The organism is Neptuniibacter marinus (genome assembly GCF_001597725.1).
Lineage (GTDB): Bacteria > Pseudomonadota > Gammaproteobacteria > Pseudomonadales > Balneatricaceae > Neptuniibacter > Neptuniibacter marinus.
This window is the reverse complement of the sequence record NZ_LUTR01000001.1, coordinates 1-57,671: the sequence shown is the minus strand read 5'-3', so window position 1 is coordinate 57,671 and position 57,671 is coordinate 1. Positions and strand designations below refer to the sequence as shown.

General features: G+C 43.1%; 54 protein-coding genes, 5 tRNA genes and 1 riboswitch. Of the genes, 41 read left to right on the top strand and 18 right to left on the bottom strand.

Annotated features, from left to right (window positions below; genetic code table 11):
- Positions 1-244: 244 nt before the first annotated feature.
- The 4 genes from A3774_RS00285 to A3774_RS00270 all read right to left on the bottom strand — a co-directional run bounded on the left by A3774_RS00285 (position 245) and on the right by A3774_RS00270 (position 2,491).
- Positions 245-712, bottom strand: a complete 468-nt coding sequence (locus tag A3774_RS00285) for a GNAT family N-acetyltransferase (protein WP_067861755.1) — start codon at positions 710-712, stop codon at positions 245-247.
- Positions 713-822: 110 nt separating this feature from the next.
- Positions 823-1,176, bottom strand: coding sequence for a YkgJ family cysteine cluster protein (locus tag A3774_RS00280; protein WP_067861752.1), 354 nt, complete (start codon positions 1,174-1,176; stop codon positions 823-825).
- 155 nt (positions 1,177-1,331) lie between these two features.
- On the bottom strand, positions 1,332-1,919 hold the full coding sequence (locus A3774_RS00275; RefSeq protein WP_067861749.1) for a cytochrome b: 588 nt from the start codon (positions 1,917-1,919) through the stop codon (positions 1,332-1,334).
- Between the two features lie 161 nt (positions 1,920-2,080).
- The gene (locus A3774_RS00270; protein WP_067862426.1) at positions 2,081-2,491 is read right to left on the bottom strand and encodes a SpoIIAA family protein; all 411 of its coding nucleotides are present in this window, start codon (positions 2,489-2,491) and stop codon (positions 2,081-2,083) included.
- Between the two features lie 160 nt (positions 2,492-2,651).
- Positions 2,652-2,913: riboswitch (cobalamin riboswitch) on the top strand.
- A 95-nt stretch (positions 2,914-3,008) separates the two neighbouring features.
- Here A3774_RS00270 and A3774_RS00265 point away from each other — a divergent pair.
- The 23 genes from A3774_RS00265 (at position 3,009) to A3774_RS00155 (ending at position 28,625) form a co-directional block, all read left to right on the top strand.
- Entirely contained in the window at positions 3,009-3,851 is an 843-nt protein-coding gene (locus A3774_RS00265; RefSeq protein WP_067861746.1) for a DUF4198 domain-containing protein, read from the top strand.
- A gap of 12 nt (positions 3,852-3,863) precedes the next feature.
- On the top strand, positions 3,864-4,484 hold the full coding sequence (cbiM, locus tag A3774_RS00260) for a cobalt transporter CbiM (protein ID WP_067861743.1): 621 nt from the start codon (positions 3,864-3,866) through the stop codon (positions 4,482-4,484).
- On the top strand, positions 4,477-5,067 hold the full coding sequence (locus A3774_RS00255) for a hypothetical protein (RefSeq protein ID WP_067861740.1): 591 nt from the start codon (positions 4,477-4,479) through the stop codon (positions 5,065-5,067). The genes cbiM and A3774_RS00255 overlap by 8 nt, the downstream gene beginning before the upstream one ends.
- Positions 5,068-5,071: 4 nt before the next feature.
- Positions 5,072-5,854 carry a cobalt ECF transporter T component CbiQ gene (cbiQ, locus tag A3774_RS00250; protein ID WP_067861737.1) on the top strand — a complete coding sequence of 261 codons (783 nt, stop codon included), beginning with the start codon at positions 5,072-5,074 and terminating at the stop codon, positions 5,852-5,854.
- A 10-nt stretch (positions 5,855-5,864) separates the two neighbouring features.
- Positions 5,865-6,611: an energy-coupling factor ABC transporter ATP-binding protein gene (locus A3774_RS00245; protein WP_231867901.1), complete on the top strand. Its 747-nt coding sequence runs from the start codon at positions 5,865-5,867 to the stop codon at positions 6,609-6,611.
- Positions 6,608-7,990, top strand: coding sequence for an MFS transporter (locus tag A3774_RS00240; RefSeq protein ID WP_067861734.1), 1,383 nt, complete (start codon positions 6,608-6,610; stop codon positions 7,988-7,990). The genes A3774_RS00245 and A3774_RS00240 overlap by 4 nt, the downstream gene beginning before the upstream one ends.
- Positions 7,991-8,082: 92 nt before the next feature.
- Positions 8,083-9,819: an AAA family ATPase gene (locus A3774_RS00235; RefSeq protein ID WP_067861731.1), complete on the top strand. Its 1,737-nt coding sequence runs from the start codon at positions 8,083-8,085 to the stop codon at positions 9,817-9,819.
- Positions 9,819-10,406, top strand: a complete 588-nt coding sequence (gene cobO, locus A3774_RS00230; RefSeq protein WP_067861728.1) for a cob(I)yrinic acid a,c-diamide adenosyltransferase — start codon at positions 9,819-9,821, stop codon at positions 10,404-10,406. Before A3774_RS00235 ends, cobO begins: the two co-directional genes overlap by 1 nt.
- Positions 10,406-11,749, top strand: a complete 1,344-nt coding sequence (locus A3774_RS00225; protein WP_067861725.1) for a cobyrinate a,c-diamide synthase — start codon at positions 10,406-10,408, stop codon at positions 11,747-11,749. Before cobO ends, A3774_RS00225 begins: the two co-directional genes overlap by 1 nt.
- 13 nt (positions 11,750-11,762) lie before the next feature.
- A complete protein-coding gene (locus A3774_RS00220) occupies positions 11,763-12,884 on the top strand; it encodes a cobalt-precorrin-5B (C(1))-methyltransferase (protein ID WP_067861722.1) in 1,122 nt (373 codons plus the stop codon).
- A complete protein-coding gene (locus A3774_RS00215) occupies positions 12,881-13,648 on the top strand; it encodes a precorrin-6A/cobalt-precorrin-6A reductase (protein WP_067861719.1) in 768 nt (255 codons plus the stop codon). Before A3774_RS00220 ends, A3774_RS00215 begins: the two co-directional genes overlap by 4 nt.
- Positions 13,645-14,286, top strand: a complete 642-nt coding sequence (locus A3774_RS00210; protein WP_067861716.1) for a precorrin-8X methylmutase — start codon at positions 13,645-13,647, stop codon at positions 14,284-14,286. The genes A3774_RS00215 and A3774_RS00210 overlap by 4 nt, the downstream gene beginning before the upstream one ends.
- Positions 14,286-15,560, top strand: coding sequence for a bifunctional cobalt-precorrin-7 (C(5))-methyltransferase/cobalt-precorrin-6B (C(15))-methyltransferase (locus tag A3774_RS00205; RefSeq protein WP_067861713.1), 1,275 nt, complete (start codon positions 14,286-14,288; stop codon positions 15,558-15,560). Before A3774_RS00210 ends, A3774_RS00205 begins: the two co-directional genes overlap by 1 nt.
- Positions 15,557-16,285: a precorrin-2 C(20)-methyltransferase gene (gene cobI, locus A3774_RS00200; protein ID WP_067861710.1), complete on the top strand. Its 729-nt coding sequence runs from the start codon at positions 15,557-15,559 to the stop codon at positions 16,283-16,285. The genes A3774_RS00205 and cobI overlap by 4 nt, the downstream gene beginning before the upstream one ends.
- On the top strand, positions 16,282-17,085 hold the full coding sequence (locus A3774_RS00195; RefSeq protein WP_067861707.1) for a cobalt-precorrin 5A hydrolase: 804 nt from the start codon (positions 16,282-16,284) through the stop codon (positions 17,083-17,085). Before cobI ends, A3774_RS00195 begins: the two co-directional genes overlap by 4 nt.
- A gap of 40 nt (positions 17,086-17,125) precedes the next feature.
- Positions 17,126-17,902 carry a precorrin-3B C(17)-methyltransferase gene (gene cobJ / locus A3774_RS00190; RefSeq protein WP_067861704.1) on the top strand — a complete coding sequence of 259 codons (777 nt, stop codon included), beginning with the start codon at positions 17,126-17,128 and terminating at the stop codon, positions 17,900-17,902.
- Positions 17,899-18,696, top strand: a complete 798-nt coding sequence (gene cobM, locus A3774_RS00185; protein ID WP_067861701.1) for a precorrin-4 C(11)-methyltransferase — start codon at positions 17,899-17,901, stop codon at positions 18,694-18,696. The genes cobJ and cobM overlap by 4 nt, the downstream gene beginning before the upstream one ends.
- Before the next feature lie 59 nt (positions 18,697-18,755).
- The gene (gene cobW, locus A3774_RS00180; RefSeq protein WP_067861698.1) at positions 18,756-19,829 is read left to right on the top strand and encodes a cobalamin biosynthesis protein CobW; all 1,074 of its coding nucleotides are present in this window, start codon (positions 18,756-18,758) and stop codon (positions 19,827-19,829) included.
- 12 nt (positions 19,830-19,841) lie between these two features.
- A complete protein-coding gene (cobN, locus tag A3774_RS00175; RefSeq protein WP_067861695.1) occupies positions 19,842-23,771 on the top strand; it encodes a cobaltochelatase subunit CobN in 3,930 nt (1,309 codons plus the stop codon).
- 46 nt (positions 23,772-23,817) lie between these two features.
- Positions 23,818-25,320, top strand: coding sequence for a cobyric acid synthase (locus tag A3774_RS00170; RefSeq protein ID WP_067861692.1), 1,503 nt, complete (start codon positions 23,818-23,820; stop codon positions 25,318-25,320).
- On the top strand, positions 25,317-26,255 hold the full coding sequence (cbiB, locus tag A3774_RS00165) for an adenosylcobinamide-phosphate synthase CbiB (protein ID WP_067861690.1): 939 nt from the start codon (positions 25,317-25,319) through the stop codon (positions 26,253-26,255). The genes A3774_RS00170 and cbiB overlap by 4 nt, the downstream gene beginning before the upstream one ends.
- Positions 26,252-27,358: an aminotransferase class I/II-fold pyridoxal phosphate-dependent enzyme gene (locus tag A3774_RS00160; protein ID WP_067861687.1), complete on the top strand. Its 1,107-nt coding sequence runs from the start codon at positions 26,252-26,254 to the stop codon at positions 27,356-27,358. Before cbiB ends, A3774_RS00160 begins: the two co-directional genes overlap by 4 nt.
- A 181-nt stretch (positions 27,359-27,539) precedes the next feature.
- Positions 27,540-28,625 (top strand): sirohydrochlorin chelatase, encoded by a 1,086-nt coding sequence (locus A3774_RS00155; protein WP_067862422.1) that lies wholly within the window; start codon positions 27,540-27,542, stop codon positions 28,623-28,625.
- Between the two features lie 72 nt (positions 28,626-28,697).
- Here A3774_RS00155 and A3774_RS00150 read toward each other — a convergent pair whose 3' ends face one another.
- Together A3774_RS00150 and A3774_RS00145 are read right to left on the bottom strand one after the other, a co-directional pair.
- A complete protein-coding gene (locus tag A3774_RS00150; RefSeq protein ID WP_067861684.1) occupies positions 28,698-29,219 on the bottom strand; it encodes a cytochrome P460 family protein in 522 nt (173 codons plus the stop codon).
- Positions 29,220-29,361: 142 nt separating this feature from the next.
- A complete protein-coding gene (locus tag A3774_RS00145; protein ID WP_067861681.1) occupies positions 29,362-29,775 on the bottom strand; it encodes an MmcQ/YjbR family DNA-binding protein in 414 nt (137 codons plus the stop codon).
- Positions 29,776-29,867: 92 nt separating this feature from the next.
- On the opposite strand from A3774_RS00145, the gene A3774_RS00140 reads away from it, so the two are divergent.
- Both A3774_RS00140 and A3774_RS17095 read left to right on the top strand, forming a co-directional pair.
- On the top strand, positions 29,868-30,329 hold the full coding sequence (locus tag A3774_RS00140; protein ID WP_067861678.1) for a CreA family protein: 462 nt from the start codon (positions 29,868-29,870) through the stop codon (positions 30,327-30,329).
- A gap of 434 nt (positions 30,330-30,763) precedes the next feature.
- Entirely contained in the window at positions 30,764-32,776 is a 2,013-nt protein-coding gene (locus tag A3774_RS17095; RefSeq protein ID WP_067861675.1) for a methyl-accepting chemotaxis protein, read from the top strand.
- Between the two features lie 79 nt (positions 32,777-32,855).
- Here A3774_RS17095 and A3774_RS16295 read toward each other — a convergent pair whose 3' ends face one another.
- Positions 32,856-33,011 (bottom strand): DUF2986 domain-containing protein, encoded by a 156-nt coding sequence (locus tag A3774_RS16295; protein WP_075107872.1) that lies wholly within the window; start codon positions 33,009-33,011, stop codon positions 32,856-32,858.
- Between the two features lie 288 nt (positions 33,012-33,299).
- Here A3774_RS16295 and A3774_RS00130 point away from each other — a divergent pair, with 288 nt between their 5' ends.
- From A3774_RS00130 to A3774_RS00115, 5 genes are all read left to right on the top strand, one after another.
- On the top strand, positions 33,300-33,506 hold the full coding sequence (locus A3774_RS00130) for a cold-shock protein (protein WP_067861674.1): 207 nt from the start codon (positions 33,300-33,302) through the stop codon (positions 33,504-33,506).
- Between the two features lie 236 nt (positions 33,507-33,742).
- Positions 33,743-33,964 (top strand): hypothetical protein, encoded by a 222-nt coding sequence (locus A3774_RS16550; protein ID WP_075107871.1) that lies wholly within the window; start codon positions 33,743-33,745, stop codon positions 33,962-33,964.
- Between the two features lie 32 nt (positions 33,965-33,996).
- Entirely contained in the window at positions 33,997-34,203 is a 207-nt protein-coding gene (locus A3774_RS00125; protein ID WP_231867900.1) for a hypothetical protein, read from the top strand.
- Positions 34,204-34,347: 144 nt separating this feature from the next.
- Positions 34,348-35,055: a hypothetical protein gene (locus A3774_RS00120; RefSeq protein WP_067861667.1), complete on the top strand. Its 708-nt coding sequence runs from the start codon at positions 34,348-34,350 to the stop codon at positions 35,053-35,055.
- 210 nt (positions 35,056-35,265) lie between these two features.
- A complete protein-coding gene (locus A3774_RS00115; protein ID WP_067861663.1) occupies positions 35,266-35,910 on the top strand; it encodes a tRNA (adenine(22)-N(1))-methyltransferase TrmK in 645 nt (214 codons plus the stop codon).
- 34 nt (positions 35,911-35,944) lie between these two features.
- On the opposite strand, the gene pyrC is transcribed toward A3774_RS00115, so the two are convergent.
- Positions 35,945-36,973: a dihydroorotase gene (gene pyrC / locus A3774_RS00110; protein WP_067861659.1), complete on the bottom strand. Its 1,029-nt coding sequence runs from the start codon at positions 36,971-36,973 to the stop codon at positions 35,945-35,947.
- A 233-nt stretch (positions 36,974-37,206) separates the two neighbouring features.
- A complete protein-coding gene (locus A3774_RS00105) occupies positions 37,207-37,548 on the bottom strand; it encodes a hypothetical protein (RefSeq protein ID WP_067861655.1) in 342 nt (113 codons plus the stop codon).
- Between the two features lie 383 nt (positions 37,549-37,931).
- On the opposite strand from A3774_RS00105, the gene dnaX reads away from it, so the two are divergent.
- Genes dnaX through A3774_RS00075 form a run of 6 tightly spaced genes read left to right on the top strand, consistent with a single transcriptional unit; the run spans position 37,932 to position 42,799 of the window.
- Positions 37,932-39,911, top strand: coding sequence for a DNA polymerase III subunit gamma/tau (gene dnaX / locus A3774_RS00100; RefSeq protein ID WP_067861652.1), 1,980 nt, complete (start codon positions 37,932-37,934; stop codon positions 39,909-39,911).
- Positions 39,912-39,928: 17 nt separating this feature from the next.
- The gene (locus tag A3774_RS00095; protein ID WP_067861649.1) at positions 39,929-40,255 is read left to right on the top strand and encodes a YbaB/EbfC family nucleoid-associated protein; all 327 of its coding nucleotides are present in this window, start codon (positions 39,929-39,931) and stop codon (positions 40,253-40,255) included.
- 3 nt (positions 40,256-40,258) lie between these two features.
- Complete coding sequence (gene recR, locus A3774_RS00090; protein WP_067861646.1) at positions 40,259-40,858, top strand: recombination mediator RecR; 600 nt, start codon at positions 40,259-40,261, stop codon at positions 40,856-40,858.
- 11 nt (positions 40,859-40,869) lie between these two features.
- Positions 40,870-42,051 carry a ribonuclease D gene (gene rnd, locus A3774_RS00085; protein ID WP_067861643.1) on the top strand — a complete coding sequence of 394 codons (1,182 nt, stop codon included), beginning with the start codon at positions 40,870-40,872 and terminating at the stop codon, positions 42,049-42,051.
- A gap of 19 nt (positions 42,052-42,070) precedes the next feature.
- Positions 42,071-42,358 carry a YcgL domain-containing protein gene (locus A3774_RS00080; RefSeq protein WP_067861640.1) on the top strand — a complete coding sequence of 96 codons (288 nt, stop codon included), beginning with the start codon at positions 42,071-42,073 and terminating at the stop codon, positions 42,356-42,358.
- Positions 42,359-42,799: a YcgN family cysteine cluster protein gene (locus A3774_RS00075; protein WP_075107870.1), complete on the top strand. Its 441-nt coding sequence runs from the start codon at positions 42,359-42,361 to the stop codon at positions 42,797-42,799.
- A gap of 11 nt (positions 42,800-42,810) precedes the next feature.
- On the opposite strand, the gene amt is transcribed toward A3774_RS00075, so the two are convergent.
- The 4 genes from amt to A3774_RS00055 form a co-directional block, all read right to left on the bottom strand.
- Positions 42,811-45,867: an ammonium transporter gene (gene amt / locus A3774_RS00070; RefSeq protein ID WP_067861637.1), complete on the bottom strand. Its 3,057-nt coding sequence runs from the start codon at positions 45,865-45,867 to the stop codon at positions 42,811-42,813.
- Between the two features lie 239 nt (positions 45,868-46,106).
- The gene (gene rpsA, locus A3774_RS00065) at positions 46,107-47,786 is read right to left on the bottom strand and encodes a 30S ribosomal protein S1 (RefSeq protein ID WP_067861634.1); all 1,680 of its coding nucleotides are present in this window, start codon (positions 47,784-47,786) and stop codon (positions 46,107-46,109) included.
- Between the two features lie 232 nt (positions 47,787-48,018).
- Positions 48,019-48,798 (bottom strand): coiled-coil domain-containing protein, encoded by a 780-nt coding sequence (locus tag A3774_RS00060; RefSeq protein ID WP_067861631.1) that lies wholly within the window; start codon positions 48,796-48,798, stop codon positions 48,019-48,021.
- A 46-nt stretch (positions 48,799-48,844) separates the two neighbouring features.
- A complete protein-coding gene (locus tag A3774_RS00055) occupies positions 48,845-50,926 on the bottom strand; it encodes a carboxy terminal-processing peptidase (RefSeq protein WP_067861628.1) in 2,082 nt (693 codons plus the stop codon).
- Positions 50,927-51,076: 150 nt separating this feature from the next.
- Here A3774_RS00055 and A3774_RS00050 point away from each other — a divergent pair, with 150 nt between their 5' ends.
- From A3774_RS00050 to A3774_RS00030, 5 genes are all read left to right on the top strand, one after another.
- Complete coding sequence (locus A3774_RS00050; protein WP_067861625.1) at positions 51,077-51,592, top strand: FKBP-type peptidyl-prolyl cis-trans isomerase; 516 nt, start codon at positions 51,077-51,079, stop codon at positions 51,590-51,592.
- Positions 51,593-51,608: 16 nt separating this feature from the next.
- Complete coding sequence (locus A3774_RS00045; RefSeq protein WP_067861622.1) at positions 51,609-52,892, top strand: M18 family aminopeptidase; 1,284 nt, start codon at positions 51,609-51,611, stop codon at positions 52,890-52,892.
- A gap of 349 nt (positions 52,893-53,241) precedes the next feature.
- Positions 53,242-54,114, top strand: a complete 873-nt coding sequence (locus A3774_RS00040; RefSeq protein ID WP_067861619.1) for an HAD-IIB family hydrolase — start codon at positions 53,242-53,244, stop codon at positions 54,112-54,114.
- A gap of 1 nt (position 54,115) precedes the next feature.
- A complete protein-coding gene (locus A3774_RS00035) occupies positions 54,116-55,351 on the top strand; it encodes a glycosyltransferase family protein (RefSeq protein WP_067861617.1) in 1,236 nt (411 codons plus the stop codon).
- Positions 55,352-55,376: 25 nt separating this feature from the next.
- Positions 55,377-57,137: a sugar phosphorylase gene (locus A3774_RS00030; RefSeq protein ID WP_067861614.1), complete on the top strand. Its 1,761-nt coding sequence runs from the start codon at positions 55,377-55,379 to the stop codon at positions 57,135-57,137.
- A 24-nt stretch (positions 57,138-57,161) separates the two neighbouring features.
- Here A3774_RS00030 and A3774_RS00025 read toward each other — a convergent pair.
- The 5 genes from A3774_RS00025 to A3774_RS00005 all read right to left on the bottom strand — a co-directional run bounded on the left by A3774_RS00025 (position 57,162) and on the right by A3774_RS00005 (position 57,670).
- Positions 57,162-57,238, bottom strand: a tRNA-Pro gene (locus A3774_RS00025).
- Positions 57,239-57,274: 36 nt separating this feature from the next.
- A tRNA-Pro gene (locus A3774_RS00020) sits at positions 57,275-57,351 on the bottom strand.
- Between the two features lie 36 nt (positions 57,352-57,387).
- A tRNA-Pro gene (locus A3774_RS00015) sits at positions 57,388-57,464 on the bottom strand.
- A gap of 36 nt (positions 57,465-57,500) precedes the next feature.
- A tRNA-Pro gene (locus A3774_RS00010) sits at positions 57,501-57,577 on the bottom strand.
- 17 nt (positions 57,578-57,594) lie between these two features.
- Positions 57,595-57,670 (bottom strand) — tRNA-Asn (locus A3774_RS00005).
- Between the last annotated feature and the right edge of the window lies 1 nt (position 57,671).

Below are 57,671 nucleotides of genomic sequence, written 5' to 3'. Positions count from 1 at the left end.
TCACTTTTTTTGACATATATTGTTTGTGAGGTGTTCTCAATCCACGTTATTTTTAAAGTAAGTCGCCTGAATGAAGGGTAAACCATCAGACTAAGCACTATATTAAATATATCTTATATATTGAATGTCTTATATTCAATGATAATGGTATTGGGTTTTGGTTTTTGGAGGGTTATTTCATAGAGGCAGTAAAAGGGGGATGCCTAAATCTATCCAGTAAACAAAATCGTTTCGGTGTGCTTCATTAAGGTTGGATGCTCCAAGACATGGAATAGTTTAGCAATGACTGTCCTCGTAAGTTGATGTGGTTTTCTTTGATGAGTTTAAAGCCTGATTTTTTGAAGAAAGGCATAGCAACTTTACTGGCTTCTACATGAAGTCTAGTTATTCCCTTTTTTTGAGCGACGATGAGAATATGTTGTAATAGTTGGCGTGCTACCCCTGAGCCTTGGTAATCTGGATGTACATAGAGGCAATCGATATGACCATCGCTCTCTAGTTCGATAAAGCCAATAATACGGTTTTTTTTCAGCGCTACAAATGGCTTTTTTATCAATAATCGTGCCTTCCAGCCAGTATAGTCAGGTGGTGTGGGAGCCCAAGCCTCTCGCTCTTCTTTTGAGTAAAACGACTGTTTTATGGTATGAACGGATGTATGAAATAAATTGGTTATTTCAACAGAATCGGATGGTCGATAAGCTCGGATGCGCATGGTTATGGCAGATATAAAATTGCAAGTATATAGTGTTGTCTGGCGGATTGGTTGCTGCAACTCAATTAAAGCGGCATACCGTATATAAAGAGACCATGTAATGTTTGAGGCTAGACTAAAACTTGTCGAGTGGTGGCAATATAGCGGTGTACCTCTTGCTCAATCTCCGGCTCAACCATCTCTTGTGGTCGACAACCGTTAGGGCAGGCCATATTGGGTGTAGTGCCAAATAATCGACAGATTAAAGGACGCTCCCCATAGACGGTGCAGCCATTGGGACCTAAATGGACACAATTAAACTCTTTTAGGGCTGCATCATGTTCGGCATCCGATTTAACCGGTAGACGAGAGATCTCTTCCGATGAGGTGGTCACCGGCCCGCAACAATCATGGCAGCCCGGTGTGCACTCGAATGTGGGAATACGTTGACGCAGTCGTGCGATAACCTCGCGGTTATTATTCATGGGTGCTCTCTTTTTATCTTATTGATTGTTATGGTTTTATACCTAAGGTATGAGAACTCGTTATTCTCTTCGTTTGTGTTATATTTTAACCGATTACTTGGCACCACTGTCGCCCACATGGAATACCATTGTGATTATTTTTAGCTTGTCTTTTATTATTTATCCGATGTCATTTTCAGCAGGGTCCTGTCGTGTTTTACAAAGTGATGGTACAAGGCTGCTAAAACATGTCCCAATATTAGAATCCATACTAACCAAGCGCCGAGTATATTTTTGTGGATAAAGTCGACCGGTTTTTCGAACTCTTTAAATGTGAGTCCTAGACTCTCCTGCACTAAAGATACGAAGATAGGGGTATCTTCAAATTTAGGTATATCGAATAAAAAGAAGTATTCTGTAGCGCCTCCAGTGCCTAAATAGCCCGTGAGAGGCATGATGATCATAATCGCATATAGTGCATAGTGACCGACTCGAGCAGCTTGATGTTCTAAGTGTGTACCCGGTTCTGGATTAGGTTTGCGGTTAGTTATACGCCAGATAATACGCAGTGCGACTATGACAGCAATGGTCACACCAATAGAAAAGTGAAGCTGAATCGCTGCCCAGTTTTCAGGTGTTTTTTCCTCTGTAAACCAGTGCCGAAAGTAAACAGTGATATAAGCGCCTAAAAAAAGAATAGCCGTCATCCAGTGTAACCATTTTGCAATTGAGCCGTAATTCTCGGCAGTGTTTCTGATACTCATTTAATATTCCAAGTATTGATTTTGTATATAGCTAAACGTTAACTCAAAAGCGAACGTCATACCGAACCAGCCAGCGTTAATATGCCTAGCCATATAGCGACTGCTTTTAAAATGAAACCTAGTTTGGGATGTCTTTCTATTTCACCATTCTATGCAGCTGTTTAGCCACCTAAAGGATGCGATTTATCTATTTCCTCGTCATCCTCACCTTCATCATTAATCCAGCGTAAAGCCTCTAGTAGCTGGGTTAGTTTGTAGTGGCGCACTTCGCCTTGCATAAAATGTTTGGATATTTTTGTTGCCCAATCCATCCATTGTGCATCGCCGACTATGGCCATGCGGTGCAGGTCATTTGCATGAGCGACGCCGAACTTCAGGTCTTCCCATAGCGCGCCAGCCTCAAAGCCTGAAAAGTCAGGAGCGAACGTGATCAGCAATCGCACCTCTGGATGCGTATTTTTGACATGTTCAAATAGAGGGATAAATGTTTCGGTATAGTCTTCTTGGGTTAGTTTGTTGTTGGCCTGTAATACGATGATATCGCCAGTTGTTTCAGGAAGAACGTAAAGCATAGAGGTGTCTTTTGTTAATGGGTGTAATTTCATTATAAAAGTAAAATGAATAGGGCGCTAATTGATAATTTTTAGCTGTATAAAATTCATAGCAAAACGAAAACTGCTCAATTGCAAAGTGTTGATTGCATGGGTATTGTTAACGGCTTATCTTGCCGCACATAAGTGCAGATTAGATGGTTTTAATCATTTGATCCGGGAAGTTGGTGCATCTAGGTTTTAATTAGCCAAAGGTAATCCCAACACTGCCCCCGCAACGGTAAATTGGTTAAGGTGTTTTGTATGCCACTGCATTAAGCTTATTTACGTTTAAATACGTGCTGTTTAGGTTATATGTGGGAAGGTGAAATACTCGAGACAGTGTTTTTATAAGCTCTGTTTCGCCAATGAGTCCGGATACCAGCGAGATAAAAATATTTACCATGGTGTTGCGGAGGGCTTCACCGAGTAATCGTTCAGTTGGTCTGAACATACTTATCCTCCCAACTCCGACACATAACTTGTTGGAGATTTTTCTGTGCTTAAAAATGTACTTTCTTTGGTAGCTATTAGTCTAGCTGCATCTCTTTTTACTTCTACAGCCCAAGCCCACTTTCAGATGGTGTATACCCCTGATCTATTACGGGAACGTGGTGGATTAATTAACCTAAAACTCCCCTTTACGCATCCTGCTGATAGCGGTTATGTGATGACGGTGGAACCACCGGAGCAGTTTTATGTAGTTAAAAAAGGTAAAAAAACTGATCTTCTGTCGGGTGTGAAAGCCTCGAAATGGACCAGTGCTGAAAATACAGGTGACGCTTACGAAGTAGATGTGGCGCTTCGTGGCTTAGGCGATCACCTTTTTGTGATGCAGATGGCTCCCTATTTTGAAGCGTCTGAAGAGGCCTATATTCAACAAATTGTTAAAACCATTGTTAATGTTGGTACGCTACCAACCGATTGGAATAAAGATCTAGGTTTAAGTGCTGAAATTGTTCCATTGACTAAGCCTTATGGCATTTTAGCGGGTGGTACATTTACCGGTGTAGTAAAAAGCAGAGGTAAGCCTGTACCTTTTGCAGAGATTGAGGTTGAGTATGTTAATTATGATCCAGATATGAAGAATAATCGTTTTTCTGCACAAGCGAATATGGATCTTCCCTCCGACCTTTTTATCACGATGACTATTTTCGCTGATGCTAACGGCACGTTTACTTTTGGTATCCCTAAAGCGGGGCAGTGGGGTTTTGCAGCATTAGGTGTAGGTGAAAAAACAGAGTTTAAAGGTAAAGAGTTATCTCAAGATGCGGTGATTTGGGTGCAAGCGCATGAGATTCGCGCTTCCGATAAGTCCGCGCAAAGTGATTTGTCTAACTAGGTAACAAGCTCTATGCATATTGTTGATGGCGCGTTAGCTGTTCCTGTTTTAGCGGTAGGGGCGGCTTTAACTGTAGCGGGTGTTGCTATAGGTCTAAAGAAAATGGATTATGATCACTTACCTCAGGTAGGTGTCTTATCCGCTGTGTTCTTTATCGCCTCTTATATTCATCTGCCAATAGGTTTTTCCAGTGTTCACCTTATTTTGAATGGCTTAATTGGTCTCGCATTAGGGTGGGCAGCTTTTCCGGCTCTTTTAGTCGCACTGTTTTTACAGGCTGTTTTCTTTGGTTTTGGCGGCTTTTTAGTCTTGGGCGTCAACGTAGTTAATATCGCGTTGCCGGCTGTTCTGGTGTATTACCTATGTGGGAAGGGTATTAGCTCAAGCTCGCCTAAAGTGGCGGCTGTATGGGGTGCTGCTGGCGGCGCTGGAGCGATTGTGCTTACTACGGTGATGGTCGCGTTCTCCTTAATGCTCTCGGGTGAGGCTTTTCTTTTAGCAGCAAAAGTGACCTTTTTGGCGCATATTCCGGTCATGATTGTTGAAGGCTTTGTTACGGCTGCGGCTGTGTTGCTTATTCGTAAAGTAAAACCTGAGTTCCTTAATATTAAGGAGTCTTCAGAGTATGCATAGATTAATTACGATATTGTTTTTGGGGTTATGTTCGCTCTCCGTTTCAGCCCATAACGTGGTTGGAGGTGTTTATGCTATTGGTAATCAGATCGAGGGTGAAGTTGGTTTCTCTAACGGTGACATGGCTGCTGCAGGCACGCTTATTAAAGTGACGGATGCTGAAGGTAATGAGCTTGCGAATATAAAAACCAATGATGAGGGACTGTTTTCCTATACAGCTACGCGACGTATAGATCATCTTTTCTTCGCTAATTTAAGTTCAGGTCACCTTTTAGAATTAACGCTACCGGCTGCTGAGTTGCCGGATAGTTTGCCTAGCGAATCAGTGACAGGAGTAAACCTAAGCCCTCAAACGATGGAAGTCGTCGCCCCCTCTGTGACCTCTAGTGGCCAGAAAACCTTAGAACAGATGGTCGAAAGGGCCGTAGCAAAGCAAGTTATTCCGCTTAGAAAAGAGCTTGCTGAATATAAAGAAAAGGCGTCGCTGCAAGACGTAATAGGTGGGATAGGTTATATCTTTGGCTTGTGCGGTTTAGGTATCTGGTGGCGTCAGCGTCAACTGGATAAGCAGAGCAAAGGCTGATCTGATGCCTCAGTTTTTAGAGCATAGCGGCACCTCATGGAAAGGGCAAAAGGTTAAACATGATCTCTCTGTGATCGATAAGCTCGATCCGCGTCTGCGTGTGATAATGGTGACGTTGTTTGCTTTTGTAACTGTGCTGTCGGAAAGCTTTTGGGTATTAAGTTTAGGTGTGTTGGTTGGGCTTTTATTGGCTCTGCTTGCTCAATTAAATGTAAAGCGGACGCTGCGGCGAGTGATTGCAATGGATATGTTTATGATCTTTCTGGTCATTATGCTGCCCTTTACGACACCTGGTGAAGCGCTATTTACCGTTGCGGGATTATCCGCAAGTATTGAGGGCTTTCTGCACGCGCTGATGATATTGCTAAAAGCCCATGCGGTAGTATTGTCGTTATTGGCGCTGGTAGGCACGCTTAGTGCGACCACTTTAGGCCATGCCTTAGCTCATTTGCGAGTACCTGATAAACTTGTGCACTTGCTGCTTTTTACTGTGCGTTATTTGGATGTGATTGGGCAGGAATATAAACGTATGCGCCGAGCGATGCAGGCTCGTGCTTTTGTTTTACGAACTGATATGCATACATGGCGTTCCATTGGTTATCTTATTGGTATGCTCTTAGTACACTCTTTGGAGCGCTCGGAACGCATTATGGATGCAATGAAATGTCGGGGTTATAAAGGCCAGTTTTATCTGTTTGATGATATGGCATTAGGTACCCATGATTATCGTTTTATGGCGCTGTTCCTTCCTTTTTTATGCGGATTGATTGGGCTTAACTTTTTATGAAAATTTTTTTATGAGTGAGCGATCAATGGTTGAGTCTGAGTTGTCTGGTAAGTCTACAGCCCCTTTGATTCAGGTGAGAGGCTTGAGCTATCGCTATCCTCGCCGAGGGCTCGTGCTGGACGATGTGGATTTTCAGCTTAATCTGAGTGAACGCGTTGCTTTAACGGGGGCTAATGGAGCGGGGAAAACGACTTTATTACATCTATTAGTGGGCCTTAAAAAAGCAAAGTCAGGTGATATTTTTGCATTTGGTGAAAGTCGAAAAGAGGAAAGGTCCTTTGTTGATGTGCGTGCCCGTGCCGGTTTTTTGTTTCAAGACCCGGACGACCAGCTGTTTTGCCCGACTGTTTTAGAAGATGTGGCCTTTGGCCCCTTAAACCTAGGAAAGAGCCGCGAAGAGGCTTTAAAGATTGCTACTAATACATTGGCTTCGTTGGGGATGGCTGGCTTTGAGGAGCGTATTACCCATCAGTTATCAGGTGGTGAGAAACGTATGATTACTTTAGCTTCTGTATTAGCGATGGAACCTGAAGTATTGCTGTTAGATGAGCCGAGTAATGCATTAGATAGTAAAGCGCGTCAGCATTTGATTGATACATTAAAAACCTTACCTCAGGCGATGATCATTATCTCCCATGATAGTGATTTCTTAGCGCAATTAGCTACGCGAGAAGTCCGGCTAGAAGGGGCTAAGTTAAATCTTGTAGAGAAGCGTAAACTTGATACTGTCGGGTTGGTGGAGAAAAGTAACCAATGATTGCTGTTGCGACGCCGTTACTTAATTCAAACTTTCGCTGGCTTTTTTTAGGTCAGTTAGTTTCGTTATTAGGTACAGGGTTAACAACAGTTGCTTTAGCGCTGTTTGCCTTCGATCTTAAACCAAGTGATGCTGGTTTAGCCTTAGGTGTTGCTTTAGCCATTAAAATGGTCGCTTATTTGAGCGTAGCGCCTATAGTCGGTGGTTATGCTAATCGTTTACCGCGTAAAAAGTGGTTGTCGGGTTTGAATGCTGGTCGAGCCTTATTAGTTGCTTTATTGCCATTTTGTGACGCTATTTGGCAGTTGTTTGTGGTGATCTTCTGGTTAAATGTTATGGCGGCAGCTTATACACCGGTTTATCAAGCTTTGTTGCCTGACATTCTTCCTGATGAGAAAGAGTATACCCAAGCGTTGTCTCTCTCGCGTTTGGCCATGGAGGTGGAAAGCCTGCTAAGTCCTGCACTTGCTGCCGTAATTATATTTTTCACCTCTTATGAGTGGCTGTTTGAGCTTAATAGCGCAGGCTTCGCGCTATCGGTTGTTTTTATCTATATGACTCAACTGCCGAAGAGTAAGAGTAATGACCGAAGTGGTGGTCTTTGGCAGCATGTTAGTTTTGGTATAAAAAGCTATCTGAGGACACCCCGTTTATGCGCTGTATTATTGCTTAATTTAGCTTTATCCGCTGCGGGTGCAATGGTTATTGTTAATAGTGTTGTGTATGTCCGAGGCGTTCTTGGTTTATCGGAAGAGCAGGTGCCCTTACTTATGGTATCTGCTGGTTTGGGGTCTATGTTAGCCGCGCTTTACCTTCCCTCTTTATTGGAACGTTTTCATGATCGTTCGGTTATGTTGTGTGGTGGTGTTATTATCGTTGTGGCGCTGTTAGCAGGCATTGTCGGTCCTAGTTACTTAGGTTTGTTTCCTATTTGGTGTTTGATTGGTGTGGGGAGCAGTATGATTTTGATTCCGACAGGGCGCGTCGTCCGTCAGTCATGCAAAGAGAGTGATCGCAATGATTACTTTTCTGCTAACTTCGCCTTAACTCATGGGATGTGGTTGATTGGTTACCTTCTAGCGGGTGGCTTGGGCAGTGTGCTCGGTATGGAGCAGACGTTTATTTGGTTAGCTGTATTGGCTGGCATATCGACGTTGTTAGCGAGTGTTATCTGGAAAAGCCATGATCGCTATGAGCTTTGGCATGAACATTCCGAGCTGGAGCATCTCCATCCCCATATTCGTGATGAGCACCATCAACATGAGCATGAGGGCTGGGAGGGAGCTGAACCACATACCCACCCCCATTATCATAAGCATCAGAAACATCGACATAAATATGTGATTGATGAGCATCACTCTTATTGGCCGAAACAATAAGGTTGGATACCCAAAGGATGTGGTCCTTTTTGTATCTTAGGTTTTTAAATCTGGCATCACCTCTCGGATAACGGGATGTTAAAGGTAGATAGATGAGTAAAACAGGTTTTCCATTTAGCGCGGTTTTAGGCCAAGACGATTTTAAATTAGCACTTATATTGTCTGCAATTAATCCTGCTATTGGCGGTGTTGTTATCAGTGGGCCGCGCGGCTGTGCAAAATCTACATTGGCGCGAGGATTGGCTGATCTATTACCTGTTTCAGATGATGAGGGGGAAAAATCAGCTGATTTTGTGACCTTACCTTTAGGCGCTAGTGAAGAGATGTTGCTCGGGACTTTAGATCTTGAGCATGTACTCAATGAAAAAACGGTGCGTTTTAGTCCAGGCTTACTGAGTAAAGCAGATGGTGGTGTGCTTTACGTTGATGAGGTTAATCTTCTACCAGATAATCTGGTTGACCTATTACTTGATGTGGCGTCTTCAGGGGTAAATCGTATCGAACGTGATGGTATTAGCCATAGCCATCGCTCCGAGTTTTTATTAGTCGGTACTATGAATCCTGATGAAGGGGAGTTGCGCCCCCAGCTCCATGATCGTTTTGGACTGTCAGTTGATCTGGATAATCAGTATCTACCCACAGAAAGAGTCGAAATTGTTAAGCGCCGAGAGCTGTTTGAACGCGAGAGGGAGCAGTTCTGTGAGGCCTACAAGGCAGAGCAAGAGCAGCTCCTTAAACATATAGAATCTGCACGGGTACGGCTAAACAGTATCAGCTGTGATGATCTACTACGGCTCGAAATTGCGGAGCGTTGTAGTGCGGCGCAGGTGGATGGTTTAAGGGCTGATATTGTTTGGTATAGGGCTGCAATTGCTAATGCTGCATTTCATCAACGTACTGCTGTTACTTTGCAAGATATAGATGATGTTGAAGCCTTAGTGTTAGCCCATCGACGTAAGGTAGAGCCGACGTCCTCGGATAAACAGCCGCCTAGTTCCTCCGAACAAAATAAGCCGCCATCATCACCTCAAACACAACATAGCTTTAAACGACCGGATGATAGTCATCGTGAGCGGGCTGAAGATGGACAGAAAAATTCAATAGAGAGTTCCGGTGGGGAGGGGGATTGGGGCCCAATGTCAGCTCAAATGGAACAGCAGAAAACGGCTGATATAACGCTAAATGTAGAGTCTGTTCAAGCAAGTGGGACGATGGCTCGATCATCTTCTAAACCAAATGCGTTGACTATGTCTGAATCGAGCAAACGGCCGGATTGGTACGCTACTTTAATATCCAGCCTGTCTAGCTGGCCGCCAGAGAAACTGCGTTTTAAACCGAAAAAACAGTCAGACGATATACTGCATCTCGTATTATTAGATACCTCTGCATCCACATTGCAAGCAGAGAGCTTTGCTCATGCTAAGGCTGCACTGCTGCAGATCTCCCAGCAAGCGTATATAGCAAGGGAGAAAATTACGCTCTTTGGTTTTGGTAATAGCCGTGTTGACCGCCTACTGTCAAAGGTGCGTGCACCTAAAGAGCTCAGAGAGTGGTTGGATCAACTGAGTGCTGGCGGTGGGACGCCGATGCGTGCTGCATTTTTAGAGGCGCAAGTTTATTTGCAAAAATTACTCCGTCAAAACCCCCAACTACAGATCCGCAGTTATGTTCTGACTGATGGCCGTAGCAGTAGTTCTCTGGACGGTGTTCAGCTCCCAGGTGAACTGGTATGGATCGATACTGAACTTAGTCAGATTAAACGGGGCAAAGGTCCTCGCTTTGCCCAAACATTAAACGCAACCTATTTATCTTTGGCTGGAGCATATTAATGAAGACCCATCAGGAACGCATGGCGAAAAAGAAAGAAGTGATCGATAAACGCATCGCCAGTGCCACTGAAGAGCGTGGCGTTTTAATTCTCCTTAAAGGCAACGGTAAAGGTAAAAGCAGCTCCGCTTTTGGTACGATGGCGCGCTGCGTAGGCCATGGTAAAAAGGCAGCCGTGATTCAGTTTGTGAAAGGGCGTACAGAGACCGGCGAATATAAACTGTTCCGTGATCATGCATTGATTGATTGGCACGTGATGGGACACGGCTTTACGTGGGAAACCCAAGATAAAGAACAAGATATAGCTGCGGCGGAAAAAGCTTGGCAGATAGCGGAAGCGCTCTTGCAAGATGATCGTTATGAGATGCTGGTTTTTGATGAGATGAGCTACATGTTCAAATATAAATACCTTGAACTAGCTCCAGTGATTGAAGCCCTAAAAAATAGGCCTAAAAATCAAAACGTAATGATTACAGGTCGGGTAATGCCCGAAGGGTTAGAAGAGATAGCGGATACCATCAGTAGTATTAGAGATGAGCGTCATGCATTTCGTCTAGGGGTAAAAGCACAAGCGGGAATTGAATACTGATGACCGATCTATCCACTTCTGTTTTGTGTCCTGCGTTATTTCTTTCTGCGCCAAGTTCCGGTGAAGGAAAGACGACTATTACAGCGGCGTTAGCGCGTTACTTTACAACTCAAGGTAAAGTGGTACGGGTTTTTAAAACGGGCCCTGACTATTTAGATCCGCAAATTTTAGCGCAGGCTTCAGGGCAAGATGTTGAGCAGCTAGACCTATGGATGGCTGGGGATAAGTATTGCCAGCAAAAACTATTTGAAGCGGCTCAAACGGCTGATCTTATTCTAGTTGAAGGGGCGATGGGGATGTTTGATGGTGATCCATCAAGTGCAGATCTAGCTGCCCGTTTTAATATCCCTATAGCTATAGTGATGAACGTTAAAGGGATGGCTCAAACGGCTGCTGCCTTAGCGATGGGCATGGCGAACTATCGTGATGATGTGAAGGTTGCAGGTCTTATTGCCAATAATTGTGGTACAGAACGTCATGCTGAGCTGATTCGTGATGCCTTACCTAAAAACCTACCATTATTAGCCACATTAGCAAGGGATCCTGAGGTCGCTTTACCTGAACGCCATTTAGGTTTAGTGCAAGCAGATGAGGTGCGCGATGAGCTTGAGCAGCGCTTTACTTTAGGTGCTCAGTGGATCAAAGGCCCGTTGGCCGAGCCGAATGCAATTATTGATCTGCCCGAAGCGGTTGAATTTTTTAGTGCAGAGGTCGCTCCAGTGGCACCTTTGTTGGTGGGTAAAAGGATTGCGATCGCTAAAGATGCAGCCTTTAGCTTTATTTATGATGCTAATTTGCGTTCATTGCAGGAGATGGGTGCAGAGTTAGTGTTTTTCTCCCCTTTATTTGATCAGCAGTTACCAGAGGCTGATGCGCTCTGGTTACCGGGAGGTTATCCAGAACTGCACGCTAAAGCACTGTCTGAAAATAAGGCCATTAAAGAGCAGATCAAAAGATTCCATCAGTTAGGTAAACCTATTTTGGCTGAGTGTGGTGGGTTTCTTTACTGCCTTGAAGATTTAACCGATTTGGATGATCAGGTATACCCCATGAGTGCAGTTATTGCAGGTCATGGGGCGATGCGCGGAAAACGGGGGTGCCAAGGAATGCAGACGGCTATGTTGCCAGAAGGGACTGTACAAGCGCATGCGCATCACCGTTCTCGTAGTCATGCAACACCGGAGCCTATCGCCTATGGTAAACGCCAGCGACATCCTGCGCCGGGAGAAGCGATCTATAGAGAGCAGGGGCTAACCGCTAGTTATTTACATCTATTTTTTGCCTCAAACCCTGAAGCGATTGCCGCTATCTTTAGTGGTCAGTATGAATCAAAAACGGATTAAAGGTTAATGCGATATGTGGCCTGAGAGTAGTGAACAGAAACAGGAATTGCGCAGCGGTTTAACCACTGGCTGCTGCGCAACTGCTTGTTGTGTGGCTGCTGCTCAGGCATTACTGGCGACTAAACAGCCAGCTAAGGTTGAGGTGTTATTACCCAGAGGGCAGTTGGTCGAATTAGTAATAGAAAGTTATCAACAACTGGGCGATACCGAGCAAGGTATTCGCACTGCAACCATCAAGGATGCAGGGGATGATCCAGATGTAACTCATGGTGCCACAGTGTTTGTGGAGTTGCGGTTAATTGCAGAGAAAGGTGTGTTTTTTAAACCGGCTAAGGGTGTAGGTACAGTCACTCGTGCGGGTTTAGTGCTTGAAGTAGGTGAACCTGCGATCAATCCCGTACCCAGGAAAATGATGCAGGAACATCTTATTAAGAGCGCGGAGACCTATAACTACAGTGGTGGGTTTGAAGTCTCTGTTGGGGTTGAGAATGGCGAACAGATCGCCTTAAAGACGATGAATCCTCGGTTAGGTATTTTGGGTGGTTTATCTATCTTAGGTACAACCGGTATTGTGCGGCCTTATTCCTGCGCTGCTTACATTGCGTCTATTCGACAGGGAATCGATGTTGCGCGCTCAAATGGAATTTCCCATGTTGCAGCAACAACGGGCAGTACTAGTGAAGCTGCGATTAAAAAACAGTATCAGTTACCGGATATGGCGTTAATTGAGATGGGTGATTTTATCGGCGCGTTACTGAAACATTTAAAGAAAGCGCCAGTAGAAAAGGTCACTATTTGCGGCGGCTTTGGCAAAATTAGTAAGTTGGCGCAGGGGCATATGGATCTTAATAGCCGAGCATCCAGTATTGATTTTAAACATTTAGCTGAGATGGCCGTTGCTGTTGGTGCAGATACAAGATTGGTGGAAAAAATATTACAAGCGAATACCAGTATGGAAGTGTTGAAACTGTGCCAAGAGCAACATTTAGATCTGGCCTCGGAGGTGTGTAGTAGAGCGCTTATAGCCGCCCAAGGGATGTTAAAAGATAGATTGCCTGAAATGGAGTTAGAGGTGTGGGCGACTGATCGTAAAGGGCAGTTTGTCGGACATGTTAAGGCTGAGGATCTACAGTGAAAATACTAATCCTTGGCGGGACTTCTGATGCACGTAAAGTCGTTGCGGAGCTGGAAAATAGAGATCTGCTGAAATCGCTACAGGTCACTTATAGTGTGGCGGGTTTAGTCCGCGTGCCCGAATTTTCGTGTGAGGTGATTAGCGGTGGTTTCACTCAACGGGGCGGGTTAACACATTATTTAAGGGAGTTAGGTTTTGATTTAGTTATTGATATTACTCATCCCTTTGCGTTGCAAATGAGTACGGCTGCTGTTGCTGCCTGTGCTGAGTTAGCTATTCCTTGTTGGCGCTTTCATCGTTCAGCCTGGCAGGCTCAAGAGGGGGATCAATGGCAGTTGTTTGATAACTGGGATGGATTGATCAAAGCAACAGAGCCTTATCGCAGTATATTTTTAACGGCGGGACAGATAGAGAAGCCTTTAGTTGATCAGTTTAAGTTGCAAGCAGAGCTGACTGGGCAAAGGCAGATTATCCGAACGGCAGCGCCTCCCAAAGCTGAGTTGCCTGAGACGATGCAGTGGTTAAAAGCAATAGGGCCGTTTAATCATGCAAATGAAAAACAGTTATTGATTCAGTATGACGTGGATCTTTTAGTGAGTAAAAATAGCGGCGGTAGCGCGACTGAAGCTAAGTTAGCGGCGGCCCGTGAATTAGGTGTTCCTGTGTTTATGTTAGAGCGACCGCAGTTACCTGCGGCGGATTGTTTATTAGATTCGGTTAATGACGTAGTTAATAAGATTGAGAATAAAAGGGTTGGAGTGTGACTGTGATATATGAGATCAACCCTCAAGCGATTGAGCAAGAAAGTTTTCGCCAGATCCGCGCGTTAACGGATCTTGCAAATTTAACACGTGAGCAGCAACAGGTGGTGATGCGAATAGTGCACAGTGTTGGTATGCCAGAGGTTGCCAGTAGTGTTTGTTTTAGTGCGCAGGCGTGTGAATCAGGGATTAGTGCTTTAGCGCGTGGAGCCAATATCCTCTGTGATGTGGAGATGGTAAAACAGGGAATAACTAAGCGTATGATCAATCAGCCGCCACTTTGTTATCTAAATGATTCGCGAGCGGCTGAATTGGCACAAGCGAGCGGTGAAACACGCTCTATGGCGGCAGTTGAACTGTGGCGTGATCAGTTAGCGGGTAGTGTTGTAGTGATAGGTAATGCGCCGACTGCATTGTTTAGATTACTAGAGCTGATTGAGCAGGGAGCGGATAAACCCGCGTTGATTATAGGTATGCCTGTAGGGTTTGTTGGCGCGGCGGAATCAAAGCAGCTTTTATGGGATCAGCATCAAAATTTAGGTATTGAGTGCATTACGTTACTGGGTCGGCAAGGAGGTAGTGCCGTAAGTGCGGCCAGTTGTAACGCTTTACTCCGTTGTATCCGTGGGGAGTATTACTAATGACAGGCCAGATTCAAGTGGTGGGTTTAGGTGTTAATGCTAAGGCCGACCTATCGGCAGAGGCACTACAAGCGTTGCATCAGTCAGACCTTGTTATTGGCTCAGAAAGGCAGTTAGATACCTTAGAGCAGATAATACCAGTTGGTAAAGAAAGCATAGTTCTGCCTAAATTATCTGCGCTTAAAGCGTTAATTGATGAGCAACTTGTAAAGGGCCGGACCGTTTTAGTCTTAGCGTCAGGTGATCCGCTTTTTTACGGGATTGGTCGTTGGTTTAGCCGTTATTTCTCGGCTGAATTACTCACCTTTTATCCTGCGGTGTCTAGTCTGCAAGTCGCCTGTCACCGATTAGGAATTGCTTTGCAGGATGTTGAAGTGCTCAGTTTACATGGGCGCCCTTTATCCAAATTAAGAACACGCCTGCGTCAAGATCAACCTTTATTGCTCTTAACCGATAAACACAGTACTCCTGAAGCTTTAGCCAATGAGTGTATTGCTTGCGGGTTTTCTGAGGCCAAAATTACGGTTTGTGAAATGCTTGGTTATCCACAGGAGATGATCAGATCGTTTACAGCTCAAACCCTTTCTAATACAGGGCGTTCCACTAAGTTCGCTTCTTTGCATGTAACACTACTTGAACCCGGTTGTAACCAAGGATTTCTACCTGCCTTCCCTGGTATTCCTGACCAGCATTTTGTGACCGATAAAGAGGATGCGGGCCGTGGAATGATCACTAAACGGGAGGTGCGCTTATCGATTCTCTCCTTGTTGCAAGTGGCTAAAGGTGAGTGTGTTTGGGATATAGGCGCCGGTTGTGGTGGTGTTGCAGTAGAGCTGGCTTATTGGAATCCGAATAGTGATATATATGCCGTAGAGCATCACTCTGATCGTTTTGATTGTTTAGAACAAAATCGCCAGCGTTTTGGGGTAGTGAGTAACCTTTCTATTATTGAAGGTCGAGCACCTCAAGCATTAGCTGATCTGCCGGCCCCTGATAAGGTTTTTATTGGTGGCAGTGGTGGTGAGTTAGCGGCGTTGCTAGATCAAATATGGACCTTACTTCCTCCCGGGGGGATTTTGCTCGGTTCAGCGGTGACGGAACAGAGTAAGTGCGATTATTATCAGTTTAATCAAACGCGCACCCAGAGGGCAGATAGTGAGAATGAAACCCTCCAATTAAGTGTTAGTCGTGGTGATCGTTTAGCGGGCCAGATTATGTACCGTCCCAGCTTACCGGTTACTTTGTACCTGTTTAAAAAGGAACCCTTGTCGTGAATGTTGTTAAAGGGCGGTTTATCGGCGTAGGGGTGGGTCCTGGTGATCCAGAGCTTCTTACAGTGAAAGCGTGGCGGCTTATTCAGCATGCGGGTGTCCTCAGTTTTCTAACTAATGATCAGGGTGAATCACAGGCCCGTCGCATAGCCCTTGAGGCGATCGAATTGGCTGTAGGGGAGCAAACTGAAATTCCCATTTATATGCCTATGCTTAAAGCACGCAATTTGGCGAATCAAGCCTACGATCAAGGTGCAAAAGCGATCGCTGAACAGTTAGATAAGGGACTAGATGTAGTGTTTCTATGTGAAGGTGATCCACTTTTTTATGGTTCTTTTAGTTATTTATTAGAGCGTTTACAAGGGGAGTACAGTTGTGAAGTTGTACCGGGAATTAGTTCTATTAATGCTGCCGCCGCCTGTTTAACGCAACCTTTAACGATGTTGAAAGAATCCTTTGCTGTATTGAATGGTCGTCATAGTGATGAGCAGATTCTTGCTGGGCTTAACCAGTATGATTCTCTGGTTATTATGAAAGCAGGCCAAGCACGACCACGAATTCTAGCCTTATTAGAGCAATCAGGTCGTCAAGGTGAGGCTAAGTATCTTGAATATATAGGGCGTGATAATCAAAAAATTGTCAGTGATCTTAGCAGGTTGGATCGAGTCGCAGGTCCTTATTTTTCCCTTTTTGTCGTGGCGCGTGGTCAGGGAAGAGAGAACCAATGATACGTGTGATCAGTCTGACGGATAAAGGCCAAGTATTAGGTAAACGCTTGGTGGCACAATTAAATGATGCGCTGTTATCCCATAAACCTCAGCCCTTTAGCCAACAAGTGCAAACCTATTTTACGGCAGGTGAACGCTTAATCTTTATCTGTGCGACCGGTATTGTGATGCGTAGTCTTGCGCCTGTTTTAGCCGATAAATATACAGATCCCGCGGTACTGGTATTAGATGAAAACGGACGGTTTGTTATCCCTCTATTATCAGGGCATGAAGGGGGGGCTAATGATTGGGCATTACAGGTTTCTAAGCTGATTAATGCAGAGCCGGTCATTACTACAGCTAATGCTTATCTACACCCTATTTATAGTGTAGGTATGGGGTGTGAGCGCAACTGTCCAGAAGCAGAGCTGGAAGGTTTGTTTATGCAATCTTTACAGCAGCAAGGGCTGTCTATTAAACAGATCAGTTGTTTAAGCAGTATTGATATAAAAGCAGATGAGCAAGGTTTGATCTCACTCGCTGCCAAGCTTGGTATTCCCTTCCTAACGTGGAATAAACAGCAGTTAAGCACAGTTGAAGAGCAATTAAGTACGCGCTCAACTTATGTTCATAGCATTGTTGGTGTTTACGGAGTTGCGGAATCAGCCGCGCTTTATAGTGCGTTGCAATGTGCGGCAGCGTATTCAAAGCAGACCGATATCGCCTTGGAAGCTAGCCTAGTTGAACAAGCGGAACTGGTTATGAATAAACAGAAAACCGCTAAAGCGACTTGTGCAATAGCCAGAGCTTACGCTAGTTAATGCGTTGATTACCCAATAACTAAATAGATTAGAGAGATAGATGAGTCAGTTATATGTAGTAGGTACCGGCCCCGGTGATTCACAGCTCGTTGCGCCTAAAGCGTTAACAGCCATTAACGCCAGTAGTGATCTAGTGGCATATGGGTTGTATTTAGATCTATTGGGCGGTGTTTGTGATGGAAAAACACACCATGATCTGCCTTTAGGTGAAGAGATTGGCCGGGCGCGTCTAGCTTTAGATCTTGCTGCGAGTGGTAAAACCACTGCGCTAATCTCTAGTGGTGATATAGGCATCTACGCCATGGCAACTTTAGTGTTTGAGTTACTAGATCTGCAGTTACAAGGTAAAGAATCTCATCCCGAATGGCTGGATGTTGAGATTGAAGTGATCCCCGGAATATCTGCTATGCAGGCGGGTGCAAGTCGTGTGGGGGCGATGCTCGGGCATGATTTCTGTACTGTTTCTTTGTCGGATCTTTTAACGCCTTGGGAAACTATAGAGAAGCGTATTCACAGTGCAGGTAGTGGTGATTTTGTTATCTCATTTTATAACCCTGTATCGAAAAAACGGGATTGGCAGCTGAACAGCGCCCGCGACATTCTATTGCAATACCGCCCAGCCGAAACACCTGTATTGCTGGGCCGCCAGCTAACCCGTGAAGATGAGTCAATCCGTATTATTCGGTTAGACCAGCTAGACGCTAAAGATGTGGATATGTTCACCATGGTGAGTGTAGGTAACAGCGAATCTAAGCATATTGTTAACGGCAGTAAAGAGTGGGTTTATACCCCGCGGGGATACAGTAAAAAACTATGACGGTTTATTTTATAGGTGCTGGCCCAGGTGACCCTGAGCTAATGACATTAAAAGGTCAACGGATTTTACAGCAGTGCCCTGTAGTGTTGTATGCGGGGTCATTGATTCCTCGTGAAGTACTGGCCTCGGTTGAAGGCAAAGCCGAGAAAATTATTGATACCGCCAGCATAGATCTAGATGAGATTACCCAGCACATTCATCAAGCGCACGCTGCGGGCCAAGATGTTGCCCGTTTACAATGTGGTGACCCATCACTTTATGGCGCTATAGGTGAACAAATTAGGCGCTTAGAAGCTGAAGATATTGATTATGAAGTGGTTCCCGGTGTTAGCGCTGTGGCGGCTTCAGCGGCTTATCTTAAAAAAGAGTTAACCCTATCCGGTGTGTCACAAACCATTATTATGACCCGTTATGAGGGGAAAACACCTTTTCCTGAGCGGGAGCGGTTACCGCAATTGGCTCAAAGCGGCGCGACTTTAGCGATTCACTTAGGGGTGACCCGCATTCATAAAATTGTTGAAGAGCTGATCCCCCACTATGGAGAAGATTGTCCTGTGGCTGTGTGTTATCGCACCTCCTGGCCAGATCAAGACAAAGTGGTTGGAACCTTAAGTAATATTGTCGAGAAAGTACGTGAAAAGGGGTTTACCCGCACTGCGTTAATTTTGGTAGGGCATGTTTTAGATTGTGATGATTTTGAAGAGTCCTATCTCTATGCAAAAGACCAAGCACATATCTATCGGCCCAAGGTGAAACCTGAAAAACCACGCACAGTTAACCGCGACAAGCGCTGAGTTTAAGCGTTGCTATATAACAGAATTTAAGCCTAAACCGACTTTTAAGAGTAGATAGAATGCAACTAAATAAGATCCCAACCACTGTTGTTACCGGCTTTTTAGGTAGCGGTAAAACGACTTTGTTATCTAATGTACTCAAGCAAGCCGCTGGTAAACGTATTGCTGTAATTGTTAATGAGTTTGGCGAACTCGATATTGATGCTGATCTATTACGTAGCTGCCCGCTGGATTGTGATGATGAGCAAGCCACTGCCTCGGGTGGCGAAAATGGTATCTATGAACTCGCTAATGGCTGTATCTGCTGTACCGTTGAAGAAGAGTTCCTTCCAGTGATGAAACAGTTAGTTGAGCGTCGTGATGATATTGACCATATCCTTATTGAAACCAGCGGTTTAGCCTTACCTAAACCCTTAGTTCAAGCGTTTAACTGGCCGGGTATTAAAGAGTATTGCACTGTTGATGCGGTGATTACGGTGATTGATGGGCCAGCGGTTGCTGCGGGGCGTTTTGCTCATGATGCGCAACAGGTTCAGGCGCAACGTTTAGCCGATGAAAGCCTAGACCATGATCCAAGCTTACAAGAATTATTGGATGATCAACTTAGCGCTGCAGACCTTGTGGTTGTCAGTAAAAATGATTTATTGGGGGCTGCTGAACGGGAGCGGGTTCAAGCGGTGATTAGCGCTAAAGTACCGAGTGCCGTTAAGACCACCTATATCAGTAATGGTGAAGCTGAATTGGATACGCTGATGGGGCTCGATGCCGCAGCAGAAGAGCGTATTCACGATGTTCATAACCACCATGATCATCATCACGCGCATGGTGAACATCATGATCATGCCCATGATCACTTTGACTCCTTTGTTATTACACTAGGTGAGGTGGATAGCGATAAGTTGCAAGTGGCGCTTAAAGGCCTGTTAAGTGAATTTAATATCTACCGTGCTAAAGGGTTTGCCGCTTTGCCGGGAAAACCTATGCGTCAAGTCTTACAAGCCGTTGGTAAACGCTTAGATGTATATTTTGACCGTCCATGGGGAGCGGATCAGCCTAAAACGCAATTGGTTTTTATTGGCAAAGGGATTGAGAAATCTGTTATTAAAGCCGCACTTGAAGACGCTTTAGTTTAGGCGACAGTAACTATGCACTTACTTGCTGCCCAACCCGGTGGTTTTGTTGATGATGAAGGTATTATCGATTTAAACCAAACACCGGCTGACCTGGTTATTCTTTCTGCCGCAGACAGTAGTCTGGGGGCCTTAGCTGCCGCTGTCTCTCTTTATCAGGAGCAGGGGCCATTAGATGGTTTAGCTAAAGGGCTGTTAGCAGATATACGCCTTGCCAATTGGATGCAGTTATTAAAACCTGCGGCCTATGATCTGTATGAAGATAAAGTATTAGATAAAGCGAAAGTTGTGGTGTTATCGCTTTTAGGCGGCGCAAGCTACTGGGCATATGGGTTTGAGCGGTTACAAGATTGGGCGGCGGCTGATACGGATCGAACCTTGATTATAGTGCCTGGTGATGATGCCTTAGATCCGCAGTTAATTAAGGCCAGTTCAGTTTCTGAAGCAGAATGTATCCGTGTTTGGCGCTATTTACGCGAAGGGGGTGTGGATAACTCGTTGCATTTACTGAATGCCTTAAGCAGTGAATATTTAGCTTTGCCTCTGCGCTGGCATGAACCTACCTCTTTACCTAAGTGCCTGCTTTATATGCCGGTGACAGATGAGAAAACAGTACGAAAAGAATCGATAAAAGCCTTAGGGCAAGCCACTTTCAATGAGTGGCAACAGCGTTGGGCAGAGAATGTAGCCAAACAGGATAGTGAGGCGACGGCGTTATTACTGTTTTACCGGAGTCACCTGCAAAGCGGTAATACAGAGATGTTTGATCAGTTGATCGCTGAGTTAGAAGATCAAGGGATCAAGCCTTTGCCCGTGGCGATTACCTCCTTGAAAGATGCTGAATCACTGGCGTTAGTGAATGCACTGTTGGAGCAGAGCCGAGCGAGTTTGATTATCAATAGCACGGGTTTTGCCTCAAATACGGTGGCAAGTCCTGATCTTTGTTCGCAACCCAGTGAGTTTTATTCACCCTTTATGCGTAAAGTGCCAGTATTACAACTGGTGTTATCGAGTAGTACAGAAGAGGATTGGCAAACCCATAAGCAAGGTTTACGTAGCCGTGATATCGCTATGCAAGTGGTTTTGCCTGAGATGGATGGGCGTATTCATACCCGCGCTTTAAGTTTTAAAAGCGAGGCCTATTACGATGATCATAGCCAAGTATCTGTTGTGCGCTATCAGCTCCATAAAGAGCGGGCGCAGTTTGTTGCCCAATTAGTTAAGCGTTATGCCTCGCTGTCTACTAAAGCAAATAGTGATAAGCGTATAGGGGTTATTTTAGCTAACTACCCGACTAAAGATGGCCGTATTGGCAATGGAGTTGGCTTAGATACGCCAGCGTCTGCTTTGAATATTTTACAGGCATTGCAGGGTGCGGGTTATCCACTTGATAGCTTGCCTGAGAGCGGCGATCAATTAATCCAAGCTTTATTGGGTGCTGTGACCAATAACCCTAATACACTTCATCAATTGCCCTGTTGGCAGAGTATAGCTTTAGCGGATTATCAACGTTGCTTTAGGCAATTACCTGAAGCCTCTCAGCACGCGGTGCTTGAACAATGGGGCGGTCCTGAACAGGATATTAAATACCGGAATGGACGTTTAATGCTGTCAGGTATTCGTTTAGGTGAAACCTTTGTCGGTATTCAGCCCGCACGGGGGTTTAATATTGATTTAGTGGCTAACTATCATGACCCAGATCTGATTCCCCCTCATAATTATTTAGCCTTCTATTTTTGGCTGCGTGAGTGTTACCAAGTCGATGCGATTATCCATGTGGGAAAACATGGTAATTTAGAGTGGCTACCGGGCAAGGGCAGTGCATTATCAGCAAACTGTTGGCCTGATATAGCCCTAGGGCCTATGCCTCACTTCTATCCTTTTATTGTCAATGATCCAGGAGAGGGGGCACAAGCAAAACGCCGTACTCAAGCGGTGATTATTGATCATCTTATGCCGCCGATGAGTCGTGCTGAAACTTATGGCGAAATGGCCGTTCTGGAAGGGCTGGTGGATGAGTATTATCAAGCGATGGGGATGGATGATAAACGTCAGCAGTGGTTAAGAGATGAGATTCTTAAACAGGTACAAGATACGCATCTGTTAGAGGAATTAGGTGCGTCAGATCTAGTGGATAAAGATGAGGTCTTGACTGAGTTAGATGCTTACCTTTGTGATATTAAAGAGGCGCAGATTCGTCATGGCTTACATATCTTGGGTGAACTGCCTAACCCTGACAAATTAGCAGAAACCTTAGTGGCTCTGTTACGTCTCCCACGAGGCGACGATCCGAGTGCTCAAGGTATTTTGCATAACCTCGCTGTTGATCTCAATCTTGCAGAGGGTCTAGATTATCCGTTTGATCCATTAGAGGCCACACAGAAAAGCTGGCAAGGTAAAAAGCCGAAACTTTTAGCTGCTATATCTGATCAACCTTGGCGGAGTGAAGCGGATACTCGCGAACGTTTAGAGCTACTCGCCCTACAGCTGATTCAGGATTATATATTAAGGCCCCAGTCTCTTGATGACTTGGCGGAGCTACCGCGGATTAAAGAGCAGCTCGCCTATGTGCAAGCCACCCTTTATCGTGCACTCCTGCAAAGTGCTGAGTTAGAGATCCAATCATTACTGGATGGTTTACAAGGCATATTTGTTAATCCGGGCCCCAGTGGTGCGCCGACTCGGGGGCGTTTAGATACCTTACCTACAGGACGCAACTTCTATTCTGTTGATAATCGCTCTATACCTTCTCCTGCTGCGTGGGCTATAGGTGAGCGTTCAGCACAAGCTTTGGTTGAACGCCATCTGCAAGATCAAGGTGATTATCCACGTAGTTTAGGTCTCTCAGTGTGGGGTACTGCAACTATGCGTACCGGCGGGGATGATATTGCGCAAGCTTTTGCTTTGATGGGGGTGCGTCCTATTTGGGCACCGGGTTCCAATCGGGTGGTGGACTTTGAGATAATTAGTAGCCAACTCTTAGGTCGGCCACGAGTTGATGTAACCTTACGAGTATCGGGTTTTTTCCGTGATGCGTTTCCTAATGTTATGCGCTTATATGATGCCGCAGTGCAAGCGATTGCAGCCTTAGAAGAGCCGGGTAGTAGTAATACTATTCAGCAAAATATACAGAGACGCCAGCAGCAGTTGGTAGAGCAAGGCGTATCAAGCGAAGAGGCTCTACGCCAAGCCAGTTATCGTGTGTTTGGTAGTAAACCAGGAGCCTACGGGGCGGGGTTGCAAGGGTTGATTGATGAACGCTGCTGGGAGCAAAAGAGTGATCTTGCAGAGGCTTATCTCAATTGGGGCGGTTACGCTTATACCGGTACTTTTTCTGTTAAGAGTACAGAGGGTGTAATGCAAGATGATGGTGTAGCGGTACCTGAGACCTTTCAGTATCAGCTATCCACTTTAGAGGCGGTCGTACAAAATCAGGATAATCGTGAACACGATATTTTAGATTCCGATGACTATTATCAGTTTCAAGGTGGTATGAGCAATGCGGTCGAAGTGTATAAAGGTGAAGCGCCGCAGGTTTACCATAATGACCATTCTAACCCGCAAAAGCCTAAAGTACGTACCTTAAAAGAGGAATTAAATCGTGTGATTCGCTCCCGTCTATTAAATCCTAAGTGGATTGGGGCAATGCAGGAGCATGGTTACAAAGGTGCGTTTGAGATGACGGCGAGTGTGGATTACCTTTTCGCTTATGATGCGACGACTAATCTGATTGCTGATTATCAATATGAAAAAGTATCTGATGCCTTGGTTTTTGACCCACAGAATCGCGAGTTTTTAGAACAACATAATCCCCATGCATTAGAAGAGATTGCCGAGCGGTTATTAGAGGCAACTCAGCGGGGATTATGGCAGGAACCGGGTGACTATAGTGAGCGTTTACAAGATCTTTTATTAGAAATTGATGAACAACAAGAGTCGATATAAACAGAATGTATCTACAGATAAATGCCCGTATTTGGAATTTAGATAGATGAGCGGATTTAGATCACCCCATACATTGATGGTACAAGGTACGACCTCTGACGCGGGTAAAAGTATCTTAGTGACTGCGATTTGCCGTATTTTGGCACGCCATAAGATATCAGTGGTCCCTTTTAAACCGCAAAATATGGCATTAAATAGCGCGGTGACAGCGGATGGTGGTGAAATAGGCCGTGCTCAGGCGGTTCAAGCCGAAGCTTGTTATCTAGCGCCCTCGATTGATATGAATCCTATATTGCTTAAACCTAATAGCGATATAGGCGCACAGGTGATTGTGAACGGAGCAGCGATCGGCAATATGAAAGCCACGGAATACCATGCTTTTAAACCGCAGCTTTTAACTGAAGTTGTGCAAAGTCATCAACGGTTACAGCAGCAATTTTCAGCGGTTATTGTTGAAGGTGCAGGGAGCCCAGCGGAGATCAATCTGCGCGAGCATGATATTGCTAATATGGGCTTTGCTGAGCGTATAGATTGCCCCGTTATTATTGTGGCCGATATTGATCGTGGCGGCGTGTTTGCCCATCTACTGGGTACTTATGAGTTACTTAGTGTGTCAGAAAAGGCGCGGGTAAAAGGATTTGTGATCAATCGTTTTCGGGGTGATGTCTCACTACTTGAACCGGGACTTGATTGGTTGACCGCTCGTACCGGAGTGCCTGTATTAGGTGTTATACCTTATCTGGCTAATCTGCATATAGAGGCGGAAGATGCGGTCAACCAGCAACAGAAAAATGCTGGAAACTATCAACAGTTAAAAGTGGTCGTTCCACTCTATCCTAGGGCCAGCAACCATACAGATTTTGATGTTTTACGTATGCACCCTCAGGTTGATTGTGAGTTTATGAAAGAGGCTTCGCTATTTGCTGGTGCAGATCTGATTGTTTTACCTGGTAGTAAAAATGTACGCGGTGATCTGCAATGGCTAATGGAACATGGATGGGATGTGATTATAAAACGACATCTGCGCTTAGGCGGTAAAGTGATTGGTATCTGTGGCGGTTATCAGATGTTAGGTCATTGGGTTCATGATCCCGATAAGATTGAATCAACGGCCGGTTCTAGTGCTGCATTAGGGTTATTAGATATGGAAACGACCTTAATGGATGATAAGTGTCTTCGTAATGTTAGTGGCTATTTGTGTGGCAGTGAGATAGAGGTTAAAGGTTACGAAATTCATGCAGGTGAGAGTAGAGGCCCCGCTTTAGAAACACCTCTATTTCAGTTGATTGATGAAGGGGGTAAGCAGCGCTATGAGGGGGTACGTAATAGCGATAATACGCTTTTAGGAACCTATCTACATGGGGTGTTCGATCACCCTCAGCTACTGGCTGAGTTATTAGGTTGGGCTGGTCTTACACAAACAGAGCGTTTTGATTATCCCGCTTTCCGCGATCAGCAAATTGATCGTTTAGCCGATGCGGTCGAGGCGGTGATGCCACTTAGCTTATTAAGTGCATTGCTGGATCTTGAGGAGCGATCAGCCGTATGAGTATTGCTTTGAGTTTATTGGCTGCTCTGTTGTTAGATTATTGGTTTAAAGAACCTAAGCGTTTTCATCCTTTAGTGGGTTTTGGCAATATGGCGAGCTTGCTCGAAAAACGCTTTAATCTGAATGATAAAAAGGGTGGCGTTCTTGCTTGGTGTCTAGCTGTTTTACCTTGGGTTTTTTTGGGTTTTCTTTTGCAATATAGCTTGCTGGATATGCCTGTATTAATGGCTCTTGTAGCGGGTGTTGTGCTTTATTTTGGCCTAGGCTGGCAGAGCTTGTTAAGTCATGGGATGGCAATTGCTGAACCTTTAAAAAGGGGAGATCTGCAGGCTGCGCGTCAAGCGGTATCGATGATTGTTAGTCGAGATACGTCAGAGCTTGAGGAGGAAGCGATCGCTTCTGCTGCTACAGAGTCGGTTTTAGAAAATGGTGCAGATGCTATTTTCTCAGCGTTGTTTTGGTTCTGTTTACTCGGTATTCCGGGTGTAATTCTTTATCGTTTGAGTAATACCCTTGATGCGATGTGGGGCTATAAAAACACACGCTATGTGCAGTTTGGTTGGTGCGCTGCGCGTATAGATGACCTATTAAACTTTGTTCCCGCTCGGTTGACGGCTGCTAGTTATGCGTTGCTTGGAGATACTGCTATTGCGATAAAAGCATGGCGTGAGCAAGGGCGTATTTGGAAAAGCCCAAATGCAGGCCCTGTAATGGCCTCAGGTGCAGGGGCCATTAATGTTTCTTTAGGAGGAGCGGCAATCTACCATGGCGAGTTACAGCAACGGCCAGCTCTGGGACCTGAAACGGGCGATAAGCCGTCAGCTGAAAGTATTAAACTTGCTTGTGAATTAGTTAATCGAGTTCTGATTTTTTGGGTGGTTCTTATCTATGTAGTGACTGCTGTTTTAGTCTCTGTGCAGAGTGCAAGCCTGTGAAAGCAGAAGCAGTTAAGTTAATCCATGGTGGTGATCTGCAATCGGCGGCCATGCGATATGGTATTGAGCTAGAGGAGTGGATCGATCTATCTACGGGGATTAATCCTTGCGCTTATCCTATCCCTAAGTTGAATGAGATCTGCTTTCAGCAGTTACCTTATCTTTCTACTGAGTTTAAGAAGGCGGTTACTTTCTATTACGGTAGTGATCGTTTTGCCGCTTGTAGTGGGAGTCAGCAGGTGATTGAACTCTTACCTAAATTACTACCTAAGCTGCCGGTACTCTTACCAAGCTTAGGTTATCAAGAACATTCAGAGAGTTGGATCAACGCTTGCGAGAATGAGAGAGATATTCATTTTTATCCCGCGACTGATCAGGATGTGGCGATAGAGCGTATAGAGTTTCAATTGGAACAAGGTGAGCCATTCCATCTAGTGGTTATCAACCCTAATAACCCTACTGGATTATCCTTTTCAGTGGCGCAGTTATTTGATTGGTCGTCTAGGTTAGCGGAAGGTGGTTTTTTGATTGTCGATGAAGCCTTTATTGATCTGCACCCTGAACAGAGTGTCTTATCCCATTATGATGAGTTTCATACTGTTGATAATCTAGTGGTGATGCGCTCTTTTGGTAAGTTCTTTGGTTTGGCTGGATTGCGATTAGGGTTTCTTTTTGGACCTGAAGTGGTGTTACAGGCGGTACATAATCGGATTGGGATTTGGTCGATCAATGGACCTGCTCAAGCTGTAGCTATAGATGCTTTCAATAACCGTACTTGGCAGATGAATAACCGCGTAAATATTAGGCTAAATAGTGAAAGAACACTGACGCTGTTTTCGCCTTTATTAAAACGTATCGAGGCTAAAATGCAGGGGACTTCTCTGTTGTTTAGTAGTTGGTGGGTAGAGAGTGAGCAGCTAGAGCAGATGTATGACTTTTTTGCGCAACGGGGTGTGTTGTTACGAGTGATTGAAGAGGGGGTAGCGTTGAATAAACCTTCTGATTTGAGCCTTTTGCGGCTTGGTATTATTGATGCTAAGAATGAATCTATAGTGTTGAAACTGCAGCAAGTGATAGATGAATTTATTTTAACATTTGATTGAATTAGGTCACCCAAGTGTTTTTCACTTAGGTATAAATATTGGTTCTGTAGATGCTCGATGTATTTGAGACTGATTGATAGATTCTTTTCTTAAGAGGCTGCAATTAGTTTTGACTCGGGTAAAATTCAGAACCTGTTTTTTAAGTTTTATTGGAGATAGCCCAGTGCCTAAAAAAGGTATTATGGTGTGTGGTCACGGTAGCCGTGATAAAGATGCAGAGCGTGAATTTAGTCGTGTGGCTGAGGGGTTGAAAAAGCGCTTTCCTGATATGCCTATCGAGTATGGTTTTTTAGAATTTTCTGCACCTAATATCCATATGGGGCTTAACTCCTTACTAGAGCAAGGTGTTGATGATATTTACGCGGTACCTGGGATGTTGTTTGCGGCGACACATGCCAAAAATGATATTCCATCGGTGTTGACTACCTATGCGGAGAAAAACGATGGGGTTTCTGTACATTATGGTCAAGAATTAGGCTTACACCCCGCGATGATCGAAGCGTTTCAAGCACGTATTTACGAATCCTTAGGTCTTGATCCGGCCAATCCGCCAGATAATCTTTATGACACTATGTTGGTTGTTGTCGGTCGTGGTACTTCTGATACTGAGGCGAACGCTGAAGCCGCTAAACTAACCCGCATAGTCAATGAAAATATGGGTTTTGGTTGGGCAGATACCGTTTATTCTGGAGTGACTTATCCCTCGGTAGGCGTTGGCTTAGAACGCTTAATTAAACTCGACTTTAAACGTATAGTTGTCGCGCCCTATTTTTTATTCACAGGTCGTTTAATTAAACGCATTTTCGGTTATGTGGATAAAGTTGCTACGGAAAATCCTGAATTTGAATTTATTAAAACTCCTTATCTAAATGATCATGAAAAAGTCATTGATGCATTTGAGATAAGGGTGCGAGAAATTTTAGAGGATGAGGGGCAATCGCCCAGTGAATCCTTGATGGAATCTTTCCAGCGACGTTTAGCCGCCGGTGAGGTGGATATTCATCATCATCATGCTGAATTTAATCCGGAGCATGAACACCATACTCATGGCCATGAGCATAGCCATCACCACTCGCATAGCCATGCAGATGATCATCAACATTCCCATGGAGTCTATGAACATATAGGGCACCCCCTAGGTCCTCGTACAATGATAGGCGAAGGGGTGTGTTGTTGCTTTATGAGCCAGTTTCCACAGGAAATCCTTGATGAAGAGAAGGATAAAATAGGCTTATCAAAACCTGAGGATGCTATAGCTCATAAGTAGTGGGCAAATGTGATTGATATTTGGATTCAGCATCAGGGGGCGATTAAGCCCCCTGATTAGTGTTGGGCGTGTTTATTTTCTATTTTGTTCAGCAATAATGTGCTGATAAGAGAACAGGTGATGAGAACCTGTATGGGGAGCGTGGCATGCCGCGCATTGGGTTAAGTCTTTATTGGCTCTTTCGCCGCTCGGTTTAAATGCTGCAAAATCCCAATCATCATTACCCATGCCTTCTGGGTACTCAGCGGCTGCACCTTCACGTCTTTCCATCACGGCAAGCACAGCCAGCTTATTGATGACTCTCTCTCCTAAGGTGGAGTTGATAACTTTACCATCGGCATCTTTTTCTACTTTGTAAACTTCCCCAACGATCACTGTACCGTAAGGTAATTGACCATTTTCTTCAGTACCGCTGAGCCCTTTATCGTTAATATATAATCTAATATATTGGTCAGGGTTTTGTGTACGATTAAGAGAGAGGTAAGGTGTAAAGTTGGTCAAGTAGTCTGCTGGGAAATTAATTTCATCTCCTGGACCCGCCCAACAAAGAGAGCTACCTATGATGCCTGCGGTTAGTGCTATAACTTTTTTCATTTCTTCATCCTCACATATTATTATTTTTGCGTTTTTGAAGTGATACTTAACATGTAATTAATATACATTAAATTTACTAAGAGTCTATTATTTGGATTATTTTTAGAACGATTTATTCGATGACAGGTTTGAGATGTAGCCTTTAGCGATAAAGTTGTTCGGGAGAGTAGGTTAGTTCGAGCTGGGTTCGTTCGGCTTTCGTTAACCTTTTAACTACTAGGCCATAGGAACGATCAATCAATCGTTCAATCTCTTTTTCTGGCATAGTTGGTTTTAGGACAACACTGATCCAATGTTTCTTGGACATATGATAGGCCGGTAGAATCTCAGGAAATATATCACGTAGCATAAATGCTTCATCAGGATCGCATTTGAGGTTTAAAAAAGCACAGCCGGCAAACTCAGCACCGAGTTCCTTTCCTGCTTTTCCGCATATGCCTAATAGAGCAAACATTTTATTTTTTACTTTAAATACCACTGTTTGTGGACCAAAGGGATATTCTTTATAAGCATCAGGACGAGAGAGAGCGTGTTTTTCTGCTTGTTTATAATCCATAAAGTCACTGCCCTTGGGTTTATTGAGTAATATTTTGGTTGGCGCGATACTTTTTGCTGTAAGTTTAAAATATAAATAATACAAGGATAAGCATGAAAAATGTTCTATTGATTAGCATTTTCTCTCTGTTATTAGGTTGTAGTGATGACGAAGTGGGTGATGTATCTCTTGGTTTTTTAACCACAAAAGATATAAAGGTTAGTGTGTTTGTCGATCCCATAGTGACAGGCGTTACTTGTCATATTGCAAATATAGAGGCCGATTTAGATTTTGCGGATCCTAGTGATGGCGCTATTGCTTGCCGCCAGACAGGAGTAATGAGTCCTGAGATGATTGATCAGATAGATAAGTCAAAATCAGGAGAGGTTGTGTTTAAAAAGTCGAAAAGTATTCTGTTTAAATCATTAAAAATACGACGTATTTTTGATGCAAGCTCTCAAACCTTGATGTATGTTTCCTATTCTACAAAGGAAACCTCAGGCAGTTATAAACATAGTTTGTCTACTGTGCCCTTGTGGGGAACTCAAGCCTATCAGGCTAAGGAGGCTGAATAGGCAACGTATATAAATGTGACCAAATAATATGACGCGATAGTTCAGTGATAAATCATCAGCGTTTACAATTTATTGTTCGCGGTTGAATGTTAAAATATCACCGTTAAAGGGCTGTTCTAAGTAGTCAGTATTTATCGGGTTTAGGTGGGAAGGTGTGTAACCATATTTATCCATCAATAGGCTTAACTTATTTTTAGACGCTTCATCAGAGATACTCTGATCAATTCAGAAGGTTACTCTCTATAGGGTGCTGCTTTAGTCTTGTATTGGTGGTGCTTAAGTAGCAAATCTTGCTAAGCAGCTTGTTCAAATTAGCTGTCAGCGGCTTTAATTAAGGTTATAAAAAATAATAAGGCGTAAAAATGATAATTATTAGAGCTATAATTCTAATAATGTCATAAAAACGTTTTTTTAGGATATATGGGTGGTCGCTAATGTCTTGGTTTGGACGCAGTAAATCGTTAAAAACTCCTTTTGCTGATGCTGAAGTTATTAAAGTTAAATCTCTCAGTAGTCGAGAAATCTCTGCCGACAATCTTGCTATGCTCGCTTTCGACGGGGCATCGGTCTCTTTGGTGATTGCGTTTATTTCGCCGCATATCGACTTTGAAAGCACAATTAGACAGCTAAAATTAGCCATGCCTGATGTACCTAAAATCGTAGGCGTAATGACGGCTGGAGAGTTAAGTTCCTGTGGACAAAAGTTGTACCACGATGCCGATAATCATTGGGATCATATAGTTGTTCAAAGTTACAGTAGCGATGTTTTTGCTGATGTGGCGATTAGGTCAGTACCGCTTCATTGTGAAGATATTCGTGCTGGTAATCCGACAATGACAAGAAAGGAACGCGTGGCTAAATTCGCTGAAGAATTTAAACGTATCCAAGTACCTTTTGATATTAATTATCAAGACACGTTAGCCTTAACCTTTTTTGATGGTTTGTCAGCCAGCGAAAACTTTTTCATGCAAGGTTTGTATGAAAGTGGTCAATTTCCTTGTTATTTTGTTGGCGGTTCAGCTGGTGGTAAATTAGACTTTCAACAAGCCCTTGTTTTTGATGGGGAGCGTGTAGCGCACAACCATGCTGTTGTTATCTTTGTTAAGTTAGCGCCTCGTATGCGTTATGGTGTATTCAAAGCGCATAATTTTGACAAAACGTCGACCTCCTTTATCGTTGCAGAATCTAATGTCTATACGCGTGTTGTTCAATCAGTCATTCGTGATGGTAATAACCAGTTAACTTCTATCGTAGATCTGCTCTGTGAGCATTTTAAATGTTCTGCCTCTCAGTTAGGTGATGCACTTGTCGGTTATTCCTTTGCGGTTGAAATTGGTGGAGAGCTATTTATCCGTTCTATCGCTGCCATTAATGAGGCTGAAGGGAGTATCGCATTTTTCTGTGATTTAGAGTTCGGCGATCGATTATATTTGGTTAAAGCTAAGCCTTTTGCTCAAACAACGAGTCAGGATTACCGTGATTTTTTACACGGGAAATCAAGTAAACCTGTCGCGATGTTGGCAAATGATTGCGTGTTGCGTCGTTTGAATAATACTAATGAACTTGCGCAAGTTCATGATTTTGACAATATGAGCGTTGCTGGCTTTTCCACATTTGGGGAATTGCTCGGTGTTCATATGAATCAGACCCTTACTGCTTTGTTCTTTTTTAAAGTTCAACCAGGTGAGCGATTTCAAGATGAATACGCTGATAAGTTTCCTTATCACTATAGTAATTTCCGTCAATACTTTTTGAATGCTCGAATCAATAGTTTAGAACAGATCAATTATTTACAAAATAACTTAATTGAATGTATGGGTGCGTATCGTCCCTTGTTACGAAAAATGGTTGGTAGTTTTGATCATGTTTCCGGCTATGCGCAAACAACAGGTAATGTACTGAATGATATTCAGCAGAAGTTTTTGGGTTTTTCTAAAGGTATTGAAGATCAAGGTGAATCGCGTAAAGACTTGCACTTAAAAGTAGAAGACTTGAAACAGAACTCTGAAGAGGTCTTAACGATTTTGAACGTTATCTCTAGCATCGCTGATCAAACTAATCTTTTGGCGCTTAATGCTGCGATTGAGGCTGCGCGTGCAGGTGAGGCAGGTAGAGGCTTTGCTGTTGTCGCTGATGAGGTTAGGCAGCTTTCCCATAACACTCAGCATAGCTTGAATGAAACGGGGAAAACGATTGATGCGGTAACGGGGTCAATTACTGCTATCCGAGATACGATTTCAGAAATGGAAAGCTTTATGAGTCAAGTTTCTGAAAGCTCTAAGGCATTAAGTGATGAGATGAGTGGTCTTGTTGGATCATCCGCAGAGACCAGTGAGCAGGTAAGGGATAGTATTGAGTACATATCGGATGTTGAGACCGAAATGGATAGTATTGATAGAGAAGTCGAAGCGATTGAGCGTTTACGGAAAATAGATACTTCTCGTTAGTTTGTGGTTGCGGTTTGGAGTAAGTTCTTCTTGCTCCGAATAGCACTTGTCCCCTTTGTAGATGCAGGCCAGTATCCTCTTAGGAGGTAGGTGCAGCGTCGCTAGCTGGCTTTTCGATATCGACACGATCGGCTTTTGATATGTATCGAGGCTTAGTGCTCAGAGGTGCCTTTTTAGCATTTGCTTTCTTTAACCTTTTTTTGAAAATTTGAGAGATCTTTTTCTTCCGATTCATAAGGTAAGCCTTGGTGTAGTCAAACTTAGGTAGGTGTAGGGCGGATTATAGATGTTTATATAATTTAATCACCATTTGTCTTTTTATATAAATAAATACTTATAACCTTTGACACAGGCCTTCCTGCAGTATATTCTGTTTCCAGCTTGAGATTGATCCGCTATTTATGCACAACCTTTCGAAGTATTTCCGTAATTCCTCGTCCTGTTTTTCATAAGTAAAAGTAAAAGATCGCGCATTAACAGCCTGAATTAAGGCTAATTATTTATTTAAGATAGGATGACAAACATGTCTACTACTACTGGCACTGTTAAATGGTTTAACGAAGAAAAAGGTTTTGGTTTCATTGAGCAGCAGTCTGGTCCAGACGTTTTCGCTCATTTCTCTGCAATCCAGGGTGATGGCTTCAAAACTCTTGCTGAAGGTCAGCAAGTTGAGTTTTCTGTAACTCAGGGCCAGAAAGGTCCACAGGCTGAAAATATTCGTCCTGTATAATACAGTTTATTTCTTTTAACTCTTTGAGTTGAAGGCTAGAAGAGCGTGATTTTATCATGCTCTTTTTATTTTACACCCGCATTTAAATAGTTTGATCTATCTACAAATTCCTTTCTGTTTTATAGCAATATTTATTTCTGCTCTTTACCTTTAGTTGTTTATTGTAGTTGTTAGTTGGTTTACTGCTAATTGGCTGATAATTAGGTCCTATTTGAAAATAAATAGGAGTTTATATTTTGCTGGAAAATCTCAGTGAAAATCTATGTGTATCTAAATTCCAAGGTATACATTATGATCAATGGACTTGTTACGAATTGATTGTGACAGCGTCCGAATCTAAACGAAAAACTTGGAAGCCAATAACAGGTTTGATGCCTGCTGAGGACATGAGTCACTTTTTGCAGCGAAACTATCCTGCCGAACATGTGTCCAGTCAGTTTCGTGCTATTGTTAACTAAGTCTATCTGTAATACGAGAGAAACTAGATTTGATGGATAAATCTTTTGTTCTAGAACGCATAAATGTTTTTGCAGGACAGCCTATAGATCCTGCATCCGATATTGAGGTTAAGCGGTTATTACGCAATAAATTTAATATTGCTTTACCGCAACGCCGGACATTAAATGAGTCGTTAGAAGCTGTGGCCAGTGATCACGATGTAATAGATTTAATTATTCAGTATCGCCAACAGTCTTAATCACTTTTAGTGTTTTAATTCCTTTCAGTTATCTATTTCAGTCCAGCACTTGTATTTTATCTAGTCTGCCTTTATATACCTGTTTCTTGTGGTCGTCTTCTTGTGCGATTTGCAGCAAGTTTATAGTTGTCGTTGGAGCTATTTATGAATAAAAGTTTGTTAACCAATTTATTAGCTGCACTTGCTTTTTTAGCGGGTTTTATCGTGGATGATAATTTGCTTTTAACAATTGGCCTGTTTTCGCTTTCTGGCGCGCTAACGAATTGGTTAGCTATTCACATGCTGTTTGAGAAAGTGCCTGGCTTATATGGTTCTGGCGTTATTCCTGCGCGTTTTGAGGACTTTAAGCTGGGAATAAAAGCTCTTTTGATGGAGCAGTTTTTTACTGAAGAAAATATTGAGCGGTTTCTGGGTGCTGAAAATGGAAAGCAGCCGGACCTTCATCTTGCCCCTGTTATTGAAAAAATTGATTTTTCGCCTACCTTTGATTCATTAATTGAAGTGATTCAAGCCTCTTCCTTTGGAGGTATGTTAGCTATGGTTGGCGGAACAGAGGTTCTTCAGCCGTTGCGTCAACCGTTTATAGATAAGATGAAATCCTCAATTGAGGATATGACCCGAGATGAACAGTTTGTTGCGATGTTGCGTGAAGAGTTGGAAAGCCCAAATGTTATGGCCGAGATGCGAGTCAAAGTTGAATTGATCGTTCAGCAGCGTTTAGATGAGCTAACACCGCAGCTGGTTAAAGAGATTATTCAACGAATGATTAAACAGCATCTAGGCTGGTTAGTTGTTTGGGGTGGTGTTTTTGGAGGATTGATTGGTTTGCTGGCTGCGCTTGTAGGTATGTAGTTATTAAGTTTTAGTTTATCTCTTTTGAAGCCGCTGTTATAGCGGCTTTGTTGTTTCTTGACTGTGTTCTCTCATATGTAAATATCTTTTGATGGTATAGGCAATTGAGCAATAAAATAGTTGAAAAGAGGTCGCTGTGTTTTATAACTATATTGGCCTGTTTTTTAGTGATTTTGTCTAATTTCCTGTCGTTAAGTTTTGAGGCTTATTTTGAAGTTATCTGCTCGTTTAGATGGGTTGGTTGATATGGTTAACGGTCCATATGCCCATATATGGGATTGTTGTTGTGATCATGGATATTTAGGCCGTCGGTTGTTGGATAGGTCTCCTGATTCTGTTATTCATTTTGTTGATATTGTTCCATCGCTTATCGAGCGTATAGAAACCTCTCTATCGGAGGTGGATAGGAGGCGATGGCAGGCCCATTGCATAGATCTTAAAATATTAACTTTGCCAGATTCGGAAGCCCGTCAATTAGTGATTATTGCAGGGGTAGGTGGGGATTTAATGACTGAAATGGTCTCTGAGCTACTTACGAACCATCAGGGCCGTTCATTAGATCTATTGTTATGTCCTGTGCGCCAACTTTATAAAGTGCGTATGGCAATGGATTCCCTTGGTTTGGGCTTAGTTGATGAGTGTATAGTTAAAGATGGTGGGCTTTTTTATGAGTTGATCTATTTATCAACAGAAAGTGTTCGCAAAGTTAGTTGTGTGGGTGAAATGTGGGATCTTACTGACTCTGAGCATAGTGAGTACTTAACCCGCAATATTGAGCATTTTCAACGTATGACCCAAGCTACTTCCCAAGAGTCTCCTGCTTTGCAGGCTTATCGCAAGCTACTTCTTGTATAAAGAGGCTGCAGAACAGCCTCTTAATAGTTTGATTTTATTTTACTCGCCAATGTATCTGTTCGCCTGCACGGATGGGAACGACTTGATCACTCCCTAATGGATAGCTTGCAGGAACATCCCAGCTTTCTTTGATTAGAGTTATAGTGTCGCTATTGCGAGGCAGCGCATAAAAGTCAGGTCCGTTGAGGCTAGCAAAAGCTTCCAGTTTATCGAGTGCATTAGCTTCTTCAAATACCTCAGCATATAACTCAATGGAAGCATGAGCCGTATAAGAGCCAGCACAGCCGCAAGCAGCTTCTTTGGCATGCTTCATGTGTGGGGCTGAATCGGTTCCTAAAAAGAATTTTTTACTCCCAGATGTGGCTGCTTTTATTAGGGCTTCTTGGTGAATATTTCGCTTTAATATCGGCAGGCAGTAATAGTGGGGGCGTATGCCGCCAGCTAGCATGTGATTTCGATTAAATAGTAGGTGATGAGCTGTAATTGTCGCAGCAACATTATCACCTGCTGATGCTACGAACTCGGCAGCATCTTTTGTTGTGATATGTTCAAGTACAATTTTCAGGTTAGGAAAATCATTAACAACATCTTTAAGTACTGAATCAATAAAGGCTTTTTCGCGATCAAAAATATCTATAGAGGCATCGGTGACTTCCCCGTGCAATAGTAAAAGCATACCTGCTTCCTGCATAGCTTCGAGAGCAGGGTAGATATTTTTTATAGATGTGACACCTGAATCTGAATTAGTTGTCGCTCCGGCAGGATATAGCTTTGCCGCAACAATCTGACCGGTTGCTTTTGCTTTTATAATTTCTTCTGGCGCAGTGTTGTCTGTTAAATAAAGTACCATGAGTGGTTCAAATGCGCCTTGTGGTTTTTGATCCATAATACGTTGGCGATATTCTAGAGCTTCTTCGGTAGTTGTTGCTGGGGGGACAAGGTTGGGCATAATGATAGCTCGCCCCATATAGCGGCTCACATCGCGAACGGTATCTTTAAGTTGTAAACCATCTCGAAGGTGGATATGCCAGTCGTCTGGGCGCGTAATTGTAATAGAAGTCATTTAGAAGCTCACAGATTTTATTCAGATATTAGCGTGCGTATTAGGCTATATTATTTCATGGATATAGTTTTAATGCGCACTCAATTTTGAAAAGCGTATCCGGGATTTGTTCAGTAAGGGCTGTATTTCTGCGATTAATCAATATTCTATTGAGCTACCAAAACTCTCTAAGGGGAGAGGATCTATTGATGCTGCACAGTATGTATTAGCACTTGTGAGTATTTAAGTGGCTACTATTCCTCGACCCAGACGGTTCGGATAGGGTCGCCGAAGTCATCGTAGATGACTTTTTGTTTTGGGGCCTTTTTAGGTGGAGTAGCTCTCGATTGAATAGTAGCCGACGCTGTTTTGTTTTTACGTCGTGAATCTATAGTTGATAAAAGGGCATGAACGGGCGTGCGTTCAGTAGGTCCAGGATTATCAAAGCTGGTTTTGTGATGATCGTAGCGTCCATCAACAAGACCTGACTCTCCCATTTCTACTTGTTCGATCTCTCCACCTTTTTGCAGATACTGATTGACCTCAGCGTTAAGCTGATCTCTGAGCTCTGCTTTAGATGGACGTTTTTTAAACATAAATGAAGCCTAGTTTTATTACTCTTTAATTTTAAACGTTATTTATAGTGCTGGCGAGGGTAAGTTTGTTTTGATGTTTAACTTATCAGTTACTTGCTCATTTTCTATTGCTGAAAGACTAACGTATTTATAGGCGGCTGAGTAGCGATATACAGAGTATGTGGCATTGTTGGCTAGAAAGAGAGTTAAGTGGGTGGATATTTAGCAGCAGAATAAAAGGTAGTGCTTATAGATTCTATATATCTTTAGGCTGAATACATTATTCTTGCTAGATGTGGGGGAGGGCTTTTGCGCGTTTAAAAGTAAGGTTTAGCTGGCGAAAAAAACATGCAAAAGGTAGCATAGGGCTCTGTTTTTTTCTAACAATAAGCTGCATATATTAGATGAGTTATCAGGTTCTGGCGCGAAAGTGGCGCCCTGCGAGATTTCAAGAAATGGTGGGGCAAGAGCATGTGCTAAAAGCACTTGTGAATGCTCTCGATGATGATCGGTTGCACCATGCCTATCTTTTTACTGGTACTCGAGGTGTAGGTAAAACTTCTATAGCACGCTTATTTGCTAAATCCCTTAACTGCGAAACCGGCGTATCCTCTACTCCTTGTGGAGAATGTTCTGCTTGTAAAGAGATTGCTGAAGGGCGTTTTGTTGACCTTATTGAGGTGGATGCGGCCTCACGTACGAAAGTAGAAGACACTCGCGAACTAATGGAAAATGTGCAATATGCGCCAACCCATGGTCGTTATAAAGTCTATCTAATCGACGAAGTTCATATGCTTTCCACACACTCTTTTAATGCGTTATTAAAAACCTTAGAAGAGCCGCCTCCGCATGTTAAGTTCCTACTTGCAACGACAGATCCTCAGAAGTTACCGATTACGATTTTATCTCGTTGCTTACAGTTTAATCTTAAAAACTTAATTCCTGAGCGTATTGTCAGTCATCTTACCCACGTGTTGGGAGAGGAGAATATCAGTTTTGAAGAGCCTGCACTTTGGCTTTTAGCCCGCTCTGCTGATGGCTCAATGCGTGATGCGATGAGTTTGACTGACCAAGCGATAGCGTTTGGCGCAGGCACTATTAATGAAGCTGATGTTCGTGCCATGCTGGGAACAATCGATCAGCGTTTGGTCTATCAAATGCTTTCTTGTCTCGCTGCAGGCGATGCTAAAGGTTTGATGGCTTCAGTGACGGATCTTGCTCAGTTTTCTCCTGATTACAATGCAGTGCTTGGTGACTTGATCAGTGTATTGCATCGTATAGCGCTTGTTCAAACGATTCCTGATGCTGTAGATAACAGTATGGGGGATATGCTTCAGGTTCAAAAACTAGCAAAGGCCTTAACGGCTGAAGATATACAGCTGTATTATCAAGTTGCTTTGATGGGGCGTAAGGATCTGCCATTTGTTCCTGACCCTCGCGAAGGGCTAGAGATGGTATTGCTCAGAATGCTAGCGTTTAGGCCTGCAGGGGCTAGGCCACGTGCTGTAGAATTGCAGAATTCATCAGCATTAGGTCGCGACAAGGTCGAGCCGAGTCAGGACACGTCATCAGATATTAAGACTAATGAGCCAGCTGTAAATGTAGCGGAAGCCGTTTCTATTGATAGGCCCAATCCGCTTCCTGAGGATGAATCTCCGATTGAGGCAGTTACCGAGCAACCTGTAGCGCCTCAAGCCTTGAACCCGGAAAATGATCTTAGGCAGGATGAACCGCCAGTTTATTATGATGAGGCTGAGTATGCGGCCCCTCAAAGTGGGGTAGACCCAAGAAAAAAGTTTGAAGGTGAAGGCACAGAGCAAGAGAGTACTCCTCCTTGGAATATGGATGAGAGTGAGCAGTCCTTTGTGAACGATCAAACCATGCAACCATTAGGGAATGAGCATGCGTATGCGCCTTCAGAAAGTAAAGCAGATGTTAAATCAATAGAAATAGCTAAAAGTAGCGTAGCTGTTAAAGAGTGTTCGCGTGATTTAGGTGCTATTCAGCTCTCAGATTGGGTACATATAGGTCGAAACCTCGGTCTGAGTGGTATGACTGAGAGTTTAGCAACACATATATCTTTGGAAGAGATTAGATCTGACGCTGTTGTTCTGCATTACACAAAAGATCAAAAGACGATGTTAAATGAAGTTCAGCAACAGCGGATAAGTGATGCGTTGAATACATATTTCTCTGCGTCAGTGAGTGTTGAGTTTGTTCAAGCGATTCAAACGCAAGAAACACCTGCGCAGTACTTAAATAGAAAACGGGAAGAGCGGCATTCAGAAGCAATAACGTCAATTCGTAATGATGAGACAGTAAAGCAGTTACAGCAACATTTTGATGCACAGATAGAGCTATCTTCTGTGCAACCCATCGATTAATTTTGAGGTAAAGAGCAATGATGAAAGGTGGTATGGGTAATTTAATGAAACAAGCCCAGCAAATGCAAGAGAACCTACAGAAAGCGCAAGAACAAGTTGCCCTTGCTGAGCAAACAGGTGAATCAGGTGCGGGTCTGGTAAAAGTCGTTATGAATGGCCGTCACGATGTTAAAAGCATCAATATTGATGACAGCCTAATGGAAGAAGATAAAGAGATTTTAGAAGATCTTGTCGCTGCTGCTGTGAACGATGCAGTGCGTAAAATCGAAGCATATACTCAAGAGAAAATGGCTGAAGTTACAGGTGGTATGGGCATGCCCCCTGGATTCAATATGCCGTTTTAACCTATGTCGTTTAGTTCACTTATTCAACAGTTGATTACCGCGCTTCGTTGCTTGCCGAGTGTCGGCCCTAAATCTGCTCAGCGTATGGCTTTTCACCTTTTAGAAAGAGATTCTGAAGGTGCTTTGGCTTTAGCTGAAATTTTACAGAAAGCGGTTGCCGAGGTAGGGCATTGTCGCCAATGCCGTACTTTATCTGAACACGATTTATGTGAAATATGTCAGTCTGAAAGTAGAGATCGGTCAACGCTTTGTGTGTTGGAATCACCGGTTGATGTGCTCGCTATAGAACAAACAGGTGGTTACAACGGTTTGTATTTTGTACTTTCAGGACATTTATCACCGATTGATGGTATTGGGCCGGAAGATTTAGGTATAGATAAACTTTTAGAATTTATCCATTCCACAGAAATAAATGAAATAATTTTAGCGACCAACCCTACTGTTGAGGGTGAGGCAACTGCACATTTTATTGCTGCTCAGGTAAAGGAGTTGGGCATTAAAGTGACTCGCATTGCGCATGGGGTACCTGTAGGTGGGGAGCTGGAATTTGTTGATGGCGGTACGTTAGCGCACGCGATGGCGGGCCGGCGCTCACTGCTTTGAGGATTTAAAAGTTGTCAGATTACAATTGGAAAACGTTAGAAGCTTCAGCCGAGGAGCCTATATGGATTAGATCTGAAGCAGATCTAAGTCGGTATTGTAATCACTGGCGAACTTTACCTTTAGTCGCGCTAGATACTGAGTTTATCCGTGTTGAAACCTTTTATCCCATTGCTGGGTTAATACAGGTGGCGGATGATCGCCAGTGTTATTTGATTGATCCTTTAGATATATCAGACTTCAGTGCTCTATCTGAACTGTTTCAAGATCGCTCTGTCATTAAGTTAATGCATGCAGCAACGGAGGATCTTGAGCTGTTTCTTAAAGTGTTAGGAGTGCTTCCCCAACCTGTTTTTGATACTCAGATAGGGGCTGCTTTGCTTAATTGGGGCTTTTCTATGGGATTACAGAGGATGCTTGAGCAGAAACTCGATGTGCAAATGGAAAAGCATGAAACTACATCGGATTGGCTAAAGCGTCCATTGACCTCAAGTCAGATACATTATGCTGCGCTGGATGTCGCTTATTTACCTGAAATCTATGCAATGCAAAAGCAGGAATTTTTGCAGCGAGATACCTATTCTTGGGCTGAGCAAGAAAACCAGAAAATGCTCGATAATGCATTGGTTGATGATGTTGAGGGTTATGACTACTACCTGCGTTTTACACAGATGTGGCGTTGTCCTGTGCATAAGTTAGCAGCATTAAGGGATTTGACTGCGTGGCGTGAACAGATTGCACGGGATCGAGATGTGCCGCGTAATCGAATATTAAAAAATCAGGCTTTATTGCAAATTATAGAGGCGTGGCCGCGTAATATGAGCGACCTTTCTCGATTAGATGAAATTAGAAAGCATATTTTGCGCAGTGATGGTGAAACGATTTTAGGTTTCATAAAGTCGGGGTCTGATAGTGCTGAAGCTAATCCACCAAGGCCTATTCCTAGGCCTCTACATTACTTTTGGAACAAACACCTGAAGAAGCTAAAGGCGATTGCCCGTAAAGCTGCTGAGGCTAATGACGTTGCGCCGGAGATCCTATTGCGTCGTAAAGAGTTAGAGCTACTTATTCGATCGGGTGTTGATGAAGGGGAGTATAGACTACCTTCCCAAATGTCAGAGTGGCGTCAAAAGTTAATAGGCCCGGCATTGTTAGATGAGCTTGAAGTTATAGAGCGTTTAAGATGTTCGAGTTAAATATAAAGGTATTTTCTGCATGAAGGTTTGTTCTGTTTATTTAAGTTCTCGTAAAGATGAAATGTATCTCTATGTCGATAAGCGAGATAAGTTGAGTAAGGTGCCTGAGGCTCTGTTAGAGATGTTTGGCACAGCTAAGCTAGTCATGGATATTCCTTTGACGGCGAACCGTAAACTGGCGAGGGTGGATGTAGATAAAGTGCTAGAGGGCTTAGAGGAAAAAGGGTATTACCTGCAGATGCCGCCTCCAAAAGATGACTATATGCTAGATCTTCATAAAGATAGTCCTGAAAGTGGCGTGCGTTAAGTGGCCGCTCAAGAGGTTTTTTGGCGTAGTAAAAGTTTAGGTCAGATGAGTTCTACTGAGTGGGAATCCCTCTGTGATGGCTGTGCATTATGTTGTTTGCACAAGTTGGAAGATGAAGATACTCAAGAAGTTTTTTATACATCTGTCGTGTGTCATCTGCTCGATTTTGAAACCTGTCGTTGTACTAAATATGAAGAGCGTTGTTCGCTAGTGCCTAATTGCGTAAAACTTAGGCCTGAAGATGTGGATTCATTTCATTGGCTTCCACCAAGTTGCGCATACCGATTGGTTCATGAAGGGAAAGACCTTCCTGAATGGCACCCTCTGGTCAGTGGGGATCAAAAAACAGTGATTGAATCAGGTGCGTCTGTTTTAAGTTGGTATGAAGTTAAAGATGATGAAATAGATGAAGAGGATTTTGTTGATTATATCATTGAGTGATTAAGCAACTTTTAATTATCAGTGTTTATTGTAGGTGAAAGCAGCTTGGATATTGCCTCTTTTTCAAGAGGCTTGTAGAAATAGTAGCCTTGGAAAACCTCACAGCCGAGCTTAAGTAAGGTATCTAGCTGCCCTTCCGTTTCTACTCCCTCCGCTATCGTACTTAGATTCAGGTTCCTAGCTAAATTAATAATGGTTGCACATATTTCAGTGTCCTCGTCTTTACGATGGCACTCTTCTACAAAGGATTGATCTATTTTTAGAATATCGAGAGGTAGTCGTTTTAAATAGTTTAATGAAGAGTAGCCTGTACCAAAATCATCAATAGATATGCTTATATTTAAGGCTTTAAGTTCTTCAAGCACGCTGATACAGATTTCTATATCATCAATTAAGACTCCCTCGGTTATTTCTATTTCGAGTAGTGAGCCTGGAATGGAGAAGAGAACTAACTGTTGTTTTATAAAAGGCACTAGCTCTTCTGATATAAGGTGTTTGCCTGAGATATTAACGGCAATAGGCACCGGAGACAGTCCCTGATCGATCCATTCTCGAATCTGCATGAGGGCTGTGTTGATGACCATTTCGCCGAGTTGGATAATGAGGTTGCTTTCTTCCGCTATCGGTATGAAATCTGTAGGTGGGATCAGCCCCTGTTTAGGATTATTCCATCGAATAAGAGCTTCCAGAGCGATAATATTGTCTTTACTGCGGAAAACTTTAGGCTGATAAACAAGGTGGAATTGCTTCTCTGCGAGTCCGGTTTGAATTAGGCGCTCGTAAGTTGCTGATTTTGTAACATTTTCAGCCATGTGGGCTTGAAATATTTGATAGTTGTCTCGGCCACTTTCTTTTGCTGCATACATGGCTATATCAGCTTCTTGAATTAAGTTATCTGCGTGGGTTTGCCCGCATACAGAAAGTGATATACCTATACTGGTAGGGATATTGAACTGCTTTTTGCTTATCTCTACCGGTTTGCGCATTATTTCTAGGATGTCTTTTGCTTTTTTGCTTATTACATCGAGGTTAATTTTTCCCCTGAGTACGACAATAAACTCGTCGCCTCCCCAGCGAGCGATAAGGTCATCTTCACGTGCGACTTCTGTCAGGCGTTTAGCCACTTCACATAAAAGTTCATCACCCGCTTTGTGTCCGAGAGTATCATTAATTTTTTTAAATTTATCTAAGTCGAGGAAGAATAGTGCAACGGTCTCGTTATGCAGTTTTGCCATCTCTATAGCCGCAGAAAGCGATTTCATCATATATGTGCGGTTGGATAAGCTAGTTAGTGGATCTCGGTAGGCAAGAAATTTAAGTCGAGATTGCAGTTTTTGCTCTCGTGTTACATCGCGTATATGGAGTGTAAATTCAGTACGGGAATCATCTTCCATACGTGTACTGGTTATCGTAACTTCAGCTGGGAAGGGGTGGGCAGATATACGTTGTAGTTGTAGTGCATTTCGTCTATTTAAAACAAGACCATTAGCTGCGCTGAAAAAATGACGCAGGCTGTATTCAACCGCTTCTCTATCTTCTTCGAGAACAAAATACTTGGTAAAGCTTTTGCCTACTACCTGCTTTTTTAGACAGCCCAATGTACGTTCTGCCGACGGATTGAACTCAATGATTTTCCCTTCCCAATCAATGGATATAATGCAATCCATTGATGAGTCTAGAATGGCACTTTTGCGTTTTTCGCTTGCTTGGAACTGATCAATGGCAAAATCTTTTTGCGACATCTCTTGATTGATGCGTGTAATGACCTGGTTATACTTTTTTGCGATTTGGCCAACTTCCGTAAAGGGCTCTTCTTTGACTGGTGAAGTGAAATTGCCTAGATTTTGTTGTTGTTCCATATCGCTTAAAAGGTCAATCAGCTCTGTAGATGCTTGATGCTCAGCAATATTGAGGCCTTGTTTCTCATCTTGTACAGTTACGCGTAATGGAGCAAAGCGGTTAATAATACTAAGTAAGCAGTAACTTACTCCAAAACTATAGAGCCCAATTGCTGCAATACCACAAAGCTGGATTGTGAGCTGCTGGGAAAAAGTAAGTCCTGTATTAAGCTTGCTGTAGTCAGCAAATATAGCAACGGCTATAGTGCCCCAAATACCGGCTAAAAGGTGAGCAGGGATAACAGCAAGTGCATCATCAATCTGCATTTTTTCTAGCCATAGTGTGCCGTAATATACAATGCCGCCAGAGATCATTCCTATAAAGGCAGCCGATATGGGCTCGACAGCGAAACAGGATGCCGTGATGCCAACAAGGCCTGCAATAATGCCATTTAGAATATAACTAACATCAATAAATCGCTTATCAAAGTAATGGAGGGAGGTTGCGATAAGGCCCCCCCAGATGGCGGCAAGACAGGTGTTGAGTAGGATTTTGGGAACTTGATCGTTGATGGCTAGGACACTACCGCCATTGAAACCAAACCAGCCAAACCAAATGAGCAGTGTCCCCATTGTTGCCATAGGAAGATTGCTACCGGATGGGAACTTAGTATTGACATCGTAGCGACCAAGCCGAGGGCCGATAATTATAACGCAGGCTAATGCAACCCATCCACCTACAGAGTGGACGACGGTTGAACCTGCAAAATCGATAAAACCTAGAGCGGCTAACCACCCTTGTTGAGTGTCTTGATAAAGACCACCCCAAGCCCAGTGTCCAGTAATAGGGTAGATAGCAACGCTTAGAATTATCGTTGCATATATGTATCCAATAAAACTCATGCGTTCAGCAACAGCGCCCGACATTAGCGTAGCTGCAGTACTGCAAAACATCATTTGAAATATAAAGAAACAGATTTCATCTGCGGAGTTGTCGCTACCAAAGAGGAAGCTGTTACTGCCTATAAGGCCTAGGTAGGTGTTACCAAACATTAACCCGAAGCCAGCTATCCAGAAGATCGTTGTGGAAAGGATAAAGTCAGTAATGTTTTTTGCTGCAACGTTAATGCTGTTTTTACTGCGAATTCTTCCGCTTTCTAGGCATAAAAAACCGGCCTGCATTAAGAATACTAAAAGAGCTGATACAATCAGCCACAAATTATCCAGCATTTATAACCTTTCCTTATACGGCGTGAGAAAGTGTGTTAACGCTCCGAACTTTTGTAAATCATTAGTCTTAGTAAATAAATATTCTCTATATTATAGAGTAAGAAATGTTTCCTGTGCGTATTTTTTAAGAGGTAAGGTAAAGAGAATAAAAGGATTTTGTTCTGAATAAAACAAAAAAACCGCAAACAGTGATCTGTTTGCGGTTTTTAATGTTAAGCCAGTGTTGGCTTAAGCGTTTCTTACTTCTGGTTGTCTAGCTGAGCTTTGATTAGGTCACCAATGGTAGTTGGGCCTGCAACTTCAACTTCAGCATTGCGTACAGCAGAGATTGCAGCTTTCTCTTCAGCCTGTTCTTTCGCTTTGATAGACAGGTTGATTACGCGGTTACGACGATCCATTGTGATGATCTTAGCTTCAACGTCGTCACCAACGTTAAGTACTGTAGTTGCATCATCAATACGATCAACAGAGATCTCAGAAACTTTAAGCGTACCTTCGATACCTTCAGCTAGTTCAATAACCGCGCCTTTCGCTTCAACGGAGATAACTTTACCGTTTACGATAGTGCCTTTATCGTTTGCTGCAGCGTATTCAGCGAATGGATCGCTTTCAAGCTGTTTGATGCCAAGAGAGATACGCTCTTTTTCTGCATCGATAGAAAGGATAATAGCTTCAACTTCTTCGCCTTTCTTGAACTGGCGTAGCGCTGCTTCAGCATCAGCTTCCCATGTGATGTCAGACATGTGAACTAGACCGTCAAGCTCATCCTGTAGACCAACGAAGATACCAAAGTCAGTGATAGTTTTGATCGTACCAGTAACTTTGTCGTTAGCTGCAAACTGCTCAGCGAAAGTAACCCAAGGATTAGCAGTACACTGCTTGATACCAAGAGAGATACGACGACGCTCTTCATCAACATCAAGGATCATAACTTCCACTTCATCACCAATGTTTACAACTTTTGATGGGTGGATGTTTTTGTTAGTCCAAGACATTTCAGAAACGTGTACTAGACCTTCTACGCCGTCTTCGATAGATGCGAAGCAACCGTAATCAGTAAGGTTAGTGATGCGTGCCTGACACTTGGCACCGGATGGGTAACGCTCTTTGATAAGCGCCCATGGATCCATAGATAGTTGCTTAAGACCAAGAGAAATACGACCAGATTCTTTGTCGAATTTGATGATCTTAACAGTGATCTCGTCACCTGGGTTCAACATTTCAGATGGGTGGGAAATGCGTTTCCAAGCCATGTCTGTAATGTGTAGAAGGCCGTCAACACCGCCTAGATCGATGAAAGCACCGTAGTTAGTTAGGTTCTTAACGAAACCTTTAACTTCCTGACCTTCTTCCAAGGTAGCTAGTAGCTCATCACGTTGGGCGCTATTAGCTTCTTGTAGAACCGCGCGGCGAGAAACAACAATGTTGTTACGCTTAGGGTCTAATTTGATCAGCTTGAATTCAAGCTCTTTACCTTCTAGGTGATCAACGTCACGAACTGGACGTACATCTACCAAAGAACCTGGTAAGAAGCCTTGGATGTTGTTGATGCTAACAGTAAAGCCGCCTTTAACTTTGCCGCTGATGTAACCTTTAACAGTTTCTTCAGCTTCAAATTTAGTCTGCAGAACTTCCCAAGCTTCAGCGCGTTTAGCTTTTTCACGAGACAGACGCGTTTCACCAAAGCCATCTTCAACCGCTTCTAGTGCAACTTTAACGTCGTCACCGATCTTGATTTCAAGTTCATTAGCATCGTTAAGGAACTGTGAACGCGGGATGATTGCTTCAGATTTAAGGCCAGCATGTACAGTAACCCAGTCGCTGTCGATATCAACAACTTCACCAATTACTAATTTGCCAGGGGTCATGTCTAGTGATTGAAGGGATTCTTCAAACAGATCAGCAAAGCTTTCGCTCATTGAAAATGTCCTATATGTAAGGGCCACATACCATTTTATAAGTTTAATGGGACTGTAGCGCTTCAGCCTGTAATACCGGTTTTACAGGGTCAGTTTTAAGTAGTTCAAAAGGGGCGTTTTGACCGGTGTAGCACCCAATTCAATAGAATTTGAGCGCGCATTATACAGTAAAACCATAAGCTTTACATAAGTTTTGCTGTGAATAGGTGATTTGTGGCCAAAAATTTAGCGATTAAATAGGTTTGTCGTAATTACTGAGGCGCTCATAAAGTGCGGTTTGGCATGGTTTTACCACCGTGTCTAAGTCTGCTTTGAGGTTTGAGGGGAGTATGGTTGGGTCTTGTTTGCGGAAAAATATGGTAATTAGGCGCTCCTCTCGTGGAGAGTTTGCGGCAATGTCTATTCCATCGCCTACGCAGAAAGCGAATTCAGGCATATAGTCTCTAATTAACATTTCGCGTTCATTTTCAGCCAAAATTAGCCGTTTGGCGCCAATGAATTTCTTATATTCGTGCCCAGCTGCTGCCGACATGGCTTCTATTTTTAAATTTGAAAAGCGTCTAGCGTCAGGCATATCAAGTAGTAGTCTTTTTAGTTGCCTTTCTACGGCTGTTATCTCTTCTGCCATGCTGAGTGGGGCGAAGTGCTCATTAAGCTCTTTGTAGGTTTGTAAAGAAGCTATTTTTTCTTGCAGGGTTTCTATTTCAGCACGAAGCTCTTTTTGTTCTTCAATAAGCTGTTCATTATCTGCCATTAACCCTTTAATTACTTTCTGTGTTGGGGTCGCTTTACTTTCATAAAAGGTAGAAGGGAGCTGCTTTGCGCCTAGCTCACCGATTGTTTCGGAGTGGGTGCTTGTAGGTAGAACGGTAAAGCCAAATTTCTCAAGGTCTTTTAGGTTTTCAGCGTGTTGACCTTGCATTTGGTTATACATAAGGAAGCCGCCGCCTGCTAAGGCGGCCAGAATTAAAGGAATAAGAATAATTAAGACAATGCTTTTTTTGTTTTTCATCCAAAGCCTTTATTATGGGGCTAAAAATAAGCCTCAATTGTGCTGATTAATTCTGTTCCGATTGGGTAGCGGAATACTGTAGTTGCATTAGTACAGCATCTAATAGAATGCGACCACTTTCAACCAGCATTGCTTCAGATTCAGGATTAATAGCGCGGCCTTGGCTATCTTTTTCTAGTTCATCGTCTAGGTCGGATAGTTTTTTTATCGGCGGAAGCTGTTTTTGTGCACGTCGAATATTTTCAGCTTCTACTTGCCATGCTTCGGCACTATCACGTTCCTGCTTAAGCTCTGACTCTCGTAGAGGAATTAGACTACCTTCTTTACGCACCTCTTTTAAACGTTCGACTTGTTTGCGCATAAAGACGAAGTCGGGATCTTCTGAGGTGCGCGATTGATGGCGTTGAGCAATCTGACCAAGAAAAGCTTTAACGCTAGGGTAGGTTCCATGAGGAGCAGAGCGAACTTTATCCCAAGATAAAGCGTTATCTAATGCGCTTTCTCCGATTATTTCAGGATCATATAGCGTTGGGTAGTCTATATCAGGCATGACCCCTTTATTCTGGGTGCTTTCACCTGAAATTCTATAAAATTTTGCGTGCGTTAATTTTAGTTGGCCATGGTTTAAGGGAAGTAAGGTTTGCACTGTCCCTTTACCAAATGTTTGTCCGCCGATGATAATGCCTCGATGATAATCTTGAATCGCTCCGGCAAAAATCTCTGATGCAGAAGCGGAGAGGCGATTTATCATGACCGCTATAGGCCCCGTATAAGCAACCTTTGAGTCACGATCACGTAGTACTTCGACACGTCCAGACGAGTCTTTGACTTGCACCGTGGGCCCGTGCTTAATAAATAAGCCGACCGTATCATTGGCTTCTCTAAGTGAGCCGCCGCCATTATTTCGAAGGTCGATAATTAGGCCATCAATTTCGTCTTCTTTTAGCTCAGTAATTAATTTTTCCACATCGCGAGAGGTGCTTTTGTAATCATCATCACCCCTTTGTAGTGCTGCAAAATCGATATAAAATGCGGGAATTTCTATAACACCAAGTTTGAAGTCTCTGCCTAAATGGTTTACTTCAATCACGCGTTTTTGCGCTGATTGCTCTTCCAGTTTTACTTTGTTTCGCACAATCTTAACGATTTTTGATGGTCTTTCTTCTTGATCTGAGCTTTTTATTTCTAAGCGTACGGTTGTATCTTTCGGTCCACGAATCAGTTGTACAACATCATCTAACCGCCATCCAATTACGTCCTCTATTTCACCATCTTCACCTTGACCAACACCGATAATTTTGTCGGTAGCTTTTAGTTGTCCTGTTTTATCAGCAGGGCCAGCAGGAACTAAGCGAACAATCTGGGTGAATTCGTTTTCACTTTTTAAGACAGCACCAATCCCTTCTAAAGATAAGCTCATGTTTATCTTGAAGTTTTCAGACTTTCTAGGTGAAAAGTATTGTGTATGAGGGTCATATTGTTTGGTAAAAGCGTTAGCGAAAGTTTGGAATACATCCTCGCTATTTACCTGTAGAGAGCGTTTTAATTGATTGTTATAACGTTTAATTAAAACCTCTTTTGCTTCTTCGTCTGTTTTTTCAGCAAATTTAAGATTGAGTAAAGCGCTTTTTAAACGACGATCCCAAAGAGCATTCATCTCCTCTTCGGTTGTAATCCAAGGTGCTTCTTCTCTATCAGTGTTTAGGTTCTCATCAACATCAAAGTCAAATTTTTTGCCTTCTTCTAGTTCGCTAATGGTGAATTTTAAGCGATCTTCAAGACGTGTTTGAAAGCGGTTATAGATAAGGTAGGCATCATTTAGATCCCCTTTTTTGATGTTGTCATCTAGGGTGTAACGATACTGTTCAAATTCATCAATATCGCTTTTGTAAAAATAGCTGCGAGACGGATCTAAATCTTTTAGGTATTGATCAAATATTTGATCCGAAAGAGAGTCATCAATAGATATTCGATTGTAGTGACCAAGCTTTAGTGACTCATTGATCTCCAACAGAGTTTGTTTGTGAATTGGTTCTGCTTCTAGCGGGGTTACCAGCGCGTAGGCTGTAATAGGTGCTAAAAGAGAAAACGCTGTAATGAAAAGTGTATTTAATAGCGGTCTATGCATAATGTATTTCTTAACTTTTTAGCTCTAGATTCTGTTGTGACCTCGTTTAGGAGGGATTAGTTCCCAAACTTATGTTAGTTGAGTGTAGACATGCTGAAGAGTGATGTAAAATCAATTGCTTCTAATTCTCTGGTTATATTGGAATAAAAAATGAAATTTGTTTGTAGGCTTGTAGGCTTAGCTCTGTTATCGGTATTGTTATTTGGCTGTGGTGAGGATGCCGCAGAAGAAAGGTTTAGGCAGGAGTTGGTCGATAAAGCATTGAATGATGATGTCAGCAAAGCGGGTGCTGCCTTTTTACAAAAGAACGCTTTGCGGGAAGGGGTTGTTACTACAAAAACTGGTTTGCAGTATAAAGTGCTCAAGCAGGGGGAGGGTGAGAGGCCTTCAATTACCGACTTAGTGACTGTTCATTATGAAGGCACGCGTGTAGATGAGCATGTATTTGATAGTTCATACCAGCGGGGAGAGCCTTCCGTTTTTCCATTAAATCGTGTGATCAGAGGTTGGACTGAAGGATTAATGATGATGAATAGAGGTAGTACGTGGATGTTGTTTGTACCCTCCGCGCTTGCATATGGGGCAACCAGTCCTGCAGATGATATACCGGCTAATTCAACGTTGATCTTCAAGGTTGAGTTAATTGATTTTACAGCTGCAGAGTAGGAATTAAGGGAATCTTATGTCTGAATTATTAGTTGATCTTAAAGAATTTTTGCAATCAGCCCCTACGCCTTATCATGCTGTTAATGAGATGGTTCAGCGTCTAAATGCGGCGGGTTATCAGTGTGTTGATGAAGCTGATGCTTGGTGTGTAAGTGCTGGCGGTCGTTATTATACAGTGCGTAATGGCTCTTCCATTGTTGCATGGTGCATGCCCGCGAATCGAAGCTTACTCGAATCAGGTTTTAGAATGGTGGGAGCTCATACTGACTCGCCTTGTTTAAAAGTTAAGCCTGTACCAGAGCTTTGTAAGCAGGGCTATCAGCAGTTGGGTGTTGAGGTTTATGGTGGGGTTTTGTTGAACCCATGGTTTGACCGAGATCTGTCCATGGCAGGACGTGTTAGCTATTTAGATGCTAGTCGATCGCGGCAGCAGGCTTTAGTTGATTTTGTTAAACCTGTAGCTATCCTGCCTAGTTTGGCTATCCATTTAGATCGTGATGCTAATACTAATCGTACCATTAATGCTCAAACACAGTTGCCGGTCATTTTGGCTCAAGGTGAAGAAAAGTGTGACTTTAAATCCATTTTAGCTAAGCAGTTAAATAAAGAGGGTGTATCTGATATTGATGAAATTCTGGATTATGAAATTTCATTATATGATACACAGGGCCCATCTATTGTTGGGCTTGAAGAGGAATTTATTGCTTCTGCACGGCTAGATAATCTGCTGAGCTGCTTTATGGGTCTTAAGGCGTTGCTTAATGCTGATTCGGAAGAGGGGGTGCTATTAGTATGTAATGATCATGAGGAGGTTGGCAGCATGAGTGCTGCGGGCGCGCAAGGGCCGATGTTGAGCCAAGTTATAGAGCGTTTACTGCCTGTTGCAGAGGATCGAGTAAGAACGATTAACCGGTCTATGCTTATCTCGGCTGATAATGCCCATGGGATTCATCCGAATTTTGCGGATAAGCATGATGAAAATCATGGTCCTTTGCTCAATGCAGGTCCTGTGATCAAAATTAATGCAAATCAGCGTTACGCTTCTAATAGTGAGACCAGTGGTTTATTTAGGGATTTAGCCCAACAGGTAGGTGTTCCTGTTCAGTCTTTTGTTGTGCGTAGTGATATGGGATGTGGTAGCACAATCGGGCCTATTACGGCAGCAGGGCTTGGGATTAAAACCTTAGATATTGGCGTACCACAATTTGCGATGCATTCAATTAGGGAGCTAGCCGGTGTTCGGGATGTGGGTGCCTTAATTAAGATTTTAGAGCAGTTCTACTGCGAAGGTAGAGTTTAATTTTAGTAAGCATTAGATCGGAAAGCGTTAAAGTGATTGGTTTTAACGCTTTTTACCTATGCCAAGGTGAGTTGTGAGTGTTTCTCCACTTGTTAAACGCTCTATGCTGATTTCTTCAGTTAATTCTTCAGTTAATTCTTCAGTTAATTCTTCAGTTAATTCTTCAGTTATTTAATTCAGAGCTGATAACACTAGTGCTCCTTCTTATTAGAATTTTTTAATCGGTATGTTTTATGCAAGGCTTACTGTAAAGAGTATGATTTTCACTCATAAAGATAAAACTGCATCATTTTAGTGCGCTCTTTATAGGTGATTGATTCTGGTGCACGTTCTTACTAAGGGAGAGAGAATGTTTAAAAAGGTGCTGGTGTTTACGGATCTGGATGGTTCGTTATTGGATCATTTTACTTATAGTTATCTAGCTGCTGCTCCTTTATTAGAGCTTTTCCAAGAAAAGGGGGTACCTGTTATCCCTGTTACTAGTAAGACCCGAGCAGAGTTAAAAGTGTTGCGCTCGGAACTTGAAAATTCACATCCCTTCGTGGTGGAAAATGGTGCCGCTGTTTTTATCCCGCAAGGGTATTTTTCAGCGACCCCATCCGGTTGTGAACCTTTAGACGGGTACGATTGTTATCAGTTCTCTAAGTCTCGAGAAGTTTGGATAAATTTATTATCTGAGATGGAAGACGAGTTTGAGAGGGAGTTTGAAACATTTACTTCGTTAGGTGTCGATGGGATTGTCAGGCTTACGGGGTTGTCTGAAGAGGCGGCTAAGCTGGCTAATCAGAGAGAGTATAGCGAGCCAGTGATGTGGAAGGGTTCAAACGAGCGTAAATCTCTTTTTGTCGAAGCATTAAAGAGCTCGGGAGCAACCGTTTTGCAGGGGGGGCGTTTCCTGCATGTTACCGGTCATTGTGATAAAGGTCGTGCCCTTCAGTGGCTATGTAAAAGATATAAAAATGATTCACCAGCGGAATCATTTTTAACTATTGCTGCAGGTGATAGTTATAACGACAGGGAGATGTTAGAAGTTGCGGATTGTGCTCTCGCCATTCGATCACCTGTACATGATTTTCCAGATATTAAGCATTCAAATATTTACCGTTCTATGCACTTAGGCCCGCAAGGTTGGGTTGAAGGTATGCGTAAATTTTTGAGTACGGAAGAAACATCCATAGATGTAGATATTATTGACTATCTGCAGAATAAGCTTAGGAGTTGATATGGCTGATTTTTATCAGAATGGAATTATTACTACGCTACATAATCTGTCGAATAGGCCAATTGAAGAGGTAGAGGCTGAGTTAACTCGGTTTGGCCGGAAAAGGCCCATGTCACTTATTTTGCCTTCACTTTTTTCTGAGTTAAAGGGGCCTGCGTTAGGGCATATTGTTGACGAACTTTGTAAAGTGCCCTATTTATCAGAGATTGTTATCGGGCTTGATCGAGCTAATGAAGAGCAGTTTTGCTTTGCTCAGAATTTTTTTAAAAAGCTTCCACAGCATCACCGCATTCTTTGGAATGATGGTCCCCGTTTACGAGAATTGGATGCAGAACTTCAATCTTTGAAATTAGCCCCTAAAGAACCAGGAAAAGGACGAAATGTTTGGTATTGCATGGGCTATGTGCTGGCGTCAGGACGTGCAGAATCTGTGGCTTTGCATGACTGCGATATCACGACCTATAACCGAGATATGTTAGCGAGGCTTATTTATCCTGTCGCTAACCCTCAGTTTAACTACGAGTTTTGTAAAGGTTTTTATGCGCGAGTTGCGGATGGGAAAATTAATGGTCGGGTGTGTCGATTGCTGGTTACGCCATTGTTGCGTGCGTTAAAAAAAGTATTTGGCGAGATTGAATATCTGCAGTATATGGATAGCTTCCGTTATCCTTTGGCGGGAGAGTTTTCTTTTCGTCGTGATGTATTGAGTGATATCAGAATCCCGAGTGATTGGGGGTTGGAGATCGGTGTGCTATCGGAGATGCACCGTAATTATTCAAATAACCGCCTTTGTCAGGTAGATATTGCGGATCAGTATGATCACAAGCACCAAAACTTATCGCTTGATGATAAGAATGCGGGGCTGTCTAAAATGTCCATAGATATAACTAAGGCGTTATTTAGAAAGTTGGCCACGCAAGGACATACTTTTAATAGCGAAACTTTCCGTACCATTAAAGCAACGTATTTCCGTATAGCCTTAGACTTTATTGAAACCTATCACAATGATGCGGTTATGAATGGGTTGCAGCTAGATATTCATGGTGAGGAGCAGGCTGTTGAGATGTTTTCGCGGAACATTATTACGGCAGGGGAGCAGTTTCTCGGTAACGCTATGGATACACCTTTTATACCAAGCTGGAGTCGAGTAAGTAGTGCGATGCCTGATGTATTTGACCGTCTGGTTGAGGCTGTTGAATTGGACCATAAAGAGTTTATGGCTGAGACGCTTAAGTAGTTTCTTAAATAGGGATATTACAGATATGGATCGTAGTGTGAATGATTCAGCTAATGAGCAATTAAGTTTTCAGATATCTAACCACCTTCAGGTTATATATTCTGAAAAAAGTGTCGAAATACTGGCTGATTTGGCGTCGGAACTTGTTGAGATAATGCGTCTTCAGCAGGTTGATAGCGTACCTGTATCTCATAAAAACTACTGGGATGAAAGTGATGTCATTATGATTACTTATGGTGATTCTCTATATGAACCGGGCAAAAGGGCGCTAACAACATTGCATCGCTTTCTGCATGAGCAGTGCGATGGGGTCATTAATGGCGTGCATGTGTTGCCCTTTTTCCCTTATAGCTCAGATGATGGCTTTGCCGTCAGTGATTATTATAAAGTAAGAGAGTCTGTTGGCGAGTGGGATGATATTAAAAAACTGGCTGCTGAATTTCGTTTGATGTCTGATGTTGTTATTAATCACTGCTCAGGTGAGAGCGGGTGGTTTCAAAACTTCATTAAAGGAGAGGGGCCTGGAAGTGATTATTTCTATGTGGCGAGTCCTGACGATGATACGTCTCAAGTTGTTCGTCCACGAACAACCTATTTGTTGAGAGAGGTTGAAACTGAAAAGGGCCTTCAGCATGTTTGGTGTACTTTTAGTCATGATCAAGTAGATTTTGATTTTAGAAATCCAAAAGTTTTAAAAGAGTTTGTAAAGCTTGTTCGCTTCTATCTGGATAACGGCGTTAATATTTTCCGTTTGGATGCCATTGCTTTTTTGTGGAAGGAGAGCGGGACAACGTGCCTGAATTTAGAGCAAACCCATGAGGTTGTTCGATTATTGCGACTTTTGATTGGATTTGCTTGCCCTACTGCCATGATCATTACCGAGACGAATATACCGAGTAGGGAAAATCTATCCTATTTTGGTAATGCTAATGAAGCTCATTGTGTCTATAACTTTTCACTGCCGCCTTTGCTCTTGCATGCACTTTTGACAGGTCAAAGTTTTTATTTAAAGCAGTGGATGATGAGTATGCCTCCTGCGCAGGATGGTACGGCCTATTTCAACTTTATTGCTTCCCATGATGGTATTGGTTTGCGGCCAGTGGAGGGGATCTTACCTGATACTGAAGTTGAAATGTTGACAGACAGGATGCAGGAATGGGGAGGGCATGTTTCGTGGCGTGCTTTAGAAGATGGAGTAAATAAGCCTTATGAGATCAATATTACTCTCTTTGAGGCTCTGCAGGGAACGATAGAAGGGAAGGATGAGTTTGGTGTGGAGCGCTTTCTGTGTGCGCATAGAATAATGTTGGCATTGGAAGGTATCCCAGGTATCTATTTTCAAAGCTTGTTGGGTAGCCTTAATGATCATGAGCGAGTAAAAATGACGGGGCATTTTCGTTCAATTAATCGTCATCATTGGGAGTATGATTCATTGGTTCAGCTTCTGGATGATGAAACTTCACATTACGCATATATTTTTGATGCGATGAAACGGCTTATTTCCATTCGTACAAAGCAGGCTGCTTTCCATCCTAATGCAACGCAATTTACCCTCCATTTAGGAGATCAGATATTTGGTTTTTGGCGACAAGGGATTAATAGAAGACAGAGTATTTTTTGTTTGAATAATCTTAGTGATAAGCCAGCAACATTGCTTTTATCGGATCTAAACTTAATAAATACGCATCAATGGTCAGATCTATTGAGTGATGATGTTTTTGATGATCTGCATGCAACGATCGAGCTTGCACCTTACCAAAGTATTTGGTTATCAAACAAAATATAAGATAAGGAAGGATAAAATAAGAAGTGGTCGGAGTGATAGGATTCGAACCTACGACCCTCTGGTCCCAAACCAGATGCGCTACCAAGCTGCGCTACACTCCGACATACCTGCTATGCAGTAAAGCCAAAAGATAAAAGTGGTCGGAGTGATAGGATTCGAACCTACGACCCTCTGGTCCCAAACCAGATGCGCTACCAAGCTGCGCTACACTCCGACATACCTGCTATGCAGTAAAGCCAAAAGATAAAAGTGGTCGGAGTGATAGGATTCGAACCTACGACCCTCTGGTCCCAAACCAGATGCGCTACCAAGCTGCGCTACACTCCGACATACCTGCTATGCAGTAAAGCCAAAAGATAAAAGTGGTCGGAGTGATAGGATTCGAACCTACGACCCTCTGGTCCCAAACCAGATGCGCTACCAAGCTGCGCTACACTCCGACGTTCATCTTTTCAGATGGCTCCCTGAGCTGGACTCGAACCAGCGACCAATAGATTAACAGTCTACTGCTCTACCAACTGAGCTATCAGGGAT

What these genes read in the sequence shown, in the direction of transcription:
- A3774_RS00150 (WP_067861684.1), bottom strand. Translation starts at nt 29,219, where the DNA reads ATGAAAAAAGTTATAGCACTAACCGCAGGCATCATAGGTAGCTCTCTT.
- cobJ (WP_067861704.1), top strand. Translation starts at nt 17,126, where the DNA reads ATGAGTCAGTTATATGTAGTAGGTACCGGCCCCGGTGATTCACAGCTC.
- A3774_RS00105 (WP_067861655.1), bottom strand. Translation starts at nt 37,548, where the DNA reads ATGTTTAAAAAACGTCCATCTAAAGCAGAGCTCAGAGATCAGCTTAAC.
- dnaX (WP_067861652.1), top strand. Translation starts at nt 37,932, where the DNA reads ATGAGTTATCAGGTTCTGGCGCGAAAGTGGCGCCCTGCGAGATTTCAA.
- A3774_RS00035 (WP_067861617.1), top strand. Translation starts at nt 54,116, where the DNA reads ATGGCTGATTTTTATCAGAATGGAATTATTACTACGCTACATAATCTG.
- A3774_RS00050 (WP_067861625.1), top strand. Translation starts at nt 51,077, where the DNA reads ATGAAATTTGTTTGTAGGCTTGTAGGCTTAGCTCTGTTATCGGTATTG.
- cobM (WP_067861701.1), top strand. Translation starts at nt 17,899, where the DNA reads ATGACGGTTTATTTTATAGGTGCTGGCCCAGGTGACCCTGAGCTAATG.
- A3774_RS00045 (WP_067861622.1), top strand. Translation starts at nt 51,609, where the DNA reads ATGTCTGAATTATTAGTTGATCTTAAAGAATTTTTGCAATCAGCCCCT.
- A3774_RS00195 (WP_067861707.1), top strand. Translation starts at nt 16,282, where the DNA reads ATGATACGTGTGATCAGTCTGACGGATAAAGGCCAAGTATTAGGTAAA.
- A3774_RS00220 (WP_067861722.1), top strand. Translation starts at nt 11,763, where the DNA reads ATGTGGCCTGAGAGTAGTGAACAGAAACAGGAATTGCGCAGCGGTTTA.
- A3774_RS00120 (WP_067861667.1), top strand. Translation starts at nt 34,348, where the DNA reads ATGAATAAAAGTTTGTTAACCAATTTATTAGCTGCACTTGCTTTTTTA.
- A3774_RS00125 (WP_231867900.1), top strand. Translation starts at nt 33,997, where the DNA reads ATGGATAAATCTTTTGTTCTAGAACGCATAAATGTTTTTGCAGGACAG.
- A3774_RS00280 (WP_067861752.1), bottom strand. Translation starts at nt 1,176, where the DNA reads ATGAATAATAACCGCGAGGTTATCGCACGACTGCGTCAACGTATTCCC.
- A3774_RS00170 (WP_067861692.1), top strand. Translation starts at nt 23,818, where the DNA reads ATGAGCGGATTTAGATCACCCCATACATTGATGGTACAAGGTACGACC.
- cobO (WP_067861728.1), top strand. Translation starts at nt 9,819, where the DNA reads ATGAAGACCCATCAGGAACGCATGGCGAAAAAGAAAGAAGTGATCGAT.
- pyrC (WP_067861659.1), bottom strand. Translation starts at nt 36,973, where the DNA reads ATGACTTCTATTACAATTACGCGCCCAGACGACTGGCATATCCACCTT.
- A3774_RS00145 (WP_067861681.1), bottom strand. Translation starts at nt 29,775, where the DNA reads ATGGATTATAAACAAGCAGAAAAACACGCTCTCTCTCGTCCTGATGCT.
- A3774_RS00285 (WP_067861755.1), bottom strand. Translation starts at nt 712, where the DNA reads ATGCGCATCCGAGCTTATCGACCATCCGATTCTGTTGAAATAACCAAT.
- A3774_RS00255 (WP_067861740.1), top strand. Translation starts at nt 4,477, where the DNA reads ATGCATAGATTAATTACGATATTGTTTTTGGGGTTATGTTCGCTCTCC.
- recR (WP_067861646.1), top strand. Translation starts at nt 40,259, where the DNA reads ATGTCGTTTAGTTCACTTATTCAACAGTTGATTACCGCGCTTCGTTGC.
- A3774_RS00040 (WP_067861619.1), top strand. Translation starts at nt 53,242, where the DNA reads ATGTTTAAAAAGGTGCTGGTGTTTACGGATCTGGATGGTTCGTTATTG.
- A3774_RS00235 (WP_067861731.1), top strand. Translation starts at nt 8,083, where the DNA reads ATGAGTAAAACAGGTTTTCCATTTAGCGCGGTTTTAGGCCAAGACGAT.
- A3774_RS00130 (WP_067861674.1), top strand. Translation starts at nt 33,300, where the DNA reads ATGTCTACTACTACTGGCACTGTTAAATGGTTTAACGAAGAAAAAGGT.
- A3774_RS00140 (WP_067861678.1), top strand. Translation starts at nt 29,868, where the DNA reads ATGAAAAATGTTCTATTGATTAGCATTTTCTCTCTGTTATTAGGTTGT.
- A3774_RS00155 (WP_067862422.1), top strand. Translation starts at nt 27,540, where the DNA reads ATGGTGTGTGGTCACGGTAGCCGTGATAAAGATGCAGAGCGTGAATTT.
- cbiQ (WP_067861737.1), top strand. Translation starts at nt 5,072, where the DNA reads ATGCCTCAGTTTTTAGAGCATAGCGGCACCTCATGGAAAGGGCAAAAG.
- A3774_RS00030 (WP_067861614.1), top strand. Translation starts at nt 55,377, where the DNA reads ATGGATCGTAGTGTGAATGATTCAGCTAATGAGCAATTAAGTTTTCAG.
- cobN (WP_067861695.1), top strand. Translation starts at nt 19,842, where the DNA reads ATGCACTTACTTGCTGCCCAACCCGGTGGTTTTGTTGATGATGAAGGT.
- A3774_RS00205 (WP_067861713.1), top strand. Translation starts at nt 14,286, where the DNA reads ATGACAGGCCAGATTCAAGTGGTGGGTTTAGGTGTTAATGCTAAGGCC.
- A3774_RS00270 (WP_067862426.1), bottom strand. Translation starts at nt 2,491, where the DNA reads ATGCTTTACGTTCTTCCTGAAACAACTGGCGATATCATCGTATTACAG.
- cobW (WP_067861698.1), top strand. Translation starts at nt 18,756, where the DNA reads ATGCAACTAAATAAGATCCCAACCACTGTTGTTACCGGCTTTTTAGGT.
- A3774_RS00080 (WP_067861640.1), top strand. Translation starts at nt 42,071, where the DNA reads ATGAAGGTTTGTTCTGTTTATTTAAGTTCTCGTAAAGATGAAATGTAT.
- A3774_RS16295 (WP_075107872.1), bottom strand. Translation starts at nt 33,011, where the DNA reads ATGAATCGGAAGAAAAAGATCTCTCAAATTTTCAAAAAAAGGTTAAAG.
- rpsA (WP_067861634.1), bottom strand. Translation starts at nt 47,786, where the DNA reads ATGAGCGAAAGCTTTGCTGATCTGTTTGAAGAATCCCTTCAATCACTA.
- A3774_RS00240 (WP_067861734.1), top strand. Translation starts at nt 6,608, where the DNA reads ATGATTGCTGTTGCGACGCCGTTACTTAATTCAAACTTTCGCTGGCTT.
- A3774_RS00095 (WP_067861649.1), top strand. Translation starts at nt 39,929, where the DNA reads ATGATGAAAGGTGGTATGGGTAATTTAATGAAACAAGCCCAGCAAATG.
- A3774_RS00055 (WP_067861628.1), bottom strand. Translation starts at nt 50,926, where the DNA reads ATGCATAGACCGCTATTAAATACACTTTTCATTACAGCGTTTTCTCTT.
- amt (WP_067861637.1), bottom strand. Translation starts at nt 45,867, where the DNA reads ATGCTGGATAATTTGTGGCTGATTGTATCAGCTCTTTTAGTATTCTTA.
- A3774_RS00245 (WP_231867901.1), top strand. Translation starts at nt 5,865, where the DNA reads ATGAGTGAGCGATCAATGGTTGAGTCTGAGTTGTCTGGTAAGTCTACA.
- A3774_RS00225 (WP_067861725.1), top strand. Translation starts at nt 10,406, where the DNA reads ATGACCGATCTATCCACTTCTGTTTTGTGTCCTGCGTTATTTCTTTCT.
- cbiM (WP_067861743.1), top strand. Translation starts at nt 3,864, where the DNA reads ATGCATATTGTTGATGGCGCGTTAGCTGTTCCTGTTTTAGCGGTAGGG.
- A3774_RS00275 (WP_067861749.1), bottom strand. Translation starts at nt 1,919, where the DNA reads ATGAGTATCAGAAACACTGCCGAGAATTACGGCTCAATTGCAAAATGG.
- A3774_RS00060 (WP_067861631.1), bottom strand. Translation starts at nt 48,798, where the DNA reads ATGAAAAACAAAAAAAGCATTGTCTTAATTATTCTTATTCCTTTAATT.
- cbiB (WP_067861690.1), top strand. Translation starts at nt 25,317, where the DNA reads ATGAGTATTGCTTTGAGTTTATTGGCTGCTCTGTTGTTAGATTATTGG.
- A3774_RS17095 (WP_067861675.1), top strand. Translation starts at nt 30,764, where the DNA reads ATGTCTTGGTTTGGACGCAGTAAATCGTTAAAAACTCCTTTTGCTGAT.